General features: G+C 65.5%; 48 protein-coding genes and 1 pseudogene (1 of these 49 running past the window's edge). 16 read left to right on the top strand and 33 right to left on the bottom strand.

From position 1 onward, the window contains the following. Positions 1-790, bottom strand: the 5' portion of a protein-coding gene (locus PXJ20_RS28835) for a shikimate dehydrogenase (RefSeq protein WP_421032110.1). It extends 65 nt beyond the left edge of the window; the window shows 790 of its 855 coding nt (coding positions 1-790); the start codon lies at positions 788-790; the stop codon falls past the left edge of the window. Further along, positions 787-1,242 carry a type II 3-dehydroquinate dehydratase gene (gene aroQ, locus PXJ20_RS28830; protein WP_421032109.1) on the bottom strand — a complete coding sequence of 152 codons (456 nt, stop codon included), beginning with the start codon at positions 1,240-1,242 and terminating at the stop codon, positions 787-789. Before aroQ ends, PXJ20_RS28835 begins: the two co-directional genes overlap by 4 nt. 309 nt (positions 1,243-1,551) lie before the next feature. Here aroQ and PXJ20_RS28825 point away from each other — a divergent pair, with 309 nt between their 5' ends. From PXJ20_RS28825 to PXJ20_RS28810, 4 genes are all read left to right on the top strand, one after another. Next, the gene (locus PXJ20_RS28825) at positions 1,552-3,486 is read left to right on the top strand and encodes a bifunctional sugar phosphate isomerase/epimerase/4-hydroxyphenylpyruvate dioxygenase family protein (protein ID WP_421032108.1); all 1,935 of its coding nucleotides are present in this window, start codon (positions 1,552-1,554) and stop codon (positions 3,484-3,486) included. Positions 3,487-3,682: 196 nt separating this feature from the next. Then, positions 3,683-4,879 carry a porin gene (locus tag PXJ20_RS28820; RefSeq protein WP_026121588.1) on the top strand — a complete coding sequence of 399 codons (1,197 nt, stop codon included), beginning with the start codon at positions 3,683-3,685 and terminating at the stop codon, positions 4,877-4,879. 165 nt (positions 4,880-5,044) lie between these two features. Continuing rightward, positions 5,045-5,377 (top strand): hypothetical protein, encoded by a 333-nt coding sequence (locus PXJ20_RS28815; RefSeq protein WP_199542420.1) that lies wholly within the window; start codon positions 5,045-5,047, stop codon positions 5,375-5,377. 144 nt (positions 5,378-5,521) lie between these two features. Continuing rightward, complete coding sequence (locus tag PXJ20_RS28810; RefSeq protein WP_017775440.1) at positions 5,522-5,800, top strand: hypothetical protein; 279 nt, start codon at positions 5,522-5,524, stop codon at positions 5,798-5,800. Positions 5,801-5,826: 26 nt separating this feature from the next. On the opposite strand, the gene PXJ20_RS28805 is transcribed toward PXJ20_RS28810, so the two are convergent. From PXJ20_RS28805 to PXJ20_RS28780, 6 genes are all read right to left on the bottom strand, one after another. Continuing rightward, positions 5,827-6,186, bottom strand: coding sequence for a hypothetical protein (locus PXJ20_RS28805; protein ID WP_421032107.1), 360 nt, complete (start codon positions 6,184-6,186; stop codon positions 5,827-5,829). Between the two features lie 71 nt (positions 6,187-6,257). Next, the gene (locus PXJ20_RS28800) at positions 6,258-7,070 is read right to left on the bottom strand and encodes a helix-turn-helix domain-containing protein (RefSeq protein WP_421032658.1); all 813 of its coding nucleotides are present in this window, start codon (positions 7,068-7,070) and stop codon (positions 6,258-6,260) included. Positions 7,071-7,211: 141 nt separating this feature from the next. Further along, positions 7,212-8,507, bottom strand: a complete 1,296-nt coding sequence (locus PXJ20_RS28795) for an FAD-dependent oxidoreductase (protein WP_421032106.1) — start codon at positions 8,505-8,507, stop codon at positions 7,212-7,214. Then, complete coding sequence (locus PXJ20_RS28790) at positions 8,504-8,821, bottom strand: 2Fe-2S iron-sulfur cluster-binding protein (protein ID WP_421032105.1); 318 nt, start codon at positions 8,819-8,821, stop codon at positions 8,504-8,506. The genes PXJ20_RS28795 and PXJ20_RS28790 overlap by 4 nt, the downstream gene beginning before the upstream one ends. Next, complete coding sequence (locus tag PXJ20_RS28785) at positions 8,814-9,953, bottom strand: NAD(P)/FAD-dependent oxidoreductase (RefSeq protein WP_421032104.1); 1,140 nt, start codon at positions 9,951-9,953, stop codon at positions 8,814-8,816. The genes PXJ20_RS28790 and PXJ20_RS28785 overlap by 8 nt, the downstream gene beginning before the upstream one ends. Further along, on the bottom strand, positions 9,950-10,918 hold the full coding sequence (locus PXJ20_RS28780; RefSeq protein ID WP_421032103.1) for a 4-hydroxyproline epimerase: 969 nt from the start codon (positions 10,916-10,918) through the stop codon (positions 9,950-9,952). Before PXJ20_RS28780 ends, PXJ20_RS28785 begins: the two co-directional genes overlap by 4 nt. Positions 10,919-11,129: 211 nt before the next feature. Between PXJ20_RS28780 and PXJ20_RS28775 the strand changes: the two genes are divergently transcribed. From PXJ20_RS28775 to PXJ20_RS28765, 3 genes are all read left to right on the top strand, one after another. After that, positions 11,130-12,035, top strand: a complete 906-nt coding sequence (locus PXJ20_RS28775) for a dihydrodipicolinate synthase family protein (RefSeq protein ID WP_421032102.1) — start codon at positions 11,130-11,132, stop codon at positions 12,033-12,035. 351 nt (positions 12,036-12,386) lie between these two features. Beyond that, entirely contained in the window at positions 12,387-13,688 is a 1,302-nt protein-coding gene (locus PXJ20_RS28770) for an MFS transporter (RefSeq protein WP_421032101.1), read from the top strand. A 115-nt stretch (positions 13,689-13,803) separates the two neighbouring features. After that, positions 13,804-15,309, top strand: coding sequence for an MFS transporter (locus PXJ20_RS28765; protein ID WP_421032100.1), 1,506 nt, complete (start codon positions 13,804-13,806; stop codon positions 15,307-15,309). A gap of 30 nt (positions 15,310-15,339) precedes the next feature. Here PXJ20_RS28765 and PXJ20_RS28760 read toward each other — a convergent pair whose 3' ends face one another. Both PXJ20_RS28760 and PXJ20_RS28755 read right to left on the bottom strand, forming a co-directional pair. Continuing rightward, entirely contained in the window at positions 15,340-15,609 is a 270-nt protein-coding gene (locus PXJ20_RS28760; RefSeq protein WP_017775430.1) for a hypothetical protein, read from the bottom strand. 28 nt (positions 15,610-15,637) lie between these two features. Further along, a complete protein-coding gene (locus PXJ20_RS28755) occupies positions 15,638-16,069 on the bottom strand; it encodes a DoxX family protein (protein ID WP_017775429.1) in 432 nt (143 codons plus the stop codon). Positions 16,070-16,375: 306 nt separating this feature from the next. Here PXJ20_RS28755 and PXJ20_RS28750 point away from each other — a divergent pair, with 306 nt between their 5' ends. After that, on the top strand, positions 16,376-17,098 hold the full coding sequence (locus tag PXJ20_RS28750; RefSeq protein ID WP_017775428.1) for a DeoR/GlpR family DNA-binding transcription regulator: 723 nt from the start codon (positions 16,376-16,378) through the stop codon (positions 17,096-17,098). 107 nt (positions 17,099-17,205) lie between these two features. On the opposite strand, the gene PXJ20_RS28745 is transcribed toward PXJ20_RS28750, so the two are convergent. The 8 genes from PXJ20_RS28745 to deoC form a co-directional block, all read right to left on the bottom strand. Next, positions 17,206-18,237 carry an ABC transporter permease gene (locus tag PXJ20_RS28745; protein WP_421032657.1) on the bottom strand — a complete coding sequence of 344 codons (1,032 nt, stop codon included), beginning with the start codon at positions 18,235-18,237 and terminating at the stop codon, positions 17,206-17,208. A gap of 25 nt (positions 18,238-18,262) precedes the next feature. Continuing rightward, positions 18,263-19,795, bottom strand: a complete 1,533-nt coding sequence (locus PXJ20_RS28740; RefSeq protein WP_277598404.1) for a sugar ABC transporter ATP-binding protein — start codon at positions 19,793-19,795, stop codon at positions 18,263-18,265. Between the two features lies 1 nt (position 19,796). Beyond that, entirely contained in the window at positions 19,797-20,798 is a 1,002-nt protein-coding gene (locus PXJ20_RS28735) for an autoinducer 2 ABC transporter substrate-binding protein (RefSeq protein ID WP_421032099.1), read from the bottom strand. A gap of 58 nt (positions 20,799-20,856) precedes the next feature. Next, the gene (locus tag PXJ20_RS28730; protein WP_017775424.1) at positions 20,857-21,915 is read right to left on the bottom strand and encodes an ABC transporter permease; all 1,059 of its coding nucleotides are present in this window, start codon (positions 21,913-21,915) and stop codon (positions 20,857-20,859) included. 51 nt (positions 21,916-21,966) lie between these two features. After that, complete coding sequence (gene rbsK, locus PXJ20_RS28725) at positions 21,967-22,974, bottom strand: ribokinase (RefSeq protein ID WP_421032098.1); 1,008 nt, start codon at positions 22,972-22,974, stop codon at positions 21,967-21,969. Continuing rightward, the gene (locus PXJ20_RS28720) at positions 22,971-23,456 is read right to left on the bottom strand and encodes an RbsD/FucU family protein (protein WP_421032097.1); all 486 of its coding nucleotides are present in this window, start codon (positions 23,454-23,456) and stop codon (positions 22,971-22,973) included. Before PXJ20_RS28720 ends, rbsK begins: the two co-directional genes overlap by 4 nt. 131 nt (positions 23,457-23,587) lie before the next feature. Then, positions 23,588-26,011 (bottom strand): aldehyde dehydrogenase family protein, encoded by a 2,424-nt coding sequence (locus PXJ20_RS28715; protein ID WP_421032656.1) that lies wholly within the window; start codon positions 26,009-26,011, stop codon positions 23,588-23,590. Between the two features lie 50 nt (positions 26,012-26,061). Continuing rightward, complete coding sequence (gene deoC / locus PXJ20_RS28710; protein WP_421032096.1) at positions 26,062-27,072, bottom strand: deoxyribose-phosphate aldolase; 1,011 nt, start codon at positions 27,070-27,072, stop codon at positions 26,062-26,064. Positions 27,073-27,292: 220 nt separating this feature from the next. Here deoC and PXJ20_RS28705 point away from each other — a divergent pair, with 220 nt between their 5' ends. Further along, the gene (locus PXJ20_RS28705; RefSeq protein ID WP_176049070.1) at positions 27,293-28,456 is read left to right on the top strand and encodes a porin; all 1,164 of its coding nucleotides are present in this window, start codon (positions 27,293-27,295) and stop codon (positions 28,454-28,456) included. 182 nt (positions 28,457-28,638) lie between these two features. Here PXJ20_RS28705 and PXJ20_RS28700 read toward each other — a convergent pair whose 3' ends face one another. Continuing rightward, entirely contained in the window at positions 28,639-29,385 is a 747-nt protein-coding gene (locus tag PXJ20_RS28700; protein WP_017775418.1) for an SDR family NAD(P)-dependent oxidoreductase, read from the bottom strand. 191 nt (positions 29,386-29,576) lie between these two features. Here PXJ20_RS28700 and PXJ20_RS28695 point away from each other — a divergent pair, with 191 nt between their 5' ends. The 5 genes from PXJ20_RS28695 to PXJ20_RS28675 all read left to right on the top strand — a co-directional run bounded on the left by PXJ20_RS28695 (position 29,577) and on the right by PXJ20_RS28675 (position 33,269). Beyond that, on the top strand, positions 29,577-29,765 hold the full coding sequence (locus PXJ20_RS28695) for a hypothetical protein (RefSeq protein WP_421032095.1): 189 nt from the start codon (positions 29,577-29,579) through the stop codon (positions 29,763-29,765). A 142-nt stretch (positions 29,766-29,907) separates the two neighbouring features. Continuing rightward, on the top strand, positions 29,908-30,726 hold the full coding sequence (locus PXJ20_RS28690; protein WP_421032094.1) for a 2OG-Fe(II) oxygenase: 819 nt from the start codon (positions 29,908-29,910) through the stop codon (positions 30,724-30,726). A 539-nt stretch (positions 30,727-31,265) separates the two neighbouring features. Continuing rightward, entirely contained in the window at positions 31,266-31,586 is a 321-nt protein-coding gene (gene flhD, locus PXJ20_RS28685; RefSeq protein WP_017775415.1) for a flagellar transcriptional regulator FlhD, read from the top strand. Positions 31,587-31,597: 11 nt separating this feature from the next. After that, positions 31,598-32,263, top strand: coding sequence for a flagellar transcriptional regulator FlhC (gene flhC / locus PXJ20_RS28680; RefSeq protein WP_017775414.1), 666 nt, complete (start codon positions 31,598-31,600; stop codon positions 32,261-32,263). Positions 32,264-32,588: 325 nt separating this feature from the next. Continuing rightward, complete coding sequence (locus PXJ20_RS28675; protein WP_277598409.1) at positions 32,589-33,269, top strand: response regulator transcription factor; 681 nt, start codon at positions 32,589-32,591, stop codon at positions 33,267-33,269. 116 nt (positions 33,270-33,385) lie between these two features. Here the strand turns inward: PXJ20_RS28675 and PXJ20_RS28670 are convergent, their stop codons facing one another. From PXJ20_RS28670 to PXJ20_RS28655, 4 genes are all read right to left on the bottom strand, one after another. After that, on the bottom strand, positions 33,386-34,909 hold the full coding sequence (locus PXJ20_RS28670; protein WP_421032655.1) for an efflux transporter outer membrane subunit: 1,524 nt from the start codon (positions 34,907-34,909) through the stop codon (positions 33,386-33,388). 49 nt (positions 34,910-34,958) lie between these two features. Then, the gene (locus PXJ20_RS28665; RefSeq protein ID WP_413215095.1) at positions 34,959-38,144 is read right to left on the bottom strand and encodes an efflux RND transporter permease subunit; all 3,186 of its coding nucleotides are present in this window, start codon (positions 38,142-38,144) and stop codon (positions 34,959-34,961) included. 91 nt (positions 38,145-38,235) lie between these two features. After that, the gene (locus PXJ20_RS28660; protein ID WP_413215096.1) at positions 38,236-39,546 is read right to left on the bottom strand and encodes an efflux RND transporter periplasmic adaptor subunit; all 1,311 of its coding nucleotides are present in this window, start codon (positions 39,544-39,546) and stop codon (positions 38,236-38,238) included. A 99-nt stretch (positions 39,547-39,645) separates the two neighbouring features. After that, positions 39,646-40,542 (bottom strand): alpha/beta hydrolase, encoded by an 897-nt coding sequence (locus tag PXJ20_RS28655; protein WP_421032093.1) that lies wholly within the window; start codon positions 40,540-40,542, stop codon positions 39,646-39,648. Between the two features lie 173 nt (positions 40,543-40,715). Between PXJ20_RS28655 and PXJ20_RS28650 the strand changes: the two genes are divergently transcribed. After that, positions 40,716-41,720: a LysR family transcriptional regulator gene (locus PXJ20_RS28650; protein WP_017775408.1), complete on the top strand. Its 1,005-nt coding sequence runs from the start codon at positions 40,716-40,718 to the stop codon at positions 41,718-41,720. 62 nt (positions 41,721-41,782) lie between these two features. Here the strand turns inward: PXJ20_RS28650 and PXJ20_RS28645 are convergent, their stop codons facing one another. From PXJ20_RS28645 to PXJ20_RS28620, 6 genes are all read right to left on the bottom strand, one after another. After that, positions 41,783-42,856 (bottom strand): purine-nucleoside phosphorylase, encoded by a 1,074-nt coding sequence (locus PXJ20_RS28645; protein ID WP_421032092.1) that lies wholly within the window; start codon positions 42,854-42,856, stop codon positions 41,783-41,785. A 270-nt stretch (positions 42,857-43,126) separates the two neighbouring features. Beyond that, complete coding sequence (locus PXJ20_RS28640) at positions 43,127-43,771, bottom strand: ankyrin repeat domain-containing protein (RefSeq protein ID WP_421032091.1); 645 nt, start codon at positions 43,769-43,771, stop codon at positions 43,127-43,129. 87 nt (positions 43,772-43,858) lie between these two features. Further along, positions 43,859-44,419, bottom strand: a complete 561-nt coding sequence (locus PXJ20_RS28635) for a c-type cytochrome (RefSeq protein ID WP_421032654.1) — start codon at positions 44,417-44,419, stop codon at positions 43,859-43,861. A gap of 177 nt (positions 44,420-44,596) precedes the next feature. Further along, positions 44,597-46,336, bottom strand: coding sequence for a pyrroloquinoline quinone-dependent dehydrogenase (locus tag PXJ20_RS28630; RefSeq protein ID WP_421032090.1), 1,740 nt, complete (start codon positions 46,334-46,336; stop codon positions 44,597-44,599). Positions 46,337-46,876: 540 nt separating this feature from the next. Next, on the bottom strand, positions 46,877-47,968 hold the full coding sequence (gene selD, locus PXJ20_RS28625) for a selenide, water dikinase SelD (protein WP_421032089.1): 1,092 nt from the start codon (positions 47,966-47,968) through the stop codon (positions 46,877-46,879). 144 nt (positions 47,969-48,112) lie between these two features. Further along, positions 48,113-52,987 carry an NAD-glutamate dehydrogenase gene (locus PXJ20_RS28620; RefSeq protein ID WP_421032088.1) on the bottom strand — a complete coding sequence of 1,625 codons (4,875 nt, stop codon included), beginning with the start codon at positions 52,985-52,987 and terminating at the stop codon, positions 48,113-48,115. A 523-nt stretch (positions 52,988-53,510) separates the two neighbouring features. On the opposite strand from PXJ20_RS28620, the gene PXJ20_RS28615 reads away from it, so the two are divergent. Next, positions 53,511-54,965 (top strand): acetate kinase, encoded by a 1,455-nt coding sequence (locus PXJ20_RS28615; RefSeq protein WP_413215100.1) that lies wholly within the window; start codon positions 53,511-53,513, stop codon positions 54,963-54,965. A 70-nt stretch (positions 54,966-55,035) separates the two neighbouring features. Here PXJ20_RS28615 and PXJ20_RS28610 read toward each other — a convergent pair whose 3' ends face one another. From PXJ20_RS28610 to PXJ20_RS28595, 4 genes and pseudogenes are all read right to left on the bottom strand, one after another. Beyond that, positions 55,036-55,833, bottom strand: coding sequence for a hypothetical protein (locus PXJ20_RS28610; protein WP_152495045.1), 798 nt, complete (start codon positions 55,831-55,833; stop codon positions 55,036-55,038). Positions 55,834-55,841: 8 nt separating this feature from the next. Beyond that, the gene (locus tag PXJ20_RS28605) at positions 55,842-56,546 is read right to left on the bottom strand and encodes a C39 family peptidase (protein ID WP_277598416.1); all 705 of its coding nucleotides are present in this window, start codon (positions 56,544-56,546) and stop codon (positions 55,842-55,844) included. Between the two features lie 23 nt (positions 56,547-56,569). Next, positions 56,570-57,115, bottom strand: a complete 546-nt coding sequence (locus PXJ20_RS28600; RefSeq protein WP_421032087.1) for a hypothetical protein — start codon at positions 57,113-57,115, stop codon at positions 56,570-56,572. A gap of 218 nt (positions 57,116-57,333) precedes the next feature. Continuing rightward, positions 57,334-57,671 (bottom strand): annotated as a pseudogene (locus PXJ20_RS28595) (hypothetical protein); the annotation flags it as partial.

Raw genomic sequence — 57,671 nt, 5'->3', positions numbered from 1 at the left:
AGAGGCCGAACGCATCGACCGCCTGATACACCGCCATGCCGCCACCCGACAGCGTGCGGCAGCCGGCCGCCTCGGCCGCCTCGATGAGCGCCGTGCGAATCGGGAAGTAGACGATGTCGGCCACCCACAGGCCGCTGTGCAGCAGATGCGCGGGCAGCGGCAGGCCTGGCAGCTTCGCCATGCCGGTGGGCGTGGCGTGGATCAGGCCGTTTGCCTGCGCGAGCGCGTCGCCCAGCACGCCGCCCGCCGCGACCGTGGCCTGCGGAAAGCGCGCCTGCAAGTCGGCGGCGAGCGCGCTTGCGCGTTCGTTGTCGACGTCGAATACGGTGAGCGAGCGCGCGCCCATCATCAGCGCGGCGTGCGCCACCGCCGCGCCGGCCCCGCCCGCACCAAGCTGCACGACGCGTTCGAGCGACACATCCGGCAAACCGCGCCGGAACGCGCGCGCGAAGCCGGACCAGTCGGTGTTGTGACCAATGCGCTTGCCGTCCTTCAACAGCACGGTGTTCACGGCGCCGAGCGCGCGCGCGTCGTCGGAAAGTTCGTGCAGCAGCGGAATGATGGCCTGCTTGCAGGGGAACGTGACGTTCAGGCCGTTGTAGCCGAGACGCTCCGCGCTCGCGAGCAGTTCGGGCAGCGCCGACGCGTCGAGCTTGAGCACGTCGAGGTCGATGCGTCGATACACGTAGTTGAGACCGAGCTGGCGCCCTTCCTCCTCGTGCATGGCCGGACTCAGCGACCCACCGATGCCCGCGCCAATCAGGCCGATCAGAAACGACGACGTACTCATTGCTTGCCCTTGCTCTTCAAAATGGTTGCCATGCGCTCCAGCGCGAAAATATAGCCGTCGGTGCCGCATCCGCAGATCACGGCCTCGGCGACGGCCGAAACGAACGAGTGATGCCGGAACGCCTCGCGGCGATGCACGTTCGAGATGTGCACTTCGATCACGGGCTTTGCGACCGCCGAGAGCGCATCCGCAATGGCCACCGACGTGTGCGTGTACGCGGCCGGATTGATTACCACGCCCTGCACCGCGGAGCGCGTTTCGTGCAGCCAGTCGATCAATTGATGTTCGGCGTTCGACTGACGAAAGTCCACGCCAAGCCCCAGCCGTTCGCCCGCTTCGCGGCAGCGACGCGCGACGTCCTCAAGCGTTTCCGCTCCATAGATATGCGGCTCGCGCGTGCCGAGCAGATTCAGGTTCGGCCCGTTGAGGACCAGTACCGACGCAAAACTCATCAAGACCTCTCAATGTCAGGAGTGCCCGGAAAACGCGGCGGCTGCGCACGCGCCTCTCCAGCCTGACGCGCAGTGTGCGCCCGAATGCCGCACGTGTCTTTGGGGGTTTTCGATAATTTGTACGATCTAGTTAGTTTGTATAAACTCCGCCTCGAATTCATTGCAGCAGTGCTTTTCGTGCTGCAACGGTGTACCAGACAGATACAAATGGAACGTTCGATGGTGCGGCGCAACGGTTCGTGCGCTCATCGCACGGCGCCTTTTCATCGCGATTCCTGATCCCTCTCCGACTCCCCGCAGGAGCCTTGCATGCAACGTTCGATTGCCACCGTGTCCATGAGCGGCACGCTCATCGAAAAACTGACCGCCATCCAGGCGGCCGGCTTCGACGGCATCGAAATCTTCGAAAACGATCTGCTCTACTTCGACGGGTCGCCCGCCGACGTGCGCCGCATCGCCGCCGACCTCGGGCTCGGAATCACGCTGTTCCAGCCGTTTCGCGACTTCGAGGGCGTGAGCGGCGAGCGGCTCGCACGCAACCTCGAACGCGCGAAGCGCAAATTCGACCTGATGCACGAACTGGGCACGAACCGCATCCTCGTGTGCAGCAACGTTTCGCCGGACACGATTCGCGACGACGCGCTCATTGCCGACCAGCTCGGCGCGCTCGCGCTCGCCGCGCAGCAGGCCGGCGTGTATGCGGGCTACGAGGCGCTCGCGTGGGGTCGGCACGTGAATTCGTATCGCCACGCGTGGCGGCTCGTGAACGCGGTGAACCATCCGAACCTCGGGCTCGTGCTCGACAGCTTTCACACGCTCGCCATCGGCGACAGCGTGGACGAGATCGCCGCGATCCCTGGCGAGCGCATCGCGTTCGTGCAGATTGCGGACGCGCCGAAGCTCGCCATGGACGTGCTCGAATGGAGCCGCCATTACCGCTGCTTCCCGGGCCAGGGCGACTTCGACCTGGCGGGCTTCACGGCACGCGTGGTGGAGGCCGGCTACACGGGACCGCTGTCGCTCGAAATCTTCAACGACGGTTTTCGCGCGGCGCCCACCGCCACCACCGCGGCGGACGGATATCGGTCGCTGCTGTTGCTCGAAGAGCAGACGCGCGGCGCGATGAAAGCCGCCAACGCCGACCATGAAGCGCATCACGCCGGCAGCAGCAGCGATGCGGCCGTCACACTCTTCGAGCCACCCGCCGCACCGGCGCATGTCGGTTTCCAGTTCCTCGAATTCGCCGTGGACGACACGGCCCGCGCGCATCTGGCCGACTGGCTCGGCAAGCTCGGCTTTCGCCAAACCGGCCGGCATCGCTCGAAAGACGTGGCGCTGTTCCAGCACGGCGATGCGTCGATCGTGCTCAACGCCGAAGCCGACTCGTTCGCAAGTGCGTTCTTCCAGCAGCATGGTCTGTCGCTCTGCGCGTCGGCGTTCCGCGTGGACGACGCGAAGCTCGCCTTCGAGCGCGCCGCCGGCTTCGGCTACGCGCCATTCTCGGGGCGAGTGGGCCCGAACGAGCGCGTGCTGCCCGCGGTGCAGGCGCCCGACGGCAGCCTCAACTACTTCGTGGACGAAGCGCCCGACGAACCCACGCTGTTCGAAGCCGACTTCGTGCTCACCGAGCGCACGGGCGGTGAGGCGGCGCGCGGCCCCATCGCGGGCATCGACCATGTTTGCCTTTCACTGCCCGCGGCTTCGCTCGACACATGGGTGCTGTTTCTGCGCACGGCGTTCGGCTTCGAGCCGGAGCCAGGCCTGCTCGTGCCCGACCCTTACGGCCTCGTGCGCAGCCGGGCGCTGCGCAGCCGCGACGGCTCGGTGCGCGTGGCGCTCAACGCATCCGTGGATCGCCACACGGCCGTGGCCCAGGCGCTGCATACCTATCGCGGCTCGGGCCTGAACCACGTGGCCTTCCATACGGCGGACATCTTTCGCGCGATCCCGCACTTCGTCGCACGCGGCCTGCCGCTGCTCAAGATTCCGCGCAACTACTACGACGACCTCGCCGCGCGCTACGCACTGCCCGATCAGACCATCGACGCGTTGTACGAAAACAACATCCTGTACGACCGCGACGCGCAGGGCGGCGAGTTCTTCCACGCCTATACCGAACTGCTGGACCAGCGTTTCTCGCTGGAGCTCGTGGAGCGTCGCGGCGGTTACGACGGCTACGGTGCGGCGAACGCCGCGGTACGCCTCGCGGCTCAGGCCCAGCAGCGTCGTCATGGGGCGCGCTGAGCCGTGGCGGCAACGTGGTGGCGGTCAGGGAATCAGGGCACACGCGTCTATACAGATAAAGTAAATCGTTATACCGTAGCTGCCGCGGTATTTCAGGCGCTTTTTGCGTCGCAACAGGTAATCGTTTTCCTTCTATAAACGATGAGACAGCACGCCTGCCCGGCGTGCATAACAAAGCCAAGGCTGGAGATAAAAGATGACTTCTCGCGATACCTTCCGTAATGCATTGCTGGGCGCCGGCTTCGCGCTCGCCGCAGGCCCCGCGCTCGCGCAAAGCAGCGTCACGCTCTATGGCGTGGCCGACGACGCGATCACCTACGTCAGCAACCAGAAAGGTCATTCGAACTGGTACCTGCGCCAGGGCAACCTCTACGCATCGAAGTTCGGCTTCAAGGGCGTAGAAGATCTGGGCGGCGGCACCAGCGCGATCTTCGACCTCCAGGCCGGCTTCGACCTGAACACGGGCGCGGCGTCGTCGTCGGGCCTGCTGTTCAACCGCCAGGCATTCGTGGGTCTGCAGAACAACAACTACGGCACCTTCACGATGGGCCGCCAGTACACGCCGTACTACCAGTTCGTCGGCCCGCTCGCATCGAGCAACTGGCTCACGGGCGCAACGGGCGCGCACCCCGGCGACTACGACGGCCTCGACACCACCATCCGCGTCAACAACTCGTTCGTCTATACGTCGCCGGTGTGGTACGGCGTGCAGGCGAGCGCCATGTACGCGCTCGGCGGCGTCGCGGGCAGCACGGGCAAGGGCCAGACGATCAGCGGTGCGCTGCGTTATGCCAACGGCCCCATCGCCCTTGCGGCCGGCTACCTGCGCATGGACAACGCTTACGTGAACCCGGTCTCCACCACGAGCCCGGCGTTCGACTCGTCGTCCACGGCAAGCTTCGCGGTCTCCGCCGTGAACCAGGGTTACGTGACGGCGCACTCGGTGCAGCACATCGCCGCCGCCGGCGACTACACGATCGGCAACCTGATGGTCGGCGTGAACTACTCGAACGTGCGCTACCTGCCGGGCAGCCGCTCGCTCTTCACGGATACGGCCGTGTTCAACTCCTACGGCGCAATCGCCTCGTACCGCTTCACGCCGGCGTTCGACATGGCTGCCGCGTTCTCGTACACGATGGCGTCGAAGGCGAACGGCATTTCGAGCGCCGCGCGCTACCAGCAGTATTCGCTGAAAGAGGCCTACCACCTCTCCAAGCGCACCACGCTCTACGCGGTGCAGGCGTACCAGCACGCCACGGGCCAGACGCTCGGCCTGAAGGGCGCAGGCAACATCGTGGATGCCGCGCCGGCAGTGGGCGACTCGCAGAACACGACGCCGTCGTCCACGCGCTCGCAGTTCGTCGGCATGGCCGGTATCGCAGTGGCGTTCTAAGCGCTACGGCTTCGCCTCTACATGCGCAGAGAAGCGCGCGGCCTTCGGGCTGCGCGCTTTTTGTTTTGTAAGCGCCGGGCATACGGCTTGCAAAAGCCATCTTGATCGCGACCGATATAATCGGCCGGATGGTTACAACCCACGCCCGTCAACATCAGGAGACACATGAAGAAATTCGCCGCCACCCTCTGCGCTCCGCTGCTGCTCGCCGCGTGCGCCTCCCTTCAGAGCAACCCCGATGCGGGCGAGCCGGTGATCGACAGCACCACGCAACGTTCCGTCGACAGCGTCGTGCAATGCATGACCGTGGAAGCCTCGAAGCATGACAGCAGCGTGAAAACCACTGCGCTGCCGCAAGGCGCCATGCTCGACTTCGGCGACTCGAACGTCGTCAAGGTACGCAGCGACAACGGCGCCACGACTTACCGGTTCTACGCCGGCAAGCGGCACATCAAGAACCTCTGGATCGAGAGCGCGAGCAAGACCTGCGCGCCCTGAGAAAGCCGCCGCCGCATGGGTGTAACGTGTTGTTACCACTATGGCAGCGGCTGTTGCACCCGCGGTCCGATTTTTAAGAATCGTTTAAGACTTCCTGCGCATGATCCGTCGAAACTCGACCGAACAACCCAGGAAGGTGGACCGATGGACAGGCAAGACACGACTTTGACGAGCGCGCCGCAGCCTGCGGCCCCGGCGAAGCGCACGATTTTGCGCCGCCTGCTCAGTCACCACGAAATCGCGACGTTGCTGCTGTTGCTGCACGCGCCCATCGACGCGTCCGCGAAGCCCGAGATTCCCCAGTTGCAGGAAGCCGGCCTCGTCGAGCAGGTGCAGTCCGAGGCGGGCACGCCGCACATCCGGCTCACGCCCGAAGGCAACGCCATTCTGCGCGGCCTGGGCCTTGACCGTCCGCAACGGTAATCGGCCTCGATCCACCCACCGGGCGATCACGCCTGCCACACCGCGTACCCGGCTTCGCGCAGGCCGATTCCCAGCTCCACTTCCATGTCGCGCGCGCCGTCGTACGGCAATGGATTGAACACTTCATACAGTTCCGGCATCAACCGCAAGCCGTAATCACGCACGAAGCGGTTCGACTGGATGCCGGCCTTGTGGCGGTCAAAACGCAGATCGGGATCGAGCCCGGTCATTCCCACATAAACGCAGGGCTTCGCGAACCGATACTCGGGATTCGCGCGGCGAAAGCGCGCCTCGTTCCAGACGGTGTCGTCGAGTTCGACCACGTAGACGTAGTAACGATGGGTTTTCAGGCGAGTCCTGGCGCGCGCCTTTTCGCTTGCGGACATGGCGGGACGATCAGCAGATCGGCAACCGGGGCCGGCCGAAACCACGCACGTTCGTCACCAACGGCGTCCGGTCACACCTTCGGCGAGGCCGGGGCGGAGGCGGTGGCATGCAGGAGCGCACGGTACTCGGTGGGCGTCACGCCCACCGTGGCCTTGAATTGCCGCGTGAACGCGCTGTGGTCCGTATAGCCGCACAGCGCGGCGACGTCGGTGACCTTGTCGTGAGAGACGAGCAGCGCCGTGGCCGCATCCAGACGTGTCTTCAGCAACACCTGGCGCGGCGTCAGGTGAAATACCTTGTGGAAGTAACGCTCCAGTTGCGCGACCGACATATCCGCCATTTCCGCCAGTTGCTTCAGGTTCAGCGGCTGCACATAGTTTTCCTGGATGTACTGCACGACCGTGGCGAGCTTGCTGTACGCGGGATGGCTGCTCTCGTCGGCTCTCAGGTCGCGCGAGATGCCGGCCAGTCCCACCACGGTGCCCGTCGACGGATCGCGTAGCGGCGTCTTGCAGGTGAGGCACCAGCCTGGCTGCCGGCCCGGATACAGATGCAGTTCCAACTGGTCGACGAGCGTATTGCCGATGCTCACGATGGTCCTGTCCTGCGCGGTATAGACGCGGCCGAAGCGGCGCGGAAACACGTCCTCGGCGGTCTTGCCGAGCAGCGCTTCCTTGTCCTTGTAGCCGCAGCGCGAGGCGAGCGTGCGGTTCACCAGCACGTAGCGCGCTTGCACGTCTTTCACGAAGAACACGACTTCCGGCATGGCGTCGAACACCGGCTCGAGCAACGTGAAATGCGTGAGCATGGCCGCGAGCGTGGCGTCGGCAGAGGCCGACGCATCCGCGGCCCCCGCTGCCCCGGGAACCGCGTTCGGCGTCATGCCGGCTGCCGCTTGCAGCGCCGGATGGATGATGTCGGCCAGCATGGTCATGTCGGAATTCCGCGCGCCCGGAGCGGGTAAGAACGTGCGCTCGATTATAGGGCCCGGCACCGGCGCAAAAAAATCGGGAGGGGCCCGGGCTCAGGAGTCGGCGGCGGCCTCGATCAAGGTGCCGATCTGCGCGGGTTGCAGCGGCGGACGCGGTACAGCCTGGGCCACGCCTGCTCCCGTGCCCCAGCCGAAATAAGTGCGGGCCGCCGTCGCGCAGATGCGCCCCTGGCAGGCGCCCATGCCGCAGCGCGTCTGGAGCTTGGCGTCGCGCCAGTTCGCGTGTGCGCGCACGGCGCCGATCGTCACGTCCTCGCAGCGGCAAAGCAAGGTGTCGTCGGGCGGCACGGCGCGCGCCGCTTCGCCCAGCGCGAAGGCCGCATCGACGTTGGCCGCGAAGCGCCGCCAGCGCGCGCGTTCGGCGAAGCGGGCGCGCGCGGCGGGCGCGGCGTCGACGGCTGCCAGCCCCGCGATCTCGCCTTCCACGCGGGCGAGTTCCATGCCGCCCACGCCCGTGCATTCGCCGGCCGCGAACACGTGCTCGACAGAAGTTCGCTGCAGATCGTCCACGGCGAGCGCGCAACCGTCGCCGCGGGCCGCCACCGCGCACCCCAGCGATTCACCCAGCAGCCCATTCGGCTCCAGCCCATAGCCACACGCGACGCGATCGCACGCAAGTGTGAGCTCGCGCTCGCCGCGTCGAATCGTGACCTGTTCGACATGCCCCGCTCCGCTCGCCTCGCGTACCACGCTGCCGGTCCAATACCGCAGCCCGGCGAAACCGCGTGTGAGCATGGCCGCCTGCACGAGCTTCGACGGCGAGCGCGTCAACGAAAGCGCAAAACGCGCGACCGCCGACGCGCTCGCCTGCTCGATCACCGCCAGCACGTCGGCCCCTGCATGACGTGCCGTGGCAAGTGCGGCGAGCAGCAATGGCCCGCTTCCGGCGATCACGATGCGCTCGCCGCGCACCGGCACGCCGCCCTTGATCAGCGCCTGCAAGCCGCCCGCGCCGGTGACGCCCGGCAGCGTCCAGCCTGGAAACGGCAGCAGACGTTCCCGCGCGCCGGTCGCGAGAATCAGGCGGCCGTACGAGACGCGCACGCCGCCGTGCTGTTCCGATTCGATCAGCAGTTCGCCGCCCGCAAGCGGCGCGACAACGCGCGACGACTGCCACCACGCAACGTGCCCATCCGGCGCGAGAGTGTCCAGCAGCGTGCGCAAAGGCTGCTGCGCCGGATGCTGCGGCCCCTGGCGCCAGACCTGGCCGCCCGCGCGCGGATTGTCGTCGATGATCGCCACGCGCGCGCCTTGCCCCGCCGCCGCGCGCGCCGCGCTCAAGCCCGCCGGTCCCGCGCCGACGATCACCACGTCGTAGCGTTCACTCATTCCGTCCTCATCGTCTCGATCCGCTGCCCCTCGCGGCACAGCGTCTGGCAGGCAAGCCGATGCGCGCGACCGTCGATGGTCACGCGGCACTCCTGGCACACGCCCATGCCGCAAAACATCGTGCGCGGCTCGCCGCGAACGGAGACGCGTGCGCCTCGTGTTGCGCCCACGTGGGTCGCAGCCGCTGATGCAGTCGCTGATGCAACCGCTAATGCAGCCGCCACCGTGGCACCCTGCGGCACCACGACGGCATGCCCGTCCACCGTCACGTGAATTTCTTGCGCTCGTGTGCTGGTGCGTTGAACGTCACGCATGCCCGGCTCCTTGCGCAAAACGCGCGGGCAGGTACGGGTCGGCGGCAATGGGCGGCAGTTCGTCGAGTATCTGCGCGGCAAGCAGGTTCGCCGTGGCGAGCGACGTGGTCACGCCGAGTCCCTCGTGTCCCACGGCAAGCCACACGCCGCGCAGCTCGCCGCCCGCCGGGCCGATCAGCGGCAAGTCGTCGGGCGAGGCGGCGCGAAAGCCGGTCCACGCGCGAATCGCGTTCAAGCCCGGCAGCGACGGCAGATAACGCGCCGCGCGCTTGAGCATCTGCGCGAGCACGGGCATCTCGACGGCGGGATCGGTCGTGTCGAACTGGCGCGACGAGCCGATCAGCAGTTGGCCTGTCGGCCGCGGCTGCACGTTGAACGCCACGGAGGTGCCCTGCGCGTGATGCGCGCTCTTGATGTAACCGAGTTCGAGCAACTGATGCCGGACCACGCCGGGGTAACGGTCGGTGATGAGCAGATGGCCCTTCTTCGGCTGCAGCGGCAACCAGGGCACGAGGCGTTGCGCGGCAAGGCCATTCGCGACGACCACGTGCGCCGCGCCAAACGCCGCTCCCGTGCGCAACACCACGCGCGACGGCTCCAGCGCGATCACCTCGGCGCCGGTATGCAGGCGGATGTTCGCCGCCCCCGGCGAATGCCGCAGCAGCCATTCGGCCGCCGCGGGCGCATAGACGATGCTGTCGTGCTCGATACGCAGCCCGCCCGCCATGCCCGGCGCGAGCGCCGGCTCGCAGGCATACAGCGCGCTCGCGTCAAGCAATTGCGACGCCACGTTCTGTGCCGCGAACGCCGCCTGCATCGCGCGAGCCGCGTCGAGTTCCTCGTCATCGCTTGCAACCCAAAGCGTGCCGCAGCGGCAGAACGCATCGCGCTCACGCAACCGCGGCGCGAGTTCGAGCCACAACGCGCGCGAATAACGGGACAGCGCCAGCTCCGCGGGCGAGTCGTTCATCACCACGATATGGCCCATGCCCGCCGCAGTCGCGCCGCCGCCTACGCCATTCGCTTCGAGCACGTCGACGCGCAGGCCGCGCGCCGCAAGCGCCGCGGCGCACGCAGCGCCGACAATGCCCGCGCCGATCACGATCACATCGGCTACGCGGTCCGTCGTCATGCCGTGCGAATGCCCCACACGAACGGATCCCGCTCGTCGAAGCGCAGGCGCGATTCCGCCGTCACCCACGCCTCGCCCGTAATGGTCGGCACGACCGTGGGCAGTCCGTCGGCGTTCGGCTCGCCCGGCGCCCAGCTCGCTTCGAACACGCTGCCGATAATGCTTTCCTGCCGCCACACGGCGCCTGAGGCGAGCTTGCCGTCCGCGGCAAGGCACGCCACCTTCGCGCTCGTGCCCGTGCCGCACGGCGAGCGGTCGTACGCGTTGCCGGGACACAGCACGAAGCTGCGGCTGTCGATGCCCGCGCGCGAGCCCGGCCCGAACAGTTCGATGTGGTCGATAAACGCACCGCCCGCGCCGGTGATCTGCTGGGCGTGGAGCGCGTCGCGCATGGCCGACGAAAACGCCGTGAGTTCGGCGATATGCCGTGCTTCGAGCGCGCGCCCGTGGTCCGCGACGAGAAAGAACCAGTTGCCGCCCCAGCCGATGTCGCCCGTGAACCGGCCGTAGCCAGGCACGTCCACGGCAACGTCGCGCCGGTAGCGATACGCCGGCACGTTGCGCACCGACACGCTGCCGTTCTCGTTCAACGTTGCATCCACCACGCCGACCGGCGTTTCGATGCGATGCTGTCCCGGCCCGATGCGGCCCATGTGGGCGAGCGACACGACGAGCCCGATCGTGCCGTGTCCACACATGCCGAGATAGCCCACGTTGTTGAAGAAGATCACGCCGGCCGAGCATTGCGGGTCGTGCGGCTCGCACAGCAGCGCGCCCACCACGACGTCCGAGCCGCGCGGCTCGTTGACGATGCCCGCGCGCCAGTGGTCGAACTGCGTGCGAAAAGTGTCGAGCCGCTCGGCGAGCGGGCCTTGTCCCGAGTGAACCAGCTCGGGACCGCCGGACACGACGAGCCGCGTGGGCTCGCCGCCGGTGTGGGAGTCGATGATGTCGAGCGTTTTCATGCCCTGATGGTAGGAACCCGCTTGCCGCGCGTCTTGGTGGCGTTGCGCGCCCGGCATGACGATTTCTGCACAATGCACCGATACGGCAAGGGCGCCGGGCCGACTCCCGCGGGCTGTGCGGAAATCGTCATGCGCGATGCGCGAATGACGCAAGACGCCCATCGCGCTGCTGCTTACACTGCAACCCATCGATCACATGAGGAGAGCCGTCGTGGCACATATCTGGCAAGGCGTCATGCCCGCAGTCACTACCAAGTTCAACGCGGATTTCAGCATAGACCGTGCGTGGACGAAGAAGAACATCGAGGCGCAAATCGACGCGGGCGTGGACGGCATCATCGTGTGCGGGTCGCTGGGCGAAGCGTCCACGCTCTCGCTCGACGAGAAGCTGGAGGTGCTCGACATCGCCGTGGACGCCTCGCGTGGCCGCGTGCCGGTGCTGCTCACCATCGCGGAAAACAGCACGCTGGACGGCTGCCGCCAGGCCGAAGCAGGCGCAAAGCACGGCGCCGCGGGCTACATGGTGCTGCCGGGCCTACGCTACCTCTCGGACCGGCGCGAAACGCTCAACCACTTCCGCATGGTGGCGGACGCGAGCCCGCTGCCGCTCATGATCTACAACAACCCGCTCGCCTACGGCGTGGACATGACGCCGGAGATGTTCGCCGAGATCGCGGACGAAGCGAAGATCGTCGCCATCAAGGAATCGTGCGGCGACGTGCGGCGCGTCACGGATCTCATCAACGTGGTGGGCGACCGCTACGCGATTCTGTGCGGCGTCGACAACCTGGCCATGGAAGCGATACTGATGGGCGCCCACGGCTGGGTGGCAGGTCTGGTGTGCGCGTTTCCGCATGAGACGGTGGCGATCTACCGGTTGATCCGCGCGGGGCGTCTCGACGAAGCGCGCACGCTGTACCGCTGGTTCGCGCCGCTGCTCGCGCTCGATGTGTCGGCCAAGCTCGTGCAGAACATCAAGCTCGCGGAAGCCATCGTGGGTCTGGGCACCGAGCCCGTGCGTCCGCCGCGCCTGCCGCTCGCCGGCGCGGAACGCGAGGCCGTGGAGACGCTGATCCGCCACGCCATCGAAACGCGCCCGGCGTTGCCGCAGATCTGAAGGAAGCAGCCAGGGGCATCGCGTCGGCGGCGCAGGTGCCGCTTCGTCCCCTCGGCCCCCTTCAGGCAGGCTGCGGCTCCCCGCAACAACGCTTGTCATCGAGGCCCGCGGCGGGGCCGTCGTTCTGGGGCCGTCGTTCTTGGCCCCGCCGCCTTGCACCCACACCCACCCTCCGAAGCCTCTACTTACATCCTGTAAAATCGCGGGTTGGCCTCCGCTCTGCCGCCCTACCCGGGCGTACAGAACGTGCGCCTCGTGCCGACCCCGCGCCTTTTTCGGGCTTCAACCCGCCCGAGCACCGCTACACGCCACGCGCAATGCGTGACCTTTCATTCCAACGATTATTCGGCCATGCAAGCAACCGACCTGGGCGTCGCCACGCCCGCTCCTGCCCGCGCACTCACGGGCGCCGACTACAAGACGCTCGGCCTCGCCGCACTGGGCGGCGCGCTCGAGTTCTACGACTTCATCATCTTCGTGTTCTTCGCGCCTGCCATCGGGCAACTGTTCTTTCCGCCGTCCATTCCCGACTGGCTGCGCCAGTTGCAGACCTTCGGCATCTTCGCGGCCGGTTATCTTGCGCGTCCGCTGGGCGGCATCGTCATGGCGCACTTCGGCGACCTGCTGGGCCGCAAGCGCATGTTCACGCTCTCCGTGCTGTTGATGTCGCTGCCCACGCTGATGATGGGCCTGCTGCCCACCTACGCGACCATCGGCGTATTGGCGCCCGTGCTGCTGCTCTTCTTTCGCGTGCTGCAAGGCGCAGCCGTGGGCGGCGAGGTGCCCGGCGCGTGGGTGTTCGTCTCCGAGCACGTGCCGTCGCGGCACATCGGCTATGCGTGCGGCACGCTCACGTCGGGCCTGACGGCCGGCATCCTGCTGGGCTCGCTCGTCGCGGCCGCGGTGAATCGCCATTTCGCGCCGGCCGAAATCTCGGGCTACGCGTGGCGTCTGCCGTTCCTGCTGGGCGGCGTGTTCGGCCTCTTTTCGGTGTGGCTGCGCCGCTGGTTGCACGAAACGCCGGTGTTCGCAGAGATGAAAGCCCGCCAGACGCTCGCCGCCGAAATCCCGTTGAAGGCCGTGCTGCGCGACCACGGGCGGGCTGTGATCGTCTCGATGCTGCTCACGTGGATGCTCTCGGCGGCCATCGTGGTTGTGATCCTGATGACGCCCACGCTGCTCCAGAAGCAGTTTCACGTGGATGCCGCGACGTCGCTGTTCGCCAACAGCGTCGCCACGCTGTGCCTGACGGCGGGCTGCATTGTGAGCGGCACGATGGCGGGCCGCATCGGCGCGCGCCCGACGCTGATCGTGGGCTGCTTCGCGCTCGCGGCGCTCTACTACGCGATGTTCCGACAGATCGGCACCGACCTGTCGATGCTCGTGCCGCTCTACGCGGTAACGGGCTTTTTCGTCGGTACGATCGGCGCGGTGCCGTTCGTGATGGTCAAGGCATTCCCGCCCGTGGTGCGCTTCTCGGGCATCTCGTTTTCGTACAACGTCGCCTATGCGGTGTTCGGCGGACTCACGCCCATCGTGGTGTCGCTGCTGATGAAGTCGGAGCCGATGGCGCCGGCCTTCTATGTGGCTGCGCTCTGCGTGGTGGGTGCGCTCACCGCGCTCTTCATCAAGGATGCGCGCGTGGCGCGTTGATCCTCGAGCGCTGAAGCGGCAGGGCCGAGGCGCTCGCACGGCGGGCGCCCGACCTTCATCCACACTTCAGGTCAGCGCGAAACATCGCGCGCGCCGTACCGCCTACGATGGGGTCATGAACACGACACCCCATCTCCCCCACCTCCCTGATCCCAAGCCCTCATTTACGCCCACGCTCGCGCGCATTGTCGCGACCGTGAGCGTCGGCTTCGTCGTCACGCAGCTCGACGTGACCATCGTGAACATCGCGCTCGCGCGACTCGGCACCGACCTGCACGCCGACGTAGCGGGCCTGCAATGGGTGGTCGACGCCTACACGCTTGTGTTCGCGGTGCTCATGCTCTCGGCCGGCGTGCTCGGCGACCGCTTCGGCGCCCGGCGCATGTATGCCGTTGGCATTGGGATCTTCGCGCTTGCCTCGCTCGCCTGCGGGCTCGCCACCAACGCCGCGACGCTCGTTGCCGCGCGTGCGCTGCAAGGCGCCGGCGCGGCGGCCATGCTGCCGAATTCGCTGGCGCTCCTCAATCACGCGTGCGGCCACGAGCGCACGCTGCGCGCACGCGCCGTGGGTCTGTGGACGGCGGCAGGCTCCATCTCGATTGCGGCGGGCCCGGTGGTGGGCGGCATGCTGATTGCCGCGTTCGACTGGCGCAGCATCTTCCTCGTCAACCTGCCGATTTGCGCGGCGGGGCTCGTCGCTACGTTCGCGTGGCTGTCCGAGCACCCGATGGTCCGGCAAACGCCGACATCGGCCGCCAACCCTGCGGGCATCGCGCCGCGCGGACTCGATCTGCGCGGTCAGCTGCTCGCCGTCGTAGCACTGACCGCCTTCACGGGCGCCGTGATCGAGTGGCGGCCGCTGGGCTTCGCGCATCCCGCGGTGGTGGGCGGTTTCGTGCTCGCCGTGGTCGCGGCGCTCGCGTTCGTCCGCGTGGAAGCGCGCGCCGCCACGCCCATGCTGCCGCTCGGGTTCTTCCGCAACCGCACCTTCAGTGCGGCCGTGCTGTTCGGCGTGTGCGTCAACCTCACCTATTACGGCACGGTGTTCGTGCTGGGTCTGTATCTGCAGCGCGTGCGCGGCGACACGGCCTTGCAGGCGGGCCTCGCGTTCCTGCCGCTCACGGGGGGCTTTCTGATGTCGAACGTTGCGAGCGGCTGGGTAGTGGCGCACTACGGCTCGCGTGTGCCGATGATCGCAGGCGCGCTGATCGCCGCGCTCGGCTACGGTCTGCTGCATTTCGTGGACGGCGCCACGCCGCTCGCGGCGGTGCTCGTGCCGTTCCTGCTGATTCCGTCGGGGATGGGCCTCGCCGTGCCGGCCATGACCACCGCGGTGCTCGCCTCCGTGGAGCCCGCACGCGCCGGCACCGCCTCGGCGGTGCTCAACACCGCGCGCCAGGCCGGTGGCGCGGCCGGTGTGGCTGCCTTCGGCGCGCTCGCGGGCGGTGCGGAAGCGGCGCACATCGTGAGCGGACTGCACGTGGAGACAGCCGTTTCGGTTGTGCTGCTGATGATTGGCGCCGCGCTCGCCTGCGTCGTGCATCCGCGGCCCGAAGCGAGCCACACCGCGGCGCCTGCCACGAGCGGCGCCGCAAGCCGCAGCGAGTTGCGCAACTCCTGACCTGCGCCCCGCCTTACCTGCGCCGGCTTCTCAAAGCCGCGCCTCCTGAATCGCGCCGGTCGCGATGGCGCGCTCGATCAGCCCATCGTCCTTCGCCTTGCGGATGGCGTCGGCGATGAGCTGTTCCGGATCTTCCAGTTCCGCCTTCAGCGTGCCGATCACGCCCGACGCGTCGAACACGACCAGCGTCTTCGCCGAATCGGCGAGGCTGATGATCACGCGGTTCGCAGGCTCCTGGCCAATGCTCGCGCAGAGCTGCACGAGCTGGCCGCCCATGGTGTGGTCGAAGTTCTGTATCAAATGCGCCCTCCTTCGGGAAACGGATCGTTTATCCCGACAGGCCCGAACGCGGCGCACGCGCTCCATCCACGCTGATGCGCCCCGCGCCTGTCACGAACAGCAGCAGAAAGCCTCCCGCAATCGCCACGTTCTTCCAGAAGTGGATCACCATGTCGCGTTGCAGCGCGGCGTCGGTGACGTTCCAGAAGTCATGTCCGAATATCGCGGTGACGATCGTGTAGACCGCCATCACGAGGCCCAGTGCGCGAATCTTCACGCCCAGCACGAGCGCGAGTCCACCGAGCACCTCTACCGCAACAGCAATCGGCGCGCCTACCTGCACGAACGGCACGCCCTTCGCGTGCAGATAGCTGACGAAACCCGCGTACCCCAGCAGCTTCATCGCGCCGCTCCACAAAAACAGAATGGAGAGCGCCACGCGGGCGATGAAAATCACCAGGGAGTCGATGGGTCGCGTCATTGAAGGCTCCTGAAAAAGGGGAAATAGCAGATGACCTCTTGCGGGTCATGTCAGTTCCAGCAGCGTGTGGGGTCAGCATATGTCCGATCGGAAGCCATTTCCAGGATTTCCAGGCAGATGCGGCGCGAGGCGGGCACTCCCTGGCCGGTAGCCGGCAAGAACAGCGCTTCAAGAAACGACGCAGGGAAAACCCACGGGCATCGCACGCACGTCCACTTGTTATAATCCTTTCACGAATTCGAACGAAACATAACGCATCGTGTGGCCGTGTTCCCGGGCCGGCGCGCATGGTGCGCAAGGATCCCCATGCTCAAGGACGAACGCCTGCGCGTACTCAGCCAGGCGCTGGCGAAACAGAACGTGATGCGGCTGCGCGACGCGGCTGCGCTGCTCGAGGTTTCAGAGATGACGGTGCGGCGCGACGTGGCCGCCAACCCCGAGCGCTTCACGTATCTGGGCGGCTACATCGTAAGCGCCACCGACGTGCCGAACACGCCCGGCTACTCGCTCGACGCCGAGAAAGATCACTTCTCGCAGGCCAAAGCCGAGGCCTCGGCGCACGCGGCGAAGCTCATGGCCAGCAACGAAACCCTGTTCGTGGATTGCGGCACCACGCTCACCACGCTCGCCCGGCTGATTCCCGCGGACCTCCAGGTGACGGTGGTCTGCTACTCGCTCAACATCGCGGAGATTTTGCGGCGCAAGCCGAACGTGCGCATGATCCTGCTGGGCGGTGTGTACGTGCCGTCGTCGGATTCGTTCGCGGGCGACGAAAGCCTCGAGATGCTGCGCCGCATGGGCATCAACAAGGCCTTCATTTCAGCGGGCGGCGTAGACGAGGCGCGCGGCGTGACCTGCTGGAACTTCCATGAAGTCGCCATCAAGCAGGCCGCCATGGCGAGCGCCGTGGAACGCCATCTCGTGGTGGATTCGAGCAAGTTCGGCGTCGTGAAAGCGGTGCGTTTCTCGCAGCTCGGCGAGTTCGACTCCGTGATCACCGAGAAGGGGCAACAGGCCATCAAGCGGTAATGCGCGGTTGCGGCGCAGCCGGGGTACGGCTGGACTCGAAGCGCCGCGCCGCCAGCCGTCCTCTGCTTCAGTTGCCCTGCTTCAATTGCCCATCCATTAACCTCGCTTCAACTTCCACGCCGCCACGCGAACAGCACGCCGGCCAGCAGAATGAACGCGCCGATAATCACCTTCTGCCAGGTGCTCGGCACGCCCACCAGAATCAGCACGCTGTTGATCAGCGTCACCAGCACCACGCCCAGCAGCGTGCCCATCACGCTGCCCGTGCCGCCCGTAATCCTTGCGCCGCCCAGAATCACGGCCGCTATCACGTCGAGTTCCGAACCCACCAGATCGAACGGATTGGCGAGCCGGTTGTTCGACACGTGCAGGATGCCCGCAATGCCGGCCAGCATGCCCGTATAGCCGAACACGAACAGATGCACCGCGCGCAGGTTGTAGCCGAGGCGCTCTGCAATCGCGAGGCTGCCGCCCATCGCATAGACGGCGCGGCCCATCATCGTGCGGTTGAGCAGCCACCACGTGAGCACGGCCGCCATCACGAGCGCGAGTACCGAGACCGGCAGCACCGCGCGCAGGCCATCCGCCGTGCGATAGAACACGAGCGGAATGCGTCCGAAGTGATCCATGCTGTGCGGAATGTTCATGAAGAACGTGGTGCCCACGAAGGTGAGCAGCAGCCCGCGGTACAAATACTGCGTGCCGATCGTGACGATCAGCGACGGCGCCTTCAACCGATGCACGAGCAGCCCGTTCACGAGCCCGAGCAGCACGCCGCCCACGGCGCCGCACACGAGAATCAGCACGAACGGCGCGTCGGGCCACCAGGCGAACACGGCCTTCGTGATCGAGTACATGGTGAGCGCCGCAATCGCCGTGAACGACACGTCGATGCCGCCCGAGGCCAGCACCACGAGCGTGCCGAGTGCGAAGAGCGAGACCGTGGTGGCCGAGTGCAGCAGGTCGAAGAGCGTGGCGAACTGGAAGAAGCGCGGGTTGATCGCGCCCACCACGCCGCACGTCACGACGATCAGCGCCGCCGTGAACCATTCAGGTTGGCGCGCGAGCAGCACGCGCAAGCCGTGCTTCACGGCAGGCTGAGCGTCGTCGGCGGCGGGTGGAGTCAAGGTGTGGTTCATCTGCGAGGGAACACTGGGTGGCATGTCAGGCGGCCTCCGACAACAGCGCGTGATACAGATCCGCTTCCGTCAGCTGGTCGGCACGGTATTCGTTCGCGACACGCCCCTTCTTCATGAGCAGGATGCGGTCGCAGTTCTGCAACAGCTCGGGCAGGTCGTCGCTGATCAGGATGATGCCGATGCCGCTTTGCGCGAGCCGCTGCATGATGCGGTAGATGATGTCCTTCGAGCCCACGTCCACGCCCACCGTGGGGCCGTGCAGGATCAGCACGCGCGGGTCGATGGCGAGCCACCGGCCAATCAGCACGCGCTGCTGGTTGCCGCCCGAAAGCGACTGCACGGGCTTGTCGATACCAGGCGTCGCGATCTGCAGGTCGTCCACGGTCTGCCGCGCGAGCGCGTCGGCGCGCGCACGGTCAATCTGACCGAAGCGGTCGCGCAGGCTCGAAATCATTGCGGTGATCACGTTGTCGCGAATCGGCTTGTCGAGAAAGAGCCCTTCGTTCAGGCGGTCTTCGGGCACGTAGCCGATGCGGTGCTGCTTCGCGTCCGACGGCGTGCGCACCGTAATGCGCTTGCCGTCCAGCACGATCTGCCCCGACTGCGCCGGTGCCACACCGGCAAGCGCCCGCGCGAGTTCGTTACGGCCCGAGTCGAGCAGACCCGTCACACCGAGAATCTCGCCCGCGCGCAGCGAGAACGAGACGTCGGCGAACTGGCCCGCGCGTGTGAGTGCTTTCACGTCGAGCACTTGATCGCTGCCCACCTCGCCCTCACGATAGCGTTCGCTCGTGAGGTGGCGGCCCGTCATCAGCTCGCTCAACTGCGCCTTCGTGTACTGCGTGATGGGCCCTTGCGCCATCTTCTGGCCGTCGCGCAGCACGATCACCTCGCCGCCAATCGCATAGCATTCGTCGAGCTTGTGGCTCACGAACAGCACCGTCACGCCGTGCGCGCGCAACTGGCCGAGCACGCCGATCAGGTTGTCCACTTCCTTCTGCGTGAGCGACGTGGTGGGCTCGTCCATGATGACGAACTTCGCCTCGCTCGCAATCGCGCGCGCAATCGCCACGAGTTGCCGTGTGGCGAGCGGCAGTTGCTCGACGAGCGTCGCCTGAAACGCGGCGTCGCCGGGCAGCCCCACCGCTTCGAGCGCACGCGCCGCCGTGCGCGCGAGCGCGCGGCGGTCGAAGGTGCGGGCGAGCCGGCCGTCGTGATCGGCCAGCTCGGACGTGAGCGCCACGTTCTCCGCCACGCTCATGTTGGGCAGGAGCGAGAGATCCTGATAGACCGTTTCGATGCCCGCCGCGAGCGCCTGCAACGCCGTAAGCCGCGCGTGACGGACGCCCTCGACGATCAGTTCGCCCTCGTCGGGCGGCTGCGCGCCGGAAATGATCTTGATCAGGGTGCTCTTGCCGCACCCGTTCTCGCCGAGCAGGTGATAGATCTCGCCGCGCCGAAAGGCGAGGCTCACACCGCGCAGCGCATGCACGCCGGTGAACCGCTTGTGGATGCCGGTCACCTCGAGAAAGTGCGGAGCAGACGTGGGCGCATTCATGTCAGAACGGATACTGCTTGTAGTTCGTCTTGTCCACGCTGACCCAGCCCTGGCCGCGCACGATGATGCCCTTGCCCGGTCCCTTCGAGACCGTCACCTTCGTGTAGCCCGGAATGCCGAGATCCGCACCGTTGTCCACCGTCTTGCCGTCGATCAGCATCTTCGCGACCTTGTTCATGGCGAGCCCGGCGAGCTTCGGGTCCCAGAACGCGATGCCGTTGATGGCGCCGCTTTCGAGGAACTTGCCGGCCTCCGTGGGCAGGCCCGTGCCGTAGACGCAGATCTTGCCCTGCAGGCCCGCTTCTTCGACGGCGCGGCCAATACCGATCACGTCGAGCGACGACGAACCCTGGAAGCCCTTCAGGTCCGGATGCTTGCGCAGCACTTCCTTCGCGACCTCATAGGCGTGCTCGCCGTCGTTGTTGGTTTCGAGCTTCGGCTCCACGAGATCCATCTTCGGATACTTCGCCTTCGCATTGCCGATGCCGCCATCGGCCCACTGCACCTGCGAGCGGCTGCCGAGCGACCCCACCAGCACGGCCCACTTGCCTTCGTTGTGCATGCACGCCGCGAGGCGCTCGTTGAGCGCCGCGCCATAGGCGGTGTTGTCGAACGCTTCGATGTCCACCATCGTGTTCTTCTCGTTGTCGGCCTCATGCGTGACCACCTTGATGCCGCGGTCCATCGCCTTCTTGAGCGCCGGCTCCAGCGTAGGCGGGTCGTACGGCACCACGGCGATGGCCGTGACCTTCTTCGCGATCAGGTCTTCGATGATCTTGAGCTGCTGGGCCGCATCGGCGCGGCCGGGGCCAGTCTGATAAGCGGTGACGCCGGGGTTCTCTTTCGCGAACTGCTTCACGCCGTCGTCCATGCGATTGAACCAGTTGATGCCCGTCACCTTCACGACCGTGACGATGGTCTCGTTCGCGGCGTGGGCCGCGGCGATCATGCCCGTGGCGAGCGCGGCTGCCGCCAGCGCGGCGGCGAGTCGAGTGGGTTTCATGCAATGTCTCCTTTATGGTTGGTTGTGGACTGCGAAGATCGATGGTGTCAGTCGCGTGTCAGTCGGTCCTCACGCTACCGCTGCTGCCGCTATCGGCGCTGCGTCGGCGAGGCGCGACGAAACCGAACATGGACCGCACGCGCGCCTCGCCGGCGAACGCCAGCGAAAGCAGCAGCAGGAAGCCCCAGGCGCAGTCGCCGAAGAACTGCGACACGCCGAGCAGATTGAAGAGGCTCGCGAGAAATTGCAGCACCGTCGCGGCGAAGAACACGCAGACAATGCGTCCATAGCCGCCCGCCGGGTTCACGCCGCCCATCACCGCAATCAGGATCGCGATGAGCAGATACGAGTTGCCGTAGTCCCACTTCGCGCTCAGGGTGTGCGTCACGCTGATGAGCCCCGCCAGCGATGCGAGCACACCGCACATCGTGTAGGTGGCAATCAGCATGCGGTCGCGTGGAATGCCCGCATAGAAGGCAGCCTTCGGATTCGTGCCCATCAGGTAGAGCCTGAGTCCGAACGGCGAGCGCTTCGCGATCCAGCCCAGCAAGAGCACGGCCGCGATGAAGATGCAGAACGAAATGGGCACCTGCCAGACCGTGCCGTTGCCGATGTCCGAGAGCGGTTCGACATAGTCCACGTGCACCGAGGCGCCGTTGCTCAGCACCACCGCGATACCCGTGAACAGGAGTTGCGTGCCGAGCGTGCAGAGAATCGGTGTGAGCCGCAGCCGCGCGATCACGATGCCGTTCAGCAAGCCGCCCACGAACCCCATTGCAATCACGATGACGCAGAAGAGCGCCGTGTAGAGACCCGGCTGGTCGTCGCCGCTCACGAACCTGGGCACCACGAGCGCCGCGATCATGCCCGAGAGGTTGGCGAGCCCCACGCCCGAAAGGTCGATGCCGCCGTTGCCCGAAATCATGGAAAGCATGATGCCGAGCGCGAGCAGGCCGAGTTCGGGCAACTGGCCGCCCATGGACTGCAGATTGTCGAGGCTCACGAACTGCCCGTGCGAGAGGAACGTCGCCACCAGCACGACGAGCACGTTCACGGTGAGCAGGAAATTCAACTGCCGGTCTTTGAGCAACGCTCCCGGCGAAAACGAACGCTTCATCGCAACCACCACTCCTTTGACGATGACACCGCGCGTGAGGCGCAGCGCGGTTCAATGCACGTGCGAAGCCTCGCCTGTTTGCGCAAGCACGCGATTCACTTCATCGAGCGTCGGCATGGAAGGCGCCGTGCCCGGACGTGTCACCGAAATGCCCGCAAGCGCGCAGCCAAAACGCACCGCCGACAGTGCATCTTCGCCGCGCGCGAGCGCTGCCGCGAAGCCGCCCGTGAAGCCGTCGCCGGCACCGGCCGTTTCCACCACGCGTCCGCACTGAAACGCCGGGAGCAGCACCGACCGCGTGGCCGAATGCAAGAGCGCGCCCTTCTCGCCCAGCGTGATGATCGCGGTGCCGACGCCTTTGGCGAGCAGCGCGTCGGCGGCACGCCGCGCATCGTCGACGCTCTCGACGGCCATGCCCGTGAGCGTGGCCGCCTCGGTCTCGTTCGGCGTGATGTAGTCGCACAGCGCGTAGAGGTCGTCGTCGAACGGCATGGCGGGCGCGGGATTGAACACGGTCGTCACGCCATGCCGGCGCGCCAGTTCGAGCCCGCGACGCGCAGCCGCCACCGGTTGTTCGAGTTGCGTGACGAACACGCGCGCGGCGGCGATATCGGCTTCGATGGCGTCCACGTCCGCGGCGCAGAGCTGATCGGCCGCGCCGGCCGCGACGATGATCGCGTTCTGGCCCGTCGCGTCGTCCACGAAAATGTGGGCTGCACCCGTCGATACGCCGTCCGCCACCGCGGGCACGCGCGCCGTGATGCCTTCGGCGGTCCACGTCGAACGTGCAATGGCACCGAAGGCGTCGTTGCCGATGCGCGTGCAGAACACCACGTCCGCGCCCGCGCGCGCCGCGGCCACCGCCTGGTTCGAACCCTTGCCGCCCGGCCCCATCTTGAACGCCGTGCCCGCAATGGTTTCGCCGAGCAGCGGCATGCGGCTCGCACGGAACGTGAGGTCCGTCACGTAGATGCCGAGAATCACCACGCGGGCGATCCCTGGTCCGGCTGGTCCGGCTGGTCCACCCGGCCCGCGCGGCTGCGTTGCCGGCGCATTCATGACCGGTTCCCCGCGCTGGCCTGCGGCGGGGCATCCGGCGCGAGCAGCACGCCCTTCTTGAATACGAAGCAGCCGTAGCCGCGCTGCTCGCCCGTGGCGATCACGCAGTAGGCCTTGCGGGCGCGCTCGTAGAAGGCAAAGCGTTCGATGGAAGCGAACGGCACGTCGCGCCCCTCGGCTGCGTTCACTTCGGCCTGCGCCTCGCGCTGAACGGCCGGAATGGTGTTCGGCTCGCCGACCACTTCCATGCGCAGTGCAGGATCGTCGACGAACGTGTCGAGCGGCAGCACCGAGAGCACGGCGCGAATGGCGCGCGCCGAGTCCACGCCGTCGAGCCGCAGCAGCTTGCCGAGCACCGTGGCGCGCGCGACCGAATCGGCGGGAAAGTTCGCATCGCAGATCACCACTTCGTCACCGTGGCCCATCGACGCAAGCGCATGCAGCACGTCGGCACTCAAAAGCGGGTCGAGATTCTTCAGCACGTTTTGTCTCCTACTCTTTGTTCGGTTTTTCGGTTTGTTCGGTTTTTCGGTTTGTTCGGTTTATTCAGTCTGCCTGGCAATCAGACGGCGCATCGGGCACGCGAGGCCCAACCGTGAAACCTGCGCCGCACTCAGTCTCCATAAGGAATCCAGACGTTCTTCACCTGCACCGCCTCGTGCAGGAACGGCAGGCCTTCGCTCGCGCGGTCGAACCAGTCGAAGACGCGCCCGTGGTCCACGAACGTGCGCTTCAGATTGCCCGCCGACTCGCGCTCCACGAGCGCCGCACCCGCCGCACTGCCGAAGCACCATACCGCGTCCACGTCGTCGTGACGCACGAGCGCGGGCAGCAACGCGCTGCGCTCGCCCGTCACGATATTCAGCACACCAGCCGGCACATCCGACGTTTCCACCACCTGATAGAAGTCCGTCGCGACAAGCGGCGCCGTTTCGCCCGGCAGCAGCACGACGCGATTACCCATCGCAAGCGCAGGCCCAGCGAGCGACACGAGCGCGAGCAGCGGCGTTTCGTCCGGGCACGCTACGCCGATTACACCGAGCGGCTCGTGCATCGCCAGCGCCACGCCGCGCATTGGCGGCGTGTGCACGGCACCGTCGAACTTGTCGGCCCACGCAGCATAGGTGAAAAGCCGCGTGACTGCCGCGTCCACTTCGGCCTGTGCCGCGTCGGCTGACGCACCGTTGCGCTGCACGAGCTGATGCGCGAACTCCTCCCCGCGTACGGCCAGGTTTTCCGCGAGGTAGTAGAGCACCTGGGCGCGGTTGTGCGCCGTCGCGTTCGACCAGCCTTGCGCCGCGCGCGCCGCGGCCACGGCGTTGCGGATGTCCTTGCGGTTGCCCGCGCCCACCTCGCCCACCACGCGGCCGTCCGGCGCATGCACGGGCAACGAATAGCCACTGTCGGGCCGCACCTGCTTGCCGCCGATGAAGAGCTTCGGCGTGCGGTCGATCACGGCGGTCGTCGTGGAAGCCGGGTGCTCGCTGTCTTCGTCTGCGTCGTCTTCTACCGCCACGGCATGCGCGAGAACGGCCTGCTGCTGTGCCGGCCGTTTCGCAAGCGTGAGCCATGCGCGCGGCTGGAGGTATTCGTAAATGCCCTCGCGTCCACCCTCGCGGCCGAAGCCCGACTCGCGATAGCCGCCGAAGCCGACGGCCGCGTCGAAGAGGTTCGTCGCGTTCACCCAGACCACACCGCAAGCAAGCTTCGGCGCGACGTCAAGCGCGCGGCCAATGGTCTCGCTCCATACGCTTGCGGCGAGGCCATAGCGCGTGTTGTTCGCGAGCGCCACCGCTTCGTCGGGCGTGCGAAAGCTCATGGTCACCAGCACCGGGCCGAAGATTTCCTCCTGTGCGAGCACCGATGCACTGCCCACGCCCGTGACGAGCGTAGGGGGGTAATAGCAGCCTTCGCCCGGCATCTCCACGTGCGGCGGCTGCCAGATATCGCAACCCTCGGCGCGGCCACGTTCCACGAGCGCGCGAATGCGTTGCAGCTGCACGTCGTCCACGATCGCGCCAATGTCGATGCTCTTCTCCAGCGACGGCCCCACACGAAGCGTCGCCATGCGGCGCTTGAGCTTCTCGACGAAACGCGCTTCGATGCCTTCCTGCACGAGCAGACGCGAGCCCGCGCAGCACACCTGGCCCTGGTTGAACCAGATGGCGTCCACCACGCCTTCCACGGCGCCGTCGAGGTCCGCGTCGTCGAACACGATGAACGGCGACTTGCCGCCCAACTCCAGCGTGAGCGCCTTGCCCGAGCCCGCCGTGGCCACGCGAATCTGCCGGCCCACTTCGGTGGACCCCGTGAACGCGATCTTGTCCACGCCGCGATGTTCGACGAGCGCCGCGCCCGTGCGTCCGTCGCCTGTCACGACGTTGAGCACACCCGCGGGCAAGCCGGCACGCTGCGCCAGTTCCGCGAACAGCAGCGCCGTGAGCGGCGTGTATTCGGCGGGCTTGAGCACGACGCAGTTGCCCATGGCAAGCGCCGGCGCAATCTTCCAGGCCAGCATCAGCAGCGGAAAATTCCACGGCACGATCTGACCGATCACACCGAGCGGCGCCCACTCGGCGAACTCCGTTTCCTGAAGCTGCGCCCAACCCGCGTGATGCAGGAAGTGGCGCGCGACGAGCGGCACGTCGATGTCGCGCGTCTCGCGAATGGGCTTGCCGTTGTCGAGCGATTCGAGCACGGCGAAGAGCCGGCTGTGCCGCTGCACCATGCGTGCGAGTGCGTAGAGATGTCGCGCGCGGCCCGTGCCGCCCAGCGCCTGCCATGCGGGCTGCGCGGCACGTGCGCTGGCCACGGCGGCGTCGATGTCGGCCGCGCTGCCCTGCGCGACGTGCGCAAGCAATTCGCCGGTGGCGGGTGCGTGCGTGGCAAAGCGCTCGCCTTCGACCGGCGCGCGCCATGCGCCGCCGATGAAATGGCCGAACGCGGCCTCGTGCTGCGCGAGCCAGGCGCGCACAGCACCGTCGTCCTCAGGGGCGGGGCCGTAGGCCATCGATGAAAAATACTCCGCTACGCTCATGGTCATGGTGGGTGATTCAGGCAGGCGTGGTCGTCGTGTTGGTTAGGCGCTCATGCGAGCGGATGACGATGGAAGGCCGAATAACGGCCGCTCACGTGGTGTTCGAGCTGCCGTTCGATGTCGGCGAGCAGGCTCGATGCGCCAATGCGAAAGAGCGCCGGTTCGAGCCATTCGCGGCCCAGTTCCTCTTTCATCAGGATCTGATACGAGAGCACGGACTTCGCGCTCGACACCCCGCCCGCCGGCTTGAAGCCGATTGCGAAGCCCGTGCGCTCCAGATACTCGCGGATCATGCGCACCATCACGAGCGACACGTCGAGCGTGGCATTCACGCCTTCCTTGCCGGTGGAGGTCTTGATGAAATCGGCGCCCGCCATCATGCAGACCATCGACGCACGCGCCACGTTGGACAGCGTGCGGATGTCGCCGGTGGCGAGAATGGCCTTCAGATGCGCGCGGCCGCAGGCGGCGCGAAAGTCGCGCACTTCGTCGTAGAGCGCGCGCCAGTTGCCCGTGAGCACGTGTTCGCGCGTGACGACGATGTCGATTTCCGCAGCGCCATCCGCCACAGACGCTTCGATTTCTTTGAGCTTCAATTCATGCGGCGTGAGCCCTGCGGGAAAGCCCGTGGACACGGCCGCGACCGGAATGCCGCTGCCCTCGAGCGCGTCGACAGCCGCTGCGACGAAGCGGTGATAGACACACACGGCGCCTGTCGTGATGCCGGCGGAAGCCATGCCAAGCGCTTCCAGAATGTCGTCGCGCACGGGATGGCGCGCCTTCGCGCAGAGCCTGCGCACGCGGCCTTCGGTGTCGTCGCCGTTGAGCGTGGTGAGGTCGATGCACGTGATGGCCTTGAGCAGCCACGCGGCCTGGGCGTCTTTCTTGACGGTGCGGCGCGTGGCGAGCGTCGCGGTACGGCGTTCCACCGCCGACGCATTCACCCGCAGGCTGTCGAACCAGCCGGCGTCGAACGGCACGCCGGGATTGCGTTCGCCATGTGCGGCAGAACCGCGATGCAACGCGATGACGGACAGCGGTAAAGAGGGACTTTCGGACATCGTCACGACCTGATCTTGTGCAATGCAAAACAGAAATTGACGGTTTGCTCGCATGCATCCTACATCGACTGATAGGATCGTAACAAGCCGTCGTTACGATTATTTCTTTCCGCTTTCCCTCACTTTCCGCCCCGCATGCCCTCGGTGTTTTCACCAGGCGTGGACGCGCACGTCGTGAAAGTGGCGTGAAGGTTTCCCCCCGCGAGAATCGGCCCCATTCATCCATTTCAACGCAGTGAATGAGGAGACGATCGTGAGGAAGAAGCATCTCGCATTGGCGGTACCGGCGACGGTCGCGTTCGCGGCAGGCAGCGCATACGCGCAATCGAGCGTCCAGCTCTATGGGCTCATGGACTTGAGCGTGCCGACCTACCAGTCACATGCCGACGCGAACGGCAATCACGTCATCGGCATGGGCATTGGCGGCGAGCCGTGGTTCAGCGGCAGCCGCTTCGGGATGCGCGGCGCGGAAGACATTGGCGGCGGCACGCAGGTGATCTTCCGGCTTGAAGCGGAATACCGCGTGGCGGACGGGCAGATGGAAGACCCGGGTCAGCTGTTCGACCGCGACGCATGGGTAGGTCTGCAGAACGATACGTTCGGTAAGATCACGGCGGGCTTCCAGAACACGATTGCGCGCGACGCATCGGCCATCTATGGCGACGCGTACGGTTCGTCGAAACTTTCACTGGAAGAAGGCGGCTGGACCAACTCGAACAACTTCAAGCAGATGATCTTCTACGCGGCCGGCCCCACAGGCACGCGTTATTCGAACGGCCTCGCGTGGAAGAAGCTCTTCAACAACGGCATCTTCGCGTCGGCGGGCTACGCGTTCGGCAACCAGACGAGCTTCGGTCTCAATTCGGTGTATCAGGGCGCGCTGGGTTACAACGGCGATGCCTTTGCCGTGTCCACGTTCTATAGCCACGTGAACAAGCAGGGCTTCGCGAACCAGAGCTTCTCGGTGGGCGGCAACTACACGTTCGGCATTCTGCGGGCCAACGCCGGCTACTTCCGCTACTGGGGCGATCAAGGCTCGCTCGGCCAGCGTCAGGACAACGCATGGACCGTGTCGTTCAAGCTTTCACCGAAGGGCCCGCTCGACTACGAACTCGGCTACCAGCAGATGCGCGTGCACAACGCGGCATACAACTCGGACGGCGACATTCCGAACGCGAACCTCGGCACGTTCGATCCCGCCTCGGGGCTGCACAACGGCTTCAAGGAAACGCTGTACGGTTCGGTGTTCTATCACTTCTCGAAGCGCACGGAAGTGTACCTGGCCGGCGACTACATGCGCCTGCATGGCGGCTATACGGTGGGCAGCACGTTCGGCTCGAACAACCAGGTCGAGGTGACGGGCGGCATTCGTACGCGCTTCTAAATACGCGCTTGCTGGCACGCGCAGAAGAACAGCTCATCCTCCACGCGTAGTGGATTTGCGACCCGCATGGGCACCTGCCCTGCGGGTCTTTTTTCTTTCTTTACGACTGCGGGTGCAACGCCCGGCAGAGCGTGTGAATAGCAGACCGTGTTGGACCGCGCACACACGCCCGCCGTGAAAGATCAGCGCACGCCGCCGCTCGCGTTCAGATGCTCGCCGGTGATCCAGCGCGAATCGTCGGAGGCGAGGAACACCACCACGCGCGCGATGTCGTCGGGCTGGCCGATGCGGCCAAGCGGCGTCTGCGCGAGCACGCTGCTCTCCATGTCCGAGCCGATCACGGAGGCCGCATGCGTGCCTTCGGTTTCGATAAGGCCCGGATTCACGGCATTCACGCGAATCTTGCGCGGCCCAAGTTCCTTCGCAAGCGAACTGGTCGCGGCATCCACCGCGCCCTTCGTGGCCGAGTAGACGGTGGTGTACGCCGGCGTAATGCGCGTCACGACCGAACTGACGTTCACGATGCTCGCCCCTTCGCCCAGATGCTTCGAGGCGGCCTTGGTGGTCAGCAGCAGGCCTAGCACGTTGATATCGAACTGCCGGTGAAAATGCGCTTCGTCGATCTCTTCGAGGGGCGCAAAGGAATACACGCCCGAGTTGTTCACGAGGACATCGAGGCGACCATAGGTTTCGACTGCGGTGTTGACGATACGCTCGGCGTCCGCGGCCTTCGACACGTCGCCCGCTACGGCGACTGCTTTACCGCCTGCGGTGATGATGGCGTCCACGACGGCGTCTGCGCCGGCCTTGCTGGATGCGTAATTGACCACCACCGAAGCGCCTTCGGCAGCCAGCGCCTTCGCGATGCCCGCGCCAATGCCCTTCGATGCGCCGGTCACCACGGCGACTTTGCCAGTCAGCTTGCTCATGATCGTTTCCTTCGAAAATGCGTAAGTGGGTACAGGGGACGCGACGCGTTCCGTGTGTATGCAGTGCGACGGTGTGAATCTATCCCGGCGTTGAGCGGCGATAAATGTGCGCAGCACGAATACATTGGCCGGATGCCCCGAACAATCGGCGGCGGACCTGCGGCACGACTCACACATGCCGCAGACAAACCATGACGTTCGAAGTGATGGTCGCGCCGCGGGCTTGGGTCATCATCGCGACCATGAGCACACTGGCCTCTGCCCCGCTTCGCATGCCGGCATCGCATTCCGTGGTCGCGGGCCGCAACGACGAAGCAACCGCCATGCTCGATAAGATCGCCGTGCGGCTGCGTATACGGAGTAGACGGCGGACGGAGTAGACCGGAGTTCGGCGTGCTCTCGTTCGCCAGCACGACCACGGTGTTCGGCACGCCGGTCGCCGCCGAATGAAACCGCAAGCTGCGGAGCGTCTCGCGCACGCGGCATGCGTAGAGTGGTTCATGGCCTCACAGGAGTACGTACATGAACCGCCTCGACTCGCAACTTCCATTGCTCGATACGCAGAACGACCCCGCACCATCGCTTGCGCCCCATGAGGATCGCGAGCGGCACCGCCCTCCAGCCGGCTCCGGCCCGTCCCTCTCTCGCCGCATCGAAACACTGGATTGGGGCGCCATCGCGCAAATGCTCGACGAATACGGCTATGCAGTCGCTCCCCAATTGCTGACAGAGGACGACTGCGACGCGCTGGCCGCCCTCTATGGACACCCCGAGCGCTTTCGCAGTCGCATCGTGATGACCCGGCACGGCTTCGGCCGCGGCGAGTACCAATATTTCAGCTATCCGTTGCCACGCCCCGTGCAGCAACTGCGAACGAGCCTCTATCCGCATCTCGTTCCAGTGGCCAACCGCTGGAACCAGACGCTCGGCATCGACGTGCGCTATCCAGCCTCGCACGCGGAATACATCAAACGTTGTCACGCCGCCGGCCAGTTGCGCCCCACCCCGCTGCTGCTCCAGTACGGAAAAGACGACTACAACTGCCTGCACCAGGACCTCTACGGCGAACACGTGTTTCCGTTACAGGTGGCGGTTCTGCTGGCCGAGCCGGGCCGCGACTTCACAGGCGGCGAGTTCGTGATGACCGAGCAGCGGCCGCGCATGCAGTCGCTCGTCCAGGTCGTGCCGCTGCGCAAGGGCGACGCGGCGATCTTCGCCGTCCACCATCGGCCCGTGCAGGGCACGCGTGGCGCGTATCGCGTCAACCTTCGGCACGGTGTGAGCCCCCTGCGCTCGGGCCAACGACACACCTTGGGGGTGATCTTCCACGACGCAACGTAAGGCATTCGAAAGAATCATCTGGAATGTCCCTTGGGTTGTTACAAACGCGGGCGAGAGCCGTTACAAATGCCGTCGCCAAGCTGTTACAAACAGCGGTCAAATGTAACGCGTCCACATGCCGCATTTTTTACCGCGCAAGTAAACCCTTGCCTTTATTCATATCAAAAGGGGAATAGAATTTCCGGGGTGCGCGGGAGCGTCGCAGAGAAGTTGCTTCAATCAGGAGATACCCTGTCGTAACAAGGGTTTGAGGCCCACAATAGCGCTGGCCGGGCCACCCGGCGCACGCCAATAAGGCGCGTTGCAGATTTATGAAAAAATTACTGATCCACAGTCGGTTTTTTTCCACAATTTTTTTGACGAGCCATTGCTTTTTGACATTCCCCCTCATACAATTCGCTCCAAGCTGTTACGAGTTGTAACAAGCTGTATCAAATAGATAGATATCGCCGAAGGTCGTTACAAGACCAGGCGGGGGCAGAAAAGACATAACGGCGAACAACGCCGGCAGTTCAATCGGGGCTTCGGAAAACTGAGAAATGGACCGTAGCAGCGAGACGCTGGAGTCAATCCGCGAAATCAATTTGTCGTACATCATGCTTGCGCAACGTATGTTGCGTGAGGACAAGGCAGTCGGCATGTTCCGGCTGGGCTTGTCGTCGGAGCTGGCCGAACTGCTTGCCGGACTGTCACTCGCACAGATCGTCAAGCTGGCCTCCTCCGACCAGCTTTTGTGTTTCTTCCGCTTCAACGATCACACGATGCTGTCGGCCCTCACGCAGACGACGCGTCACGCTGACGTTGCTTCGACGCATGCCGCCATCCTGCTCGCGGGTCAGTCCGCGGAGCAGTTCGCCTGACAGGGACCGCCATGCAAGCTGAAGTCACGATGCTCAAGTCTGCGCCGAAGCGCAGCCTCACTGAAGACGCACAGGAAGTGTTCCGCGCGATCGCCTTGATCGAGCTGGGCGCGCGCATGCAGGTACTGGAAAGCGAACTCACGCTTTCGCGCGACCGCATGATCCGCCTGTACCGTGAAGTGAAAGGCGTGTCGCCGCCCAAGGGCATGCTGCCCTTCTCCGCGGACTGGTACATGACGTGGCTTGCGAACATTCATGCGTCGCTGTTCTACAACACCTACCTGTTCCTCAAGAACGAGGCGCGCTGCTCGCACCTCGACGCTTTGACGAAGGGCTACCGGCTGTATCTGGAACACTGCCGTCACAGCGACACGGAAGCCGTGCTGGATCTCACGCGCGCCTGGACGCTCGTGCGCTTCTTCGACGCCGGCATGCTCCAGCTCACGCCGTGCTGCCGCTGCAGCGGCAAATTCGTCGCGCACAAGCATGACCTGCAGCACAACGTAGTGTGCGGCGCCTGCCAGCCGCCCTCGCGCGCGGGTAAGACGAGAAAGGCGGCCGTGGCACGCCAGGCCGTCTGCGAAGACACGGTCGCGGCCGACGCCGCCCTGCTGGCCGAAGTCGCCGCGCAGACCCATGTGCCGGTCACGCGAGCACCCGTCGCCGAAGCGGCCTAGCGAAGCCGGAAGCCCCCAGCCTCCCATTTCTCTGCGTTTCATCGGTTCATTGCGCGGCCCGCCTCTCACGGCGGGCCGTTTCATTTGCGGCTTCGCCCGCCCAGTTCCTCCCGCCCGCCGATCGGTACTTCCCCTGGCCTTTCTTGCAACGCGTCGATAGCCGGCAGAAGGTTTGGTTTCGCTACGATCCGCAAACGTAAAGCCGCTCAAGACATCAAAACAATAAAGACACCGGATTCCTTACTTTTTTACTTCAACAATATTTCGTATTCCTTCGTCCGCGCGGAGCGAAAGGATAACGAAATAACCGGTGCAGGGACGCAAGATGAAAGTGCTGCTCGCAGAAGACAACGAATCGCTGAGCCACTGGCTGCTCAAGCTGCTGAAGGAAGAGCGCATGGCCGTGGACCGCGCGGCCGACGGCGACGCCGCCGACCAGCTTTTGCGCACCGAACAGTACGACGTGGTGCTGCTCGACCTGCAACTGCCGAAGATGACCGGCAAAGACGTGCTGCGCCGTCTGCGTGGCCGACGCAACAACGTGCCGGTGCTGGTCGTCACGGCGAGCGGGTCGATCGACGAAAAAGTGGAGTGTCTCGGCGCCGGTGCCGACGACTACATCGTGAAACCGTTCGAGACGCGCGAACTGGTCGCTCGCATCAAAGCGCTCGCGCGCCGGCAGAACGGCGAAAAGCATACGGATTTCGCCTGTGGCGACCTCACCTATAACACCGACAGCCGCCAGTTCCGCATCCGCGGCGAGCCGCTCTCGCTGCGCCCCAAAGAGCATTCGATTCTCGAAATGATGATGCTCAAGTGCGGCAAGACACTCTCGAAGTCGGCGCTGATGTCGGGTGTCTACGCGCTCGAAGAGGAATCGAGCGAGGATGCCATCGAGATCTACGTGCATCGCATCCGCAAGCGGATCGAGCATTGCGAAGCGACTATCGTCACGTTGCGCGGGATCGGCTATCTGTTACAGGAGAAGAAGGCGCAGCCTGGATAGGCGAGCGCATGTCGCCCCATCAATGCGCGCTTAAAACAAAAGCCGTGCACGTCGGCTATCGACGTGCACGGCCCCCTGCTGACTTCCTTTCCGACGCTCGTCACGACTCAGCGGGCTCAGCGCTTTGCCACCTGCTGTGCGTCTTGTGTCGAGCCTTGCTGCGGCGAAGCGCTGCCCGTCTTCGTGTCGTCGCCCCAACCGCCGCCCAGCGCACGGATCAGGTTGACGGTCGCCACGGCCTGCACGCCCTGAAGCTGGCTTGCCTGCAACTGCGAGACCAGCACCGAGCGCTCACTGTCGATCACGTTGAGGTAGCTGACCTGCCCTTCCTCGTACTGCGTGCGCGACAGATGCGCAGCCCGCTGCGACGCATTCACCGCATCGTTTTGCGCCTTCATCTGGTCGTCCAGCAAGCGCAGGTCGGACAGGTTGTCCTCCACCTCGCGGAACGCTACGAGCACCTGCTCGCGGTATTGCGCGACCTGTTCGTCGTACCTCGCGCGGGCCTGGTCGAGACCGGCCTGACGGCGCCCGCCGTCGAAGATCGGCAGCGTGAGCGCCGTGCCCGCGAACGGCCCCAGCAGGAAGGTCCGCGTGGACCATTTGAACAGATCGCCCAGCGTCGCGGACTCGTAGCCGAACGAACCCGTGATGTCGAGCTGCGGGAAGAACGCGGACTTCGCGAGCCCCACGCGCGCGTTCGCAGCGGCCATTGCGCGTTCGGCGGCGGCAATGTCGGGCCGGCGTTCGAGCAGCGCGGACGGCAAGCCCGGCGGAACGCGCACGGCCACGGGCGCAAGCGGTGTTTCGGGGAACGAAAAGTCCGCCGGTGCCTTGCCGAGCAAGATCGCGAGGCCATGTTCCGACGCCGCGCGCTGACGCGCCACGCCCACCGCATCGGCCTGGGCCGTTGCCAGTTCGTTGCGTGCCTGCGAAACGTCGAGTTCGCTGATGTCGCCTTCCTTGAAGCGGCGCTCTGCAAGCCTGAGCGCATCCTGACGCAGCGCCACCGTGCGCCGGAACAGATCGACCTGCGAATCGAACTGGCGCAGCTGGAAGTAGTTCTGCGCGACGTCGGCCTGCAACGCGAGCTGCACGGAGCGGAACAACGCCTCGCTCTGCTGCGCATCCGCGCGCGCCGCGTTCACGTTGGAGCTCACGCGACCGAACAGATCCGCCTCATACGAAACCGTGCCCTGCGCGCGCCACAGCGTCTGCGTGGGCACATTCCGGTCGTCGGGCAGGAACTGCGAAGCGGGCGAGAGCCGTTCGCGCGTGGGACCGAAGCCGGCATCGAGCGACGGGAACCACGCCGAGCGCGCGGACCGCGTCACGGCACGCGCCTGCTGCACGCGCGCAGCCGCCGCTTTCAGATCCTGGTTCGCGGCCGCAGCCTGCTCTTCCAGCTGGTTCAGCGTCGCGTCGCCAAACACGCTCCACCACTCGCCGCGGTGGGCCGCGTCGGAAGGCTGGGCGGCCTTCCACGTGCCGGCATCCTGAGCAGCGATCGGCGCTTCCTTGAACGCCGCGGGCGCTGCCGCGTCCGGGCGGTGATAGGTCGGCTCTACCGAACATGCGGCGAGCAGCGCGACCAGGAGGCCGCTGACCGCGACCCAACCCAGCCTGCCAAACCCTTGCATGCGCGCGGCGCCGCCTGTGAATCCACGATTTCTCATTATCAGGTTCTCCTCAATCCATCGCGGGCAGCGCAGAGCTGCGCGGCGAGTCCTTCTGCGCCACGTGGATCGTGCCGCCTGCCAGCATGCGCAGCACCACGTAGAACACCGGCGTCAGCATCAGGCCGAACAGCGTCACACCGAGCATCCCGAAAAACACCGCGATACCCATGGCATGGCGCATTTCCGAACCCGCGCCCGAAGAAAGGACGAGCGGCACCACACCCATGATGAACGCGATGGACGTCATCAGGATCGGGCGCAGCCGCATGCGGCTCGCTTCGATAGCCGCGGAAAGCGGCGAGTGTCCGTCGTGCTCCAGCTCGCGTGCGAACTCCACGATCAGAATGGCGTTCTTCGATGCGAGTCCCACCAGCACCATCAAGCCGATCTGCGTGAAGATGTTGTTGTCGCCCTGCGTGAGCCACACGCCCGTGAGCGCGGACAGCACGCTCATCGGCACGATCAGGATCACCGCGAGCGGCAGCGTGAGGCTTTCATAGAGCGCGGCCAGCACGAGGAACACCAACAGCACGCTGATCGGGAACACCCAGATGCCCGAGTTGCCCGCGAGAATCTGCTGATACGTGAGGTCCGTCCATTCGAACTTCACGCCGCGCGGCAGCGTTTCGGCAGCAATGCGTTCCGCCGCTTCCTGAGCCTGACCCGACGAGAAGCCAGGCGCCGGGCCGCCGTTGATGTCGGCGGCGGTGTAGCCGTTGTAGCGCACCACCATTTCGGGGCCATACGTGGGCGACACGGTGACGAGCGACGACAGCGGCACCATTTCGCCCGCGTTGTTACGCGTCTTCAGTTGCAGGATGTCGTCTGCACGCTGACGGAACGGCGCATCCGCCTGCACACGCACCTGGTACACGCGGCCGAACTCGTTGAAGTCGTTCACGTACAGCGAGCCCAGATAGATCTGCATGGTGTCGAACACATCCGTCACTGGCACGCCGAGTTGCTTCGCCTTCACGCGATCCAGGTCCACGTTCAACTGCGGCACGTTGATCTGGTAGCTCGAGAACGTCGGGCCCAGCTCAGGCGTAGCCGACGCCTTCTTGATGAAGTCCTGCGTCGCCTTCGCGAGTTCTTCGTAGCCCACCGCGCCGTGGTCTTCCAGCTGCATCTTGAAGCCGCCCAGCGTACCGAGACCCAGCACCGGCGGCGGCGGGAACACGGCCACGAACGAACCCTTGATGCCCGCGAACTTCTGGTTGAGCGCGCCCGCAATGGCACCCGCCGAGAGCGCCTTGCCCTTGCGTTCGCTAAACGGCTTGAGCGTGACGAACACGATGCCCGCGCTCGAACTGTTCGTGAAGCCGTTCACCGAAAGACCGGGGAACGCCACGGCACTTTCCACGCCAGGCTGCTTCAGCGAAATGTCGCTCATCTCGCGAATCACATTCTCCGTGCGATCCAGCGACGCGCCGTTCGGCAACTGCGCAAACGCCACGAGGTATTCCTTGTCCTGCGCGGGCACGAAGCCGCCCGGCACGATGTGCGTAACAAACACCGTCGCGCCGAGCAGCACCGCATAGACCGCGAGCATCGCGCCCTTGCGTTTGAGCACGCCGTTCACGCCGCGGCTGTAGTTCTCCGCGCCGCGATGGAACACCTTGTTGAAGCCGCGGAAGAAGCCGCCCAGCACGCGGTTCATGACGCGCGTGAGCCAGTCTTCCTTCGCGCCGTGGCTGCGCAGCAGCAGTGCCGAAAGCGCCGGCGAAAGCGTGAGCGAGTTGAACGCCGAGATCACCGTGGAAATGGCGATGGTCATCGCAAACTGCTTGTAGAACTGGCCCGTGAGACCCGTCATGAACGCGAGCGGCACGAACACGGCCACCAGCGTGAGCGCAATTGCGATGATCGGCCCGCTCACTTCCTGCATGGCGCGATACGTGGCGTCGCGCGCACTCAGCCCGCGCTCGATGTTGCGCTCCACGTTCTCCACCACCACGATGGCGTCGTCCACCACGATACCGATGGCGAGCACCATCCCGAACAGCGAGAGCGCATTGATCGAAAAGCCGAACGCCAGCAGCAGCGAGAACGTGCCCACGATCGAAACCGGCACGGCAATGAGCGGAATGATCGACGCACGCCACGTCTGCAGGAACACGATCACCACGATCACCACCAGCGCGATGGCTTCGAGCAGCGTGTGCACCACCGCCTCGATACTCGAACGCACGAACTGCGTAGGGTCATAGACGATCTTGTAGTCCACGCCGGCCGGGAAGTCCTGCTTGAGCTCCTTCATCGCGGCACGCACCTGGTCCGAGATGGCGAGCGAATTCGCGCCCGGTGCCTGGTTGATGGCAAGCGCCACCGCCGACTTGTTGTCGAGCAGCGAACGCAGGCCGTATTCGGACGCACCCAGCTCGATACGCGCGATGTCGCGCAGATACGTGACGCCACCGTCCGGCGCGGTCTTCACGACGATGTCGCCGAATTCCTTCACGGTCGTCAGGCGACCTCGCGCGTTGACCGAAAGCTGCAACGGCGTGCCGGGCAGCGTGGGAGACGCACCGATCACACCGGCCGCCACCTGCACGTTCTGCTCGCGAATGGCGTTCACCACGTCGTTCGCCGTGAGCCCGCGCTGCGCCACCTTCTGCGGATCGAGCCACACGCGCATCGCATAGTCGCCCGCGCCCCACAGCTGCACTTCGCCCACACCCTGAATGCGCGCGAGCCGGTCTTTGACGTTGAGCAGCGCGTAATTGCGCAGATACGTCATGTCGTACTGATCGTTCGGCGAGATCAGGTGCACCACCATCGTGAGCGTAGGCGAGCTCTTGATGGTCGTGATGCCGAGCCGCTGCACGTCTTCGGGCAGCCGCGGCAACGCCTGGTTCACGCGGTTCTGCACGAGCTGCGTGGCCTTGTCCGGATCGGTGCCCAGACGGAACGTGACCGTGAGCGTCATGTTGCCGTCGCTGTTGGCCTGCGACTGCATGTACAGCATGTTCTCGACACCGTTGATCTGCTCTTCGAGCGGCGAGGCCACCGTTTCCGCGATCACCTTCGGGTTCGCGCCCGGATACTGCGCGTGCACCACGACCGACGGCGGCACGACCTCGGGATACTCGGAAATGGGCAGCTGGAACAGCGCGATCACGCCGGCCAGCAGAATCACGACCGACAGCACACCCGCGAAGATGGGCCGGTCGATGAAGAATTTCGATATGTTCATGGGTGGCTCTGAATAAAGGAGAGCGTGTGTGCGATGCGGGCGACGCGGGCGACGTCCTGCTCGCGCCTGCTATGTGTTGGCATCGCGAACGTCATGAGTTTTTCGCCTGCTTCGTCGCGTCGGCCGAATTGGCCGCGTTGCCCTGGTCTGCACGCGGCTGCGCCTGGGCTTCGCTTTGCGACGACTGCTTGACCGGCTTGCCTTGCGCGCCGGCCGTGCCTGCAAGAGGTGCGCTGTTCGGGTCGCCATCGCCCGTCATGGGCACCATGTGGGCTCGCACCTCCTCACCGGGCCGCACGCGCTGCGTGCCGTTCACCACGATGCGCTCGCCCTTCTTGAGGCCGCCCGTAATGACGCGCAGGTTGCCCTGCTGGCCGCCCAGCTGCACTTCGCGGTACGCGACGTGATTGGCGCTGTCCACGACGAAGACGAACTTCTTGTCCTGGTCGGTGCCGATCGCGGCGTCGTCGATAAGCAGCGCCGGGTGCGGCGCGCTGCCACTCACCTTGATGCGCGCGTAGAGGCCAGGCAACAGCGTGCCGTCTGCGTTGTCGAAACGCGCGCGCACGCGGATCGTGCCCGACGACGTATCGAGCCGGTTATCCACGGACTCGATCGTGCCCGTGCGCGAGTAGCCCGATTCGTTGGCGAGGCCGAGATCCACCGGCACCTTCGTGCCGTCCTTCACGTGGCTGATGTAGTCGAGATACGTCTGCTCGTCTGCATCGAACGAGGCATAGATGGGCGACACCGAAACGAGCGTGGTCAGCGGAGCCGCATTGGCGCCGGCCGACACCACGTTGCCCAGCGTGATTTCCGCGCGCGACACGCGACCGGACACGGGCGCCACGATGCGCGTGTAGCCCAGATTGATCTGCGCCGCTTCCAGCGCCGCCTGCGCGGCCTTCAGGTTCGCACTCGCCTCGCGCGCGGCGTTCTGCTTCTGGTCGTAGTCGCGCTTCGCGATGGCGTTGTCCGTGATAAGACGCTGTGCGCGTTCCCAATCGCTCTGCGCATAGCCGGCTCCCGCCTGCGCCGCGGCGAGCTGCGCGGCGGCGCGATCCACTTCGGCCTGATACGGACGCGGGTCGATCACGAACAGCGTGTCGCCCTTCTTCACGAGCGCGCCGTCCTTGAAGTTGACCGACACGATGGTGCCCGACACCTGCGGGCGAATGTCCACCTTCTCGATGGCTTCGAGCCGGCCGGAGTACGACTGCCAGTCGACGATGCTGCGTTCCAGCACATTGGCTACGTCGACTTCGGGCGCCATGGCCGCCTGCGACTGGGCCGGCGCATTGGCATTCACGCGCATGGCGCCGACCGTGCCGAGTCCGGCAACGACCACAAGGGCAACCACTGCAACGATGATTCGGGGGCGAGACAACGGAAAGACAGACATAGTGGGCTCCAATGCGATGGTCGTTTCAATTCGTATTCGGTGGGTCGTTCGCGTGCATTCGTTCAGCGAGCGGTTCTGCTACGTCGTCGCGTGCGGTGCTTACGCGAGCGTGCGTGAGTCGAACTGCCACTGAAAAAAGCGCACGGCTTCCTGCAAGGCGGCCGGATAACCGCCAATGGCCGCGTGCGAGACGCTCGGGAAACGCACCACCTGGGTGCGCACGCCCGCGTCGATCAGGCGGCTCGCGTACTTCTCGGCCTCGATGTGCAGCACGTCGTTCTGCGCCGTCACGATGAGCGTGGCGGGCAAACCGGCGAGCCGCGTACATTCCAGCGGCGCCGCATACGGATGCATGCGCTGCGAAGCCTGCGGCAGATACGCGCGATAACAGGCTGCGCATTCGCTCGCCGTGATGTCCGAACTCAGGCGCCGCTCGTCGCCGAGCCGCGTGAGACTCGGGTCCAGCATCGGTGCAAAGAGCGCCTGGGCGTCGAACCGCACGTCGGCGCGGTCACGGCCGATCAACGCGACGACGTTGGCAATCTGTCCGCCCGCGTCGTGCCCCGCCACGCCAAGCCGCCGGGCGTTGCCGCCGAACGAACGTGCGTGCGACTGCACCCAGAGCGCAGCACGGTGAGCGTCTTCGGGTGCGGCCGGAAACGGGAATTGCGGCGCAAGCGAATAACCCACCGAAACCACGAGTGCCGGTAAGTGCTCTGCGAAATAACGCGCGGCGTGGTCCGCTTCTTCCAATGATCCGCGCACAAAACCGCCGCCATGGAAATACAGCAATACCGGCAATCCGTTCGCTTTCACCGGCCGATAAAGGCGCAATACGATGGGCTGCGCGTAGCCGTCGATCGTCATGTCCGAGACCGCCAGCGCGGGCCCGGCCGGTGCGCCGTCCAGGTCCGCGTCCGTCTCGTGCGCCGTGCGGTCCCCCGAGGGCGCAAAGCCCGACGGGGCAAACGGGAACGACGATTTGAATGCATCCATGGCGAAGCGCGCAATGCGCGAAATTAGTATCGAACGGGGCGAATTGTGGGTTCGGCAGACTTGCAAATAAATGCCTATAATCCGGCAACACAATTCGGCGGCACTGAACAATCGTTTTGCAGACACGTGTCTGCCCAAACAGTGGAACGCCCGCCCCCTTTTGGAGAATCGCAATGGACCGGCTTCAGGCCATGCAGGTATTCACTCGGGTGGTCGACACGAACAGCTTCACGCGCGCAGCAGAAACGCTGGACATGCCCCGCGCCTCGGTCACGACCATCATCCAGAACCTCGAAGCGTTTCTCGGCACCCGTCTCATGCATCGCACGACGCGGCGCCTCTCGCTCACGCCGGACGGCGCGGCGTACTACGAGCGCTGCGTGCGCATTCTCGCGGACGTGGAGGAAACCGAAGCGGCGTTCCAGAACGGCAGCAAGAAACCGCACGGCAAGCTGCGCATCGACATGCCGGGTTCCATCGGACGCCTGCTCGTCATTCCGTCGCTGTGCGAATTTCGTTCGCGCTACCCGGACATCGATCTGCAACTCGGCCTCACGGACCGTCCCGTCGATCTGCTTCAGGAAGGCGTGGACTGCGTGATTCGCGTGGGCGCGTTGCAGGACTCGTCGCTCGTCGCGCGCCGCATTGGCCTCTTCGAAGGCGTGACGTGTGCGGCGCCCGCGTACATCCAGCGTCACGGTATGCCGAAGTCGCTCGAAGACCTCGAGCAGCATCGCGCGGTCAATTACTTCTCGAGTCGCACGGGCCGTGTGATGGATTGGGCCTTCCTCGTGGAGGGCAAGGAAATCGAGGTGAAGATGCAGGCTGCGGTTTCGGTGAACGACGCCGACGCCTACGTGACCTGCGGACTCGAAGGCTTCGGTCTCATCCAGCCGGCGCGCTACCAGGTGCTGCCGTATCTGAAATCAGGCGAACTCGTCGAAGTGCTGCCCGACGAAAAGCCGCTGCCCATGCCTATTTCGGTGGTCTACCCGCACTCGCGGCATCTTTCGCCGAAAGTGCGCGTGTTCGTGGACTGGATTGCCGAAGTGTTCGACCGTTGCCCGCTGCTCTCGGGCCGCGCGGCGCTCGACAAGACCTGCTCGAAGCGCACCTTCGAAGAGCGCGAGTCCAACCCGGATATCGATACGCCGGTTGTGACGGAGTGGGTGGCCTGAACGCGACCTGAGCGGTACAGGCACGGCACCATGCCGGGCCTTGTGCTGAAAGGCTGAGCACCTCAGCGGCCCGGCACGCCTTCGCGCCATTCCGCCCAGTGCGTCGCGATGTCCTGCACGAGCGGATTGCCGGCGCGGTAGAGGTTCTCGATGGCAATCGAAAAACCGCCCTGCGCCGCGTAGTTCAACAGATTGTCCGCACTCGACTGGCCCGCATAGGGCCGGTCGAAGTCCGATCCCGCACGCAGCACCGCCACGCGGTTGAGGTCCACGCGGCCCACCGCGGCCGCGCGCGTGAGCGCTTCGTACGTTGCGTTGTCTTCCTGCTGCGTCGTGCAATAGACGCCCTTGCCGTCCGTGAGAATCTTCGTCCAGTCGCGCGCACGCTCGCCGAGCAGCGTGCCCGACCACCACGTGTCGCCCGCCAACGTATCGCACTGAACCACCGTGGGCGGCTGGTTCGCGGGGGCGTATCCGTATTTGGCGCGCGCGGCCTGCGCCTGGGCGTTGTCGGAGAGCGTGACATTGCGTGACAGCGCGAACGCCGCATCGGTCAGCTTCGTATTGAGCTGGAAGACTTCCGTGCGGTAGTCGAGCGGCGGCTTGTCGCTCGGGCTCTTCGTGTTGATGCCGAGATAACCGGTGTTCCAGCCCGACGGAATTTCGCGTCCGTCGATTTCCCACTGAATGCCGAAGTCGACCAGATACTTCGCCCATGCCGCCGAGCCGAGCGTGCCCTGCGCCGGATCGATGCCCGCAATGCCCGCCACCATGAAGTACGTGTGTCGCAAATCGAAGCGCGGCGAGAATGCGAGCGCCATGATGGACGCCGCCGCATTGGCGTGGCCCATGCCCGTCGTCATCACGCAGACGTCCTGTTTGTTGCAGTGAACGGCGGGATAGTCGGGCGAGAGCCCGGCCACCTTGATGTCCTGCCACGGCCCCAGGCGATCGAGCCACACCTGGCCTTCGGGCCCGAACATCGAGATGATCATCACCTTCACGTGACGGCCCTGGCCTTCGCCGGCCCCCTGCGCGAAGCTGCTTGCATCCTCGGCGTTGGCCGGCACGGTGGAAACGGCGGCACAGGCAACCAGCGAGAGCGCGGCAACGGCGCTCAATGTACGAGTCATCATGTTCGTGTCTTCCTTGTGGGTGTCGTACGGCGGGAGGGAGGCATGCCGTCGTGGCAGCTCGTGCGATTCACGAGCGCAACGGCGACAGCCGCAATGACTGCGGCTGCGGCTCGTCAGGCGCCACCCAGTATAGGGGCACGAAATTCTGTTTCGAAGTGCTTTTTCGCGTGCGTAGCCGCGTGTTCGCGGCGCGTGACGGGGCATCGCGATGCGTCGTGATCCGTCGTGATGCATCGTGGTTCGTGGCACGCCCCTGGTGGCTCGCGGCCGCTAGGGCGTGGCCGCTGCGCCCGAGAGCAGTGCCGCGGCACGGCTCGACCCGGTTTGCTTCGCGATGTCCCCTGCGGTGAGGCCGCGATTGTCGCGCAGCATGCGGTCGGCGCCGCGGGCAAGCAGCAGCTTCACGGTATCGGCGCGGTCGTAGCCCGCGGCCCACATCAACGCGGTAAGGTCGTTCTTGTAGAGGCGATTCACGTCCATCCCGGTATCGAGCAGCAGTGTCACGACAGCCGTGTGTCCCTGCCCTGCAGCGTATTCCATCGCCGTCTTGCCGACGCGGTCGGTGGCGGCCGGGTCTGCCCCGTGCGCGAGCAGCAGTCGAACGATCTCTTCATAGCCGCCATACGACGCCGCCATGAGCGGCGTGACGCCCTGCACATCGGCCTGCCGCACGTTCGCGCCGTGCTCGACGAGCGTACGCGCCATGCCGGCGAGGCCCTTCTTGCTCGCCGTGATGAGCGCCGTGTCGCCGATACGGTTGCGCGAATCCACGGCGGCGCCTTCGTCCAGCGCCGCGCGAACGGCGGCCTCGTCGCTGCTGCGAGCGGCCGCGAGTAACTGCTGGTTCACGGCATCGCCGGCAGCGGTCGCATAGGCCGCTGCGCCCAGCATGCTGCCGAGCAATGTGCGCGTCATCCATATCGCGGTTCGCTTCATCGTGAAGTCCCCTTTCGTTGGCCAACGCTTCCCTCCCGAACAACGCTTGATGAAACATCATCTGCATCACTGAAGATTGGCGATATACGCGGCGAGGTTGCGGATATCGTCGTCGCTGAGGCCGCGCGACACGCTCGCCATGTTGCCCGCATCGTTGGTGCGCGTGTGCGACCGGAAGTCCTGCAACTGCTTGACGATGTACTGAGGGTGTTGTCCCGCCACGCGTGGAATCTCGTTCTGGCCGAGAAAGCCGCCGAGGTGGCACATCGTGCACAGCACCTGCGCCGCTTTCTGGCGGCCCGCATCGATGCTCGCGGCGTCGGCCTTCACGGTCACCGGCACCGGCTTTTGCGCAGCGAAGTAGGCGGCGAGGTCCTGCATGTCCTCTTTCGAAAGCGTCGCCGCGACCGGACTCATGCGCGGATCGCTGCGGCGTCCCTCCTTGAAGTCCTTCAATTGCAGATAGAGATAACGCGCCGTCTGCCCCGCGAGGATCGGATAGTCGGGATTCGTCGAATTGCCGAGCGGGCCGTGACAAGCCACGCATACTTGCGCCTTCGCTTCGCCGGCGGCCGCGTCGGCGTGTGCGAGGCAAGGCAAGACGGCCGCGTTGATACACGCCAGCACACCCGCTATGGCCGCGTCACGGACAGATAATCGGCGTCGCAATGCGTATCGCAGATAGACGCGGCATGCGGCACATGCCGCATAGGCGGCACGCAGCGCCCGCACCAGGTGGCGACGCGCGCTGCAACGGTCCAAAGCGGCCTTCGGCGAGATCGGCTGAACCATGGCCGCATCGCGTCAGGGCAACGCAAACACAAGCACGGTGTTGCCGCGCTTGAAATCGAGCTGCGTATTGCCGCCCGCTGCCACGGCCACGTACTGCTTGCCGTGAATCGTGTACGACACGGCCGGCGCGTTCACACCCGCGCCGCACTGGAATTCCCAGAGCTTCTTGCCGGTCGATGCATCGAATGCGCGGAAGAGGCCGTTCCCCTCGCCGTTGAACACGAGACCGCCCGCCGTCGCCAGCACACCCCCGATCAACGGCTGCTCGGTCTTGTAGTCCCACGCCACCTTGCCCGTATCGATGTTGACGGCCGAGAGCTTGCCCCATTGCTGTTCGGCCGCAATCGTCTTGAACGCGCCGCCCAGCCAGAGCTTGCTGCCTCCCGGATAGGCGGCGTCTTCCACCTGATACGTCATGGGCTGATGCAGGTTCGCCGCATACGCGAGCCGCGTCTTCGGGTCGAACGCCATGGGCGACCACTCCACGCCGCCGTTCGCACCAGGCAACATGCGCGCGCCTTCGGCCGTGGGCAGCGTCCACATGTTCTCCTGCGGGATCATCGCGTCGGAGAAGCGGATCAATCGGCCCGTAGCGCGATCGTGCACATAGACGTGCCCCGTCTTGCCGCCGTGAATCACGCCTGGAATCATGCGGCCGTTTTCGTCGCGCACGTTGACGAGAATGGGTGGGCTCACGGCGTCGAGGTCCCAGACGTCATGTGCGATGTACTGGTAGTGCCACTTGTATTTGCCGGTATCGAGGTCGATCGCCACGAGCGAATCGGTATAGAGGTTGTCGCCCGGGCGGATCGCACCGTAGAGGTCCGGCGACGGGTTGCCCACCACGAAGAACACCGTGCGCGAGGCGCGGTCGATGGCGGGCGTCATCCAGACACCGCCGCCCAGCGTCTTGTAGAAGTCGCCGCCTTTTTCAGCGAGCTGCTTCTTTTCGGCATCGATGTCGCGCTTCATGTCGCGGCCCGTGGCGTCCTTCGTTGCCCACACGCCTTCCTGGCCCGAATCCGGAATCGTGTAGAACGTCCAGAGCAACTGGCCGCTCGCGACATCGAACGCCTTCACGAAACCGCGAATACCGTACTCGCCGCCGTTCGTGCCGATCAGCACCTTGTCTTCCACCACGGTGGGCGCCATGGTTTCCGAATAGCCCTGTTCAGGGTCTGCGATCTGGCTTTCCCAGAGCAGCTTGCCCGTTTTCGCATCCAGCGCGACGAGCTTCGAATCCAGCGTGCCCATGAACAGCCGGTCGCCGGCAATGGCCACGCCGCGGTTGTTCGGTCCGCAGCAGAACGTCGTGACCGGTCCCATCTTGTGCTTGTAATGCCAGTACTCCTTGCCGCTCACGGCATCCACCGCATAGACGTGATTGAACGACGTGGTGATGAACATGATGCCGTGCGAAACGATGGGCGCCGTCTCCATCGACTCGTTCACTGCAGTCTGAAAGATGAACACGGGCTTCAGCTTCGCGACGTTGGTGCGGTTGATCTGCGTGCCGGGATAGAAGCGCGTCTGCGCATACGAGCCGTTTGCGTGAAGCCAGTCGGCGGCATTGCCCGCTGCGGCATCGAGCTGCTGCTGCGTGACGGGCGACAGCACGGGCGGCATGGGCGACGCCGTGGTGGTCGCTTCGCTTTCCACTTCCTGAGCGGCCCACGTGGGCGCGGCCCCGAACGTTAGCGTCAGCGCGACCAGTGACGCGCAGACAAATGACGAGTGATGGATCGTATGCATGAAGGTCTCCTCTCTCATGACTTATCGAGGTATTCGTCATGCGAATGCGGCAATCACCGCGCAATGGAATGATTGCCGGATACGGAATGGCGCATCCCTCTCAAACTGAAGATCCGTTTCCAACCATGGGTTCTTTCGAGCGGGCGGAGCGACTGCGCTTGCAGAATTAAGCTATCCCAGGAATGCTGGCCGGACGTCCGGCCAGAGGGAGGGCTCCCTCAAGCGTAGGCGAGCCTATTGCGGTTTTCCAGGGTTTTTCAGGCAGTATTAATACGGGTTTTTCGGCGGGAGATTAAGGCGCGCTAAAGGCGGGAATGCCGCTGCGCGATGTCCCGTTCGAATGTTCCGGTCTCGATGGACCGGGGGCGACGAGGCGCCTCGCGAAACGCCGTTGCAGCGTCTCGAGCCGACACGTTCGGCGTTGCAGCAAAGCGCTGCCGCGTGGGGACGATCAGGCAGATCGCAAAAAGAGAATCGACGTGCCATGCACCACTGAATGAATTGCGCCGCCCGGGCACAGCGCAATTCAGTACCGCTCCATCAAACTACTTCTACCCGGGCCGCACCTTCCTTCATCTCGCCGATCACGGCCGCGCGCTCGAACCCGTCCGCGTTGAAGATGGCCAGCACTTCGTTCACCGCTTCCGGCGCGCAGGAGACGAGCAGCCCGCCCGACGTCTGCGGGTCGGTAAGCAGCGTGCGGGCCACGTCGGGCAGGTTATCGGCAAGGTGCACCTCTTCTCCATAAGACGCCCAGTTGCGTCCCGACGCGCCAGTGAAGATGCCTTCGCGCACGAACGCCTCCACGCCGGCGAGCCACGGCAGATCCGCATAGCGCACGCGTGCCGTAAGCCCCGCGCCGCGCGCCAGTTCCAGCGTGTGACCGAGCAGGCCAAAGCCGGTGACGTCGGTGAGCGCATGTACGCCGGGCAACGCGGCCAGTTGAGTGCCGGGGCGGTTGAGCTTCGTGGTGGCCGCGATCATGGCGGCGTAGCCCGCCGCGTCGAGCTGGTTCTTTTTCAGCGCGGCCGAGAGCACGCCCACGCCTAGCGGTTTGCCGAGAATGAGCACGTCCCCCGCCTGGGCTGCGGCATTGCGCTTCACGCGCGACGGATGCACCACGCCCAGCGCCACGAGGCCGTAGATGGGCTCGACCGAATCGATGGAATGACCGCCCGCCACGGGAATGCCGGCCTGCGTGCAGACGTCCTCGCCACCGCGCAGCACGGCCGCAATCACGTCGTGCGGCAACACGTTGATCGGCATGCCGACGATGGCGAGCGCGAGGATAGGCTTGCCGCCCATGGCGTAGACGTCCGAGAGCGCATTGGTCGCCGCGATACGCCCGAAGTCGTAAGGGTCGTCGACGATGGGCATGAAGAAGTCGGTGGTCGCGACGATGGCCTGCTCGTCGTTGAGACGGTAGACGGCAGCGTCGTCGGCCGTTTCCGTGCCGACGAGCAGATCGGGAAACGCCGGCAGCGGCGCGACGCGCTTGAGCAGCGACGACAGCACGCCCGGCGCGATCTTGCAGCCGCAGCCGCCGCCATGCGAGAGGCTGGTGAGGCGCGGCACGGCGGGCGCGGACGTGTCGCTCGAAACGGAAGAGGTCGGATGGGTCGGTTCAGTCATGACGGGCATCGCCGGCGAAGGCGTTGGATCGCGGTGCATGGAAAAGCGCGTTTGAACGCGGCGCAGCCGCTATTATCGCCAATCGCCGCGCGGGGCGTCCTGGGCCTGTCCCGCTCCCAGGTCACTCCGTCGTCGCCAGCATCCTCACGCCCGCTCCAGCGTCGCCATCGCCCGCACCACCACGAGCAGCATCGAAAGGCTTGCGCCGCCCGTCGCGCGCAAATCGGCAAGCAGCCGGCCGTAGTGGTCGAGCGGCGCTTCGCGGCGCCCCTGCCAGCTTTGCACGAGATCGGCCGCCGTATCGTCGTGGGCGTGGCCTTCGGTGAGCGCACTCGCGGTCAGCGCGCGCTTGAGCCGCGCGAACTCGGCGAGCGCTGCGGCCCGCGCCAGCATGTCCCAATGCGTCGGCGTGGGCAGCGCGGCCGCGCGCTCGCCAATCCAGCCATAGTTGAGCAGCGTGCCCAGCGTGAAGTACACGCCCGCCACCCATTCGAGCGGACGTCCCGACGTTGCCGCCACTTCCGCGATATCGAGCAACGCGGCCGATATCTCGCCGCTCACCACGCGCACGGCGAGTTCGCTGTCCACGCCCGCATCCACCAACACGCGTTGACGCTCCGACAACGCTTCGAGGTCCGCCGCGGGAAGCAGCCGAGGCCATTGCGGCGCGAGCGTCTGCGCGGCCTCGCGGCAGCGCGCGAGCAGCTCCGCCATCCCGCCTTCGCCCGCGGCGCCCGCCTGCAGTTGGCGCAGGAACCACAGCGCCGCGCGTTCGAGCAGCAGCACCACCTCCACGAACATGCGCGCCTGCAGATCGTCGGGCACGCGATTGTCGAGCGCGTCGATGGCGCGCCATACCTCGTCGAGTTCGAACACGTCGCGCGCCATCACGCAGGCCCGCACGATCTCGGCGGGCTTCGCATCGGTCTCTTCCACGAGCCGGTACACGAATTCGCAGCCCACGCGATTCACGAGCGCGTTGGTGAGGTGCGTCGCAAGTATTTCGCGGCGCAGCGGATGCTGCTGCATCAGCGCGCTGTAGCGGCGTTGCAATGGCTTCGGGAAGTAGTCGACGAGCATGTCGGCCACGAGCGGATCTTCGGGCACGTCGGACTCGAGCAGTTCGTCGTAGAGCCACATCTTGCTGTAGGCGAGCAGCACTGCACGTTCCGGCGTGGTGAGGCCCTGCTTCGCCGCTTCGCGCTCTGCAATCTCCTCGTCGTTCGGCAGAAATTCGATGGCGCGATTGAGTCGCCCGATGCGTTCCAGCGCCCGCATGAAACGCACCTCGGCATCGAAGAGCGGCACGCCATAGCGGCCCGCGATGGAAAGCGCCTGGGTCTGATAGTAGTTGTCGTGCAGCACGAGCAGCGCAACCTCGTCGGTCATTTCCGCGAGCAACGCGTTGCGCTGCTTGTCGGTCATCTCGCCGTCCGCCACCACGAGGCCCAGCAGAATCTTGATGTTCACTTCGTGATCCGAACAATCCACACCGGCCGAGTTGTCGATGGCATCGGTATTGATGCGGCCGCCGCGCTGCGCGAACTCGATGCGGCCCAGCTGCGTGAAACCGAGATTGCCGCCCTCGCCCACCACCTTGCAGCGCAGGTCGGCACCGTTCACGCGCACGGCGTCGTTGGTGCGGTCGCCGGCCTGGGCATGCGTTTCGCGCGTGGCCTTCACATAGGTCCCGATGCCGCCGTTATAGAGCAGATCGACAGGCGCCATCAGGATGGCGCGAATCAGCTCGCTGGGCGCGAGTGCCGTCGCGCTGATGCCGAGCGCTGCCTGCACGGGCTGCGAGATCGGGATCGTCTTGGCCGTGCGTGGGAACACGCCGCCGCCCGCGGAGATGAGCGCCGGGTCGTAGTCGGCCCAGCTCGACCGTTCGAGCGCGAAGATGCGCCCGCGTTCGGCGATGCTCACGGCAGGGTCCGGATTCGGATCGAGAAAGATGTGCCGGTGATCGAACGCTGCCACGAGGCGAATGAACGGCGAGAGCAGCATGCCGTTGCCGAACACGTCGCCCGACATGTCACCGATGCCCACCACCGTGAACGGCGTGGTCTGCGTATCGACGCCCATTTCGCGGAAATGGCGCTTCACCGACTCCCAGGCGCCGCGCGCCGTGATGGCCATCTTCTTGTGGTCGTAGCCCACCGATCCGCCCGAGGCAAACGCATCGTCGAGCCAGAAGCCGTATTCGCGCGAAATGGCGTTCGCGTAGTCGGAAAACGTGGCCGTGCCCTTGTCGGCGGCTACCACGAGGTAGGGGTCGTCGGGATCGTGCCGCACCACGTCGAGCGGTGGCACGATGGCGCCGCCCGCGCGGTTGTCCGTGAGATCGAGCAGGCCGCGCAGGAAGGTCTGGTAGCACGCCACGCCTTCCTTGAGCCACGCTTCGCGCTCGCTCGCGGGCGGCGGGTTCTTCACGACGAAGCCGCCCTTCGATCCCACCGGCACGATCACCACGTTCTTCACCATCTGCGCCTTCATGAGGCCCAGCACTTCGGTGCGGAAATCTTCGCGGCGATCGGACCAGCGCAGGCCGCCGCGCGCCACACGTCCGCCTCGCAGATGCACGCCTTCCACGCGCGGCGAATACACCCAGATCTCGAACATGGGCTTCGGTTCGGGCAGCCCCGGCACCTCGCGCGGATCGAACTTGAACGAGAGCGCGGGCCTGGTCCGCCCTTCGGCGTCGCGTTGATAGTAGTTGGTGCGCTGCGTCGCGTTGATGACGCCGAGGAACTGGCGAAGAATGCGGTCTTCGTCGAGATTGGGCACCTTGTCGAGCGCGCCTTCAATGGCTTTTTGCAGATACGCGATGCGCTCGCCACGCAGGCTGCCGTGCGCCTCGCCCAGCGCCGGATCGAAGCGCGCGCAGAACAGTTCGACCAGCGCGCGTGCAATCTGCGGATTACCCGTGAGCGCACGTTCGATGTAGGCGTCGCTGAAGGTGGAGCCCACCTGGCGCAGATACTTCGCATAGGCCCGCAAAATCGTCACTTCGCGCGCGGCCAGATGGGCGCGCAAGACAAGCCGGTTGAAGTTGTCGTCTTCGATGACGGCGGTCCATACCTGCTCGAAGGCTTCTTCGAAGAGGTCTTTCACGCGCTCGATGTCGAACTCCATCTCGTCGGCCAGCTCAAGTCCGAAGTCGTGAATCCACGCGGGCGTCACGCCTTGTGCCTCGATCAGATACGGACGCTCTTCGTCCACGCGCACGCCCAGATGTTCGAGCATCGGCAGACTGCGCGACAGCGCGATAGGCGGCCCCGCGCGATACACCTTGAAGCGGAACGCGCGCGGCCCCGATTCAATGGGCCGGTAGAGATTCATCGCGAGACGGTCCGTGCCCTGCACGCGTTCGATCAACTCGATGTCGCGCACCGCCGTGCGCGCGGCGTAGTCGTCGCGATAGCCCGCCGGAAACGAATCGCCGTAACGCAGTAGCAGGCGGTTGCCCTGCTCTTCGCCGAAGGCGTCGAGCAAGGCGTCGGCGAGGTCGTCCTGCCAGCGGCGCGTGGCGAGCACGACGCGCGCTTCCAGCTCGCGCGTATCGACTTCAGGCATGGCGCCGGGCGCGGCATGCACGACGAAGTGAATGCGCGCGAGCGTCGATTCGGAGAGCAGCGGCGTGAACTCGACGCTCTCGCCGTTGAACGCACCCATGAGCAGCTTCGCCACACGGCGCCGCCAGTCGGTGTTGTACTTGTCGCGCGGCACGAACACGAGGCACGAGACGAAGCGGTCGAAACGGTCGCGCCGCACGAATAGCCGCGTGCGCTGATGTTCCTGCAAACGCAGCACGCCGAGCGCCATGTCGTAGAGCGAGTCTTCGTCGGTCTGGAACAGCTCGTCGCGCGGCCAGGTTTCGAGCACGGTCACGAGCGACTTCGCGAGATGCCCTTTCGGCAGGAAGCCGGCGCGCTGCACGATATGGGCGCACTTGCGGCGCACGATAGGAATGTCCGCGCTGGAGCCGAAATAAGCCGTGGACGTATAGAGCCCGATGAAGCGGCGCTCGCCCTTCACCGTGCCGTCCGCGCCCGCGAGCTTCACGCCGACGTAATCGAGATAGCCCGGCCGGTGCACCGTGGCACGCGAATTGGCCTTCGTGAGAAAGATGGGCCAGGCGCCGTTGACGATCTCCGCAGCCGCGGGCGGCAGCAGCGTGACGTCGGACGCGCCCGGCTGGCGCAAGCCCTCGCGCAGAATGCCGAGCCCCGAGCCCGGCACGCCGCGCAGCGCAAGGCCGCCGTCGTGCTCGACCAGTTCGTAGTCGCGCTGGCCGAGAAACGTGAAGTGGTCCGCCACCATCCATTCGACAAACGCGCGCGCCTCCACACCTTCGGGCGTGGTCTCGTGAGCTTTCATCTCCTTGATGGTGGCCCGTGCCGTTTCGATCATGCGCGGCCAGTCTTCCACCGCGGCCCGCACGTCGCCCAGCACGCGCGTAATGTCGTGGCGCAATGCGTCGAGTTTTGCCGCATCGCCACAACGGTCCACCTCGAAATGAATGAACGACGCCAGCAGCGAATGCCCGCTGCCGCCCTCGCTGCCGGGGCATACGCGAACGATGGCGCCGGCCTCTCCTTCTTTTGCACCCGCTTCAGCACGCCAGATGCGAAACACCGGATGCAGCACCGAATGCAGTGCAAGACCCAGCCGGTTCACGGCCATCGAAACGGAGTCCACGAGAAACGGCATGTCGTCGTTGACGATCTCGACCACCGTGTGGTCCGAGTGCCAGCCGTGCTGCTCGAGAATGGGGTTGTAGACGCGCAGCCGTTCGCCGCCTGAGACGAAGCGCTGCGCCGTCTGCCAGTGCGCCATGGCGGCGCCGTAGAGGTCTGCGATGCTGCGGCTTTGCAGGTCGTCCGCATCGCCGAAATCGTAGTAGTGCCGCAGGAACGGTTCCACCACGTTGAACGCCGCTTCGGGAAGGCGCCCCCGCGCGAATTCGACGACATCGTTGAGCCGGTGCGCCACGGCTTCTTCGGTCTTCGCCTGCATGATGTCCTCCGCCAGCGGGTGAGCATCGCCTGCATTGTCAGAGCGCATTATGCGCCACGACCATGAAAAAGCGAGGACAGTGCAGGCGGCGCGGCGGTGCTCATGCACTGGAGATGCACGGGCGTGCACTCCGCTTGCGCGCTGCGCCACGGTCACGATCTGTTACACGCCGAACGTGCGGCAGCCCGCATATCGGCGTGGTTTCCAGGGTTCGCCGCAGTGGCAACGCCATACACGTGCATTACTCTTTGGAGGTCCGGCGAGCCGTCGTTCGAAGGCTTCGACGGAACGCTGCCTGTTTCACCCAAACCAGACACATAGCGCCGGCACGGCATGAACGCCGATGCCTGCGCATGCATGACCGGAAGCGGGCGCGGCGATGCTGCATTGCGCTCATGCATTGCAGTGCACCGTGCACTCCGGTTCATGCCCGACGTCTTTCAGACGCGCGGTTTCGTCGAAAGACGCCGGCCTGCTAGCGAAATGTCCCGGGGGTAACACGCCCAGTCATGGAGACAGAGCCATGAGGAGCAGGCCATTTCGTCGATTTCCTCAAGGTGTGCGCGCGAACGCCATTGCGTGCGCCACACTGCTGCTGTTTGCGGCGAGCGCGCATTCGCAATCGCTCGAAACGCAAGCCGCTCAAGCGGCCCAGGCGGACGAGCGCGCGAGTATCAGCGCGCTGCGCCAGGAGCTGGACAAACGCATCCAGGAACTTGAAACCCTCAAGCACAAGCTCGCCGACGAAGAGGCGAACTTCGCGCGCCTGAGCCGTGCGCTCGACACCGGCAAGCTGGAGACAGCGCGCGGCACGGGCGGCACCGACGTGAACGGTCAGCCGCTTGGCAACGCGGATGGCACCTCGGATGGCAACGCGGGTAACACCGCGAGCAGCACCACAGGCGGCACCACGGCTGCCCCGGGGCCAGCCGTGCAGAGCGCCCAGGCCGCCCCCGCCGGCAACGCGCCGCCCTCCACACCCGCGCCGAACCAGCCTGTCGGCCAGGCCCCCGTCGCCGATACGCGGCCGCCCGCCGTCGCGCCCATCTTCGAGCAGCCCGGCGTGCTCACGCCGCGTCACTCGTTCGTCGTGGAGCCGTACTTCCAGTTCGCCTATTCGTCGCAGAACCAGCTTTCGCTGGTGGGCTACACGATCATTCCGGCGCTGCTGATCGGGCTCATCAACGTGAGCGAAGTGAAGACGACCACGCTCACAGGCGGCGTGGCCGTGCGCTATGGCCTCACGAACCGGATGGAACTGGAAGTTCGCGTGCCCTACGTGTATCAGACCAACGATACGGTGGGCCGGCAGATCTTCACGGGCGCCGCTTCGAACAGCGTGATCAGCAGCAACGGTCATGGCCTCGGCGACGTGGAAATGACGTTGCGCTACCAGCTCAACCAGGGCGGCCCGGACAAGTTCTATTACATCGGCTGGCTGCGCTTCAAGTCGGCCACCGGCAAGAGCCCGTTCGACGTGGTGACCGACTGCGTGACGACCTGCATTTCGAACACGACGGGTACGGGCCTGCCGCTCGAGCAACCCACGGGCTCCGGCTTCTATGCGATCCAGCCTGGCCTCACGTGGCTCTTCCCGACGGACCCCGTGGTGTTCTTCGGCAACTTCAGCTACCTGCACAGCTTCGGCAAGGACGAAACGCTCACGCTGCGCAACGGCGCCACGCAGTTCCTCGGCAAGGTTCAGCCGGGCGACATCTGGGGCTTCAATATCGGCATGGGGCTTGCGCTGAACGAGAAGGCGTCGGTGAGCATCGGCTACGACCAGAGCATCGTGCTGCCCACGTCGCAGAACGGCCAGACCGTGCCGGGCTCGGTGCGCGTGGTGCTGGGCACCCTGTTGATCGGCTACTCGTACCGGCTCTCGCCGAAGACGACGCTTAACTTCTCGATAGGCGCCGGGCTCACGCGCGACACGCCGGACCTCACGCTCACGCTGCGCGTGCCCATGTCGTTCTGAACGCGCTGAACGCTCCGAATGCCCGTGCCTTGCGCGGGCGCTTCAACCCATGCGCTGCCGCCGCGCGCTCCTAACGGGGACGCACGGTGGCGGCGAGCGCCGCATTGATGGACGAGATGAGATTGGCGACCTTGTACGAGGCGAGCGAATTCACCGACGTGTTGATCGACGTGAGCGCCTGGATCTGCTGGTTGTTCAACGTGTTCTGAATGGCCATTGCGCCTGGCGGCAGCGCGCCCGGCTGCACCGCGTTGCCGCGCCCGTTCTGCACAAGCGTGCTCGCGCCGCCCGATGCCAGCATGGCCTGAGCCTGCTGCGCCGTCATCGCGCCCACGTCGGGAATGTTGAAGCTCGTCTGCGTGACGAGGTTGCCGTTCACATAGACCGCGCGCGAAATGCCGAACGACACCTTGAGACCTTGCGACGTGTCGAAGCCGCCGCGCAGGGTGTCGAGGCGTTGCTCGCTGAGCGCTGTGGTCTGGGTTGCCGGCCAGTTGGGGTCACTCGCGGTGGACGGCGCTGGCGCGTCTACGGCCGCCACGCGCGCGCCTTTGTCTTTCGCGACGGTCGCAACGGTCGCGACATTCGCCACGTTCGCATCGTAGGCGTTGTCGCCCAGTTCGCTCACCACGGGCGCTTCTGTCGGAATGGGCGCGGCCACTTCCTCGCCGGCCTGACCCGATGCTGCGGTCTGCATGCCGTCCGCGCCCGCTCCAGTAGCGGACGAATACATCGCCACACCGTCTTCGTCGATGCTGCCTGTCGCGACGGAGGGCACATCGCCGTCCACCGCATCGACCACCGGCGGCACGAGTCCGCCGTACGCCAGCGCCACGATGCAAGCGAGTTTCAGAGGTCTATGTTTCATCGCGGTTCTCAGAATTCGCCCGGACCGAGCTTCGGCACGACCACCTGAAACAGGCTGTCGCGCGGTATGCCCACGTAGAGCGGCGCTTGCGGCGCAACGTGCCAGTCGCTGGCGTCGTTGAACCTGGGCGGCTCAGGCCGGTTGTGGATGACGAACACCACGTGGTCCTGCCATCTCTCTTCGAAGGTTTCCTGCGAAATGGCGCGCGTGCCGGTGGCCGGATCGCCGATCAGCACGCGGCCATTGCGCATGCCCTTCACCACGACGAAGTGGTGGTAACCGTGCTCGACGATCAGCACGATGGCGGGCGTCTTCGTCTCTTCGAGCTTCGAGAGCGGCACTTCGTAGCCGTCCGCCTGGAAGCCGTGCGCCATCAGGAAATTGCGGATGTCGAGCAGAGAAAAACCCTCCCTGCGGATCTTCTCCTGGTTGCCGTGCTCGTACATTTCGATGAACGCCTGCTGCTCCGTCACCGGATAGTCGTACTGGTAAGTCAGCAGCGTGGCGACCGCGGCCGAGCCGCAGCTGAAGTCGAATTGCTGCTTCACGGTGCGCTTGAAGCGGGCCTCCTTGAGGCTCGTCACGTGCATGCCGTAATAGCCGCCGCGCGGGTCGGAGATGTTGATCGGGTCGGCCGAGGCGGCCTGCACGATCATGCCGGCCGCCAGCGCGGCGCATGCAAAAACGATCTTCCTCGCTGCGTTGCGGTTCATGGCTCGCCTGCACTCGATTGCATTCAATTCCCGAAGCGCACGTTCAAGACAGTGGCGTTCTGGATCAGCACGTTGGCGCCGGTGTTCTGGATCACCGTGGGCAGCCCGCTCGAGTTCGAGAACGAGCCGTCGCTGATCGAGTTCGAACCCGTTACGACCTTGTAGGCGGTGTTGTCCGCAACCGTGCCGGTCAGATTGTTCTGGCCGACCATCACGTCGCCGCCGCGCTGGGTGTCGAGCTGGCTTGCGTCGAGCGCCACGCCGAACTGGGCATCGGGCGGTGCTGGGGACGCCGCGGGCGTTGTGGTTGCTGCTGCGAGCGGTGCTGGGGACGCCGTGGGCGTTGTGGTTGCCGCGGTGACAACAGGCGCTGCAGCAACTGCGCCCGGCTGCGACGCTGCACTGCTCGCTGCACTTCTTCCAGGCTCTGCCCTCGCCTGGGCAGCCTGGGCAGCCTCCATGGCTACGCCCGTTCCCGTTGCCGGAGCATCGGCGGCGTGAACGGCGAAGCCGGGCAGCACCAACACAACAGGCAATACCAGCTGCGCAAACCGTTTTTGCGCTTGCATGGTGGTCTCCCTCGTCCTGCAGTCCTGCATGCGGCCGGATGCAAGGCACGCAGGACAGGTTGTCTGCGATGCCTGCCGTGCGCCACGCGCGTGACGAGCCAACGAGGCCCGACGCGAAGCACAGGGCGGCGGAGCGACCGCCGCAAGGCGCAGACTGCGCGCCTTGCGGCAAATCGCACGACTGACTGCTTACGCTGACTGCTTACGTTGCTGAGCGCTCAACGGCCGACCGTCAGGTTGGCCTGCACCGTCACAGCCTGTTGCACGAGCGATGCCGCGCCGCTGTTCTGGTTCGCGATCATGATGCCCGCTGCCGACTGGCCGACGCTCGACATCGCGTTGGACATGTCGAACGTGCCAGCGCTCACAGCAATGGTTCCGCCATTGCCGCCCGTGCCGCCCGCTGCGCCATTGCCCACGCCACCGTTGCCGGTGCCGCCCGCGCCGCCTGCACCGCCCATCGCGCCCACTGCGCCGTTGCCGGCCGTTGCGCTGCCGTTGCTCGCCGTGGTGGATGCGCCGCCGTTCGTCGCGCTGCCGCCGGTGCCCGTGCCGC

Origin of the sequence: Paraburkholderia sp. A1RI_3L (assembly GCF_048957895.1) — a bacterium.
GTDB lineage: Bacteria > Pseudomonadota > Gammaproteobacteria > Burkholderiales > Burkholderiaceae > Paraburkholderia > Paraburkholderia kururiensis.
Note: the sequence above shows the minus strand (reverse complement) of the source record. Positions and strands in the feature narration are given on the sequence as shown.

Coding starts and splice junctions, on each gene's coding strand:
- aroQ (WP_421032109.1), bottom strand. CDS start 1,242: ATGAGTTTTGCGTCGGTACTGGTCCTCAACGGGCCGAACCTGAATCTG.
- PXJ20_RS28825 (WP_421032108.1), top strand. CDS start 1,552: ATGCAACGTTCGATTGCCACCGTGTCCATGAGCGGCACGCTCATCGAA.
- PXJ20_RS28820 (WP_026121588.1), top strand. CDS start 3,683: ATGACTTCTCGCGATACCTTCCGTAATGCATTGCTGGGCGCCGGCTTC.
- PXJ20_RS28815 (WP_199542420.1), top strand. CDS start 5,045: ATGAAGAAATTCGCCGCCACCCTCTGCGCTCCGCTGCTGCTCGCCGCG.
- PXJ20_RS28810 (WP_017775440.1), top strand. CDS start 5,522: ATGGACAGGCAAGACACGACTTTGACGAGCGCGCCGCAGCCTGCGGCC.
- PXJ20_RS28805 (WP_421032107.1), bottom strand. CDS start 6,186: ATGTCCGCAAGCGAAAAGGCGCGCGCCAGGACTCGCCTGAAAACCCAT.
- PXJ20_RS28800 (WP_421032658.1), bottom strand. CDS start 7,070: ATGACGCCGAACGCGGTTCCCGGGGCAGCGGGGGCCGCGGATGCGTCG.
- PXJ20_RS28795 (WP_421032106.1), bottom strand. CDS start 8,507: ATGAGTGAACGCTACGACGTGGTGATCGTCGGCGCGGGACCGGCGGGC.
- PXJ20_RS28790 (WP_421032105.1), bottom strand. CDS start 8,821: ATGCGTGACGTTCAACGCACCAGCACACGAGCGCAAGAAATTCACGTG.
- PXJ20_RS28785 (WP_421032104.1), bottom strand. CDS start 9,953: ATGACGACGGACCGCGTAGCCGATGTGATCGTGATCGGCGCGGGCATT.
- PXJ20_RS28780 (WP_421032103.1), bottom strand. CDS start 10,918: ATGAAAACGCTCGACATCATCGACTCCCACACCGGCGGCGAGCCCACG.
- PXJ20_RS28770 (WP_421032101.1), top strand. CDS start 12,387: ATGCAAGCAACCGACCTGGGCGTCGCCACGCCCGCTCCTGCCCGCGCA.
- PXJ20_RS28765 (WP_421032100.1), top strand. CDS start 13,804: ATGAACACGACACCCCATCTCCCCCACCTCCCTGATCCCAAGCCCTCA.
- PXJ20_RS28755 (WP_017775429.1), bottom strand. CDS start 16,069: ATGACGCGACCCATCGACTCCCTGGTGATTTTCATCGCCCGCGTGGCG.
- PXJ20_RS28750 (WP_017775428.1), top strand. CDS start 16,376: ATGCTCAAGGACGAACGCCTGCGCGTACTCAGCCAGGCGCTGGCGAAA.
- PXJ20_RS28745 (WP_421032657.1), bottom strand. CDS start 18,237: ATGAACCACACCTTGACTCCACCCGCCGCCGACGACGCTCAGCCTGCC.
- PXJ20_RS28740 (WP_277598404.1), bottom strand. CDS start 19,795: ATGAATGCGCCCACGTCTGCTCCGCACTTTCTCGAGGTGACCGGCATC.
- PXJ20_RS28735 (WP_421032099.1), bottom strand. CDS start 20,798: ATGAAACCCACTCGACTCGCCGCCGCGCTGGCGGCAGCCGCGCTCGCC.
- PXJ20_RS28730 (WP_017775424.1), bottom strand. CDS start 21,915: ATGAAGCGTTCGTTTTCGCCGGGAGCGTTGCTCAAAGACCGGCAGTTG.
- rbsK (WP_421032098.1), bottom strand. CDS start 22,974: ATGAATGCGCCGGCAACGCAGCCGCGCGGGCCGGGTGGACCAGCCGGA.
- PXJ20_RS28715 (WP_421032656.1), bottom strand. CDS start 26,011: ATGAGCGTAGCGGAGTATTTTTCATCGATGGCCTACGGCCCCGCCCCT.
- deoC (WP_421032096.1), bottom strand. CDS start 27,072: ATGTCCGAAAGTCCCTCTTTACCGCTGTCCGTCATCGCGTTGCATCGC.
- PXJ20_RS28700 (WP_017775418.1), bottom strand. CDS start 29,385: ATGAGCAAGCTGACTGGCAAAGTCGCCGTGGTGACCGGCGCATCGAAG.
- PXJ20_RS28695 (WP_421032095.1), top strand. CDS start 29,577: ATGACGTTCGAAGTGATGGTCGCGCCGCGGGCTTGGGTCATCATCGCG.
- PXJ20_RS28690 (WP_421032094.1), top strand. CDS start 29,908: ATGAACCGCCTCGACTCGCAACTTCCATTGCTCGATACGCAGAACGAC.
- flhD (WP_017775415.1), top strand. CDS start 31,266: ATGGACCGTAGCAGCGAGACGCTGGAGTCAATCCGCGAAATCAATTTG.
- flhC (WP_017775414.1), top strand. CDS start 31,598: ATGCAAGCTGAAGTCACGATGCTCAAGTCTGCGCCGAAGCGCAGCCTC.
- PXJ20_RS28675 (WP_277598409.1), top strand. CDS start 32,589: ATGAAAGTGCTGCTCGCAGAAGACAACGAATCGCTGAGCCACTGGCTG.
- PXJ20_RS28670 (WP_421032655.1), bottom strand. CDS start 34,909: ATGCAAGGGTTTGGCAGGCTGGGTTGGGTCGCGGTCAGCGGCCTCCTG.
- PXJ20_RS28665 (WP_413215095.1), bottom strand. CDS start 38,144: ATGAACATATCGAAATTCTTCATCGACCGGCCCATCTTCGCGGGTGTG.
- PXJ20_RS28660 (WP_413215096.1), bottom strand. CDS start 39,546: ATGTCTGTCTTTCCGTTGTCTCGCCCCCGAATCATCGTTGCAGTGGTT.
- PXJ20_RS28655 (WP_421032093.1), bottom strand. CDS start 40,542: ATGGATGCATTCAAATCGTCGTTCCCGTTTGCCCCGTCGGGCTTTGCG.
- PXJ20_RS28650 (WP_017775408.1), top strand. CDS start 40,716: ATGGACCGGCTTCAGGCCATGCAGGTATTCACTCGGGTGGTCGACACG.
- PXJ20_RS28645 (WP_421032092.1), bottom strand. CDS start 42,856: ATGATGACTCGTACATTGAGCGCCGTTGCCGCGCTCTCGCTGGTTGCC.
- PXJ20_RS28640 (WP_421032091.1), bottom strand. CDS start 43,771: ATGACGCGCACATTGCTCGGCAGCATGCTGGGCGCAGCGGCCTATGCG.
- PXJ20_RS28630 (WP_421032090.1), bottom strand. CDS start 46,336: ATGCATACGATCCATCACTCGTCATTTGTCTGCGCGTCACTGGTCGCG.
- selD (WP_421032089.1), bottom strand. CDS start 47,968: ATGACTGAACCGACCCATCCGACCTCTTCCGTTTCGAGCGACACGTCC.
- PXJ20_RS28620 (WP_421032088.1), bottom strand. CDS start 52,987: ATGCAGGCGAAGACCGAAGAAGCCGTGGCGCACCGGCTCAACGATGTC.
- PXJ20_RS28615 (WP_413215100.1), top strand. CDS start 53,511: ATGAGGAGCAGGCCATTTCGTCGATTTCCTCAAGGTGTGCGCGCGAAC.
- PXJ20_RS28610 (WP_152495045.1), bottom strand. CDS start 55,833: ATGAAACATAGACCTCTGAAACTCGCTTGCATCGTGGCGCTGGCGTAC.
- PXJ20_RS28605 (WP_277598416.1), bottom strand. CDS start 56,546: ATGAACCGCAACGCAGCGAGGAAGATCGTTTTTGCATGCGCCGCGCTG.
- PXJ20_RS28600 (WP_421032087.1), bottom strand. CDS start 57,115: ATGCAAGCGCAAAAACGGTTTGCGCAGCTGGTATTGCCTGTTGTGTTG.